This is a genomic window from Actinoallomurus spadix (genome assembly GCF_024055725.1).
In the GTDB taxonomy this organism is placed as follows: Bacteria; Actinomycetota; Actinomycetes; order Streptosporangiales; family Streptosporangiaceae; genus Actinoallomurus; species Actinoallomurus spadix.
On the sequence record NZ_JAMXMX010000026.1, the window covers coordinates 1 to 57,671 of the forward strand.

Here is a 57,671-nt window from a genome sequence, read left to right on the forward strand (position 1 = left end):
AACTCATCACGGCCATGGACAAGGAGCCACAGACCGGGAACGACCTCAACGGCCTCGGCATTCTCGGTGCGGTCCGCGCGGGGGTCTTCGCCAAGGTCGAAGAGCTGCGCCCGGGCGCATTCGGGACCTGGAAGACGGGGAAGACCGGCTGGTATGGCCCGCTGGCCAAGGTGCCCGCGCGAACACCGAGCCGGCCGATCGCCGCGTCCACTGACGCGGATGGCTTTCCCGGATCGCACCGGCCACTCAACACCGCCCCCAGCCCTAGCACAGACCACTGGGAAGCTGTGCCCAACGATCGGCAACAGCAGCAGGAGCAGCAGGAGCAGCGGGAGCAGGTCCGGCGGTTTTTGGAGCAGGAACTGCTGGAGCTGGTCGAGGTGGCCCATGACGGCGATTGTTTCTACATGGCGCTCAAGCTCACGCTTGAGGCCATGGGCGTTGTTCCCGTCGATGAACTCGATGTCCCTCAGATGCGGGCCATGTTCGCGCAGGCACTCGAAAATCCGGCCATCCGCGGCCTGATCCCCGATTCGGTGCTCGCCATCGCCGAGCAGGAGTGGCGCGCCGCCTACGACTCCGCCTACGAGCTCGCGGTCGCCGACGCGTTGCAGTCCGAGATAATCGACCCGCGGTTGCTGGAAGCCGACCACGGTGATCTTGATCCCTGGAAACAGATCGCCGACCAGATCCGCACGCCTCGCGGATGGGCCGACCAGGGTGGGGACCTGGTCCCCTGGCTGGCCCCGCACGTGTTCCCCGGCCTGCCCCCATTCCGCATCCGCCTCCTGCACCCCAACAGCACCGGAACCATCGGCCAAACCATCATCGGGGACACCCAATCCCTCATGGTCACCTTGGCCCACCCCACCAACCACTGGGACGCCACGAGGCCCGCGCAACTCCCGCTGGAGATGGAATGGACCGGCGGGGACGGGACAAGCGATGGTGCCGGTGCTGACGGCAGTGACGCCGGCGGGCCGGACGAGGACCCGGACCCCATGGACTGGGACCCCACCGCGTTGCAGGCATGGCAGGAAGTCGACGGGAACGACCCGGACTCCGGCACCACCCGATACGACACCACCCGATACGACACCACCCGATACGGCACCACCAGCGGGCAGAGCAGATACGACCGGTCCGGCTCCAACTCCAGCTTCGAGCTCGGCGCGCCCCTCCCCACCGCCTGGCACAACAACCCCCGCAGCCCCGAAAACAACTCCGACTCCGACTCCGGGTACGGCACCGAAGAAGAAACCGACAACGACAAGCCCAACATGTTGGCGGCCGCCTACGCCCGTGATCCCCGGCTCCGGGCCCTGCAAAAGGGTCTGCCGTCAAAGACGAGCGGGTCACCCACCACCGGCACTCAGGTCACCTCGGCTCGCGTCGGTACCACCGGCCACCACCGGCCGCCGGGCCCTTACATCACCCACGACAACGGCATCCCCTGGGCCGCGAGCAGCCACAGCGGCTACGGCCCCGACAAGGCGTGTGTCGAAGTCACCGTGATCACCCTTCGGTGAGCCGGTCCACCCGCCGATCGGGGACACGCGGGGACTGTACGGTCAACGGCTCTGTCGCTCTTTCGGTTTGCGCCGTGAGGCGCTGTTGGTTCGAGTGGGAGTGAGAGACCTTCGCCCCCGGTCTGTCGCAGCAGGCCGGTGAAGCTGAGGGCAGCCCGATCCGGGTGGTGCCGGGGAGGGTGGGAGCAGCCCTGACAAAGCCGGGGCGTGTCAGTACCGCCAGATGGTGCGGGTGTGGCGCACGCGCTACTTTCCGAACGCCGCCTGAACGACCCGGTCAGCAACCGTCGGAATCCCAAGGCTTCTGACCTTGCCCGACCCGCCCGGCTTGGGGATCTTGCGTTCCCGCACCGGCAACGGCCGGAACGAACCATCCTTCAGGCTGGTCTGAGCAGCTTCGAGAGATCTCCGAGAATCTCGCAGAGGCTGTGGCTAATATGAATCGGCCGCAGGCCGAGCCTCGTGGAGTCGTTGGGTCTGTTAAGAAGATAAATAGCTTCGTGGTCGGCCTAGCGGGACTAACCGCCGCAATCATTGCGATCTATCAGGCAGGGAAGGCGGCGCTCAAGAAGCTCGGGATTCACGTCAGCGCCAATAACGTCAACGGCGACAAGCTTGTGCAGTCCTTGCAGCGATGGGTAGTTCATCAATGGCATGACGTCGCTCACTGGCAAGCGCATATGTCCTGGTGGCAGATCATCCTAATCTTCGTAGTGGGGACGGTCTCGATACATAACAGTCAGTACGGCGAGAGCCCTATGCGCATTGGACTGCTATGTACTTTGCTGATCTGGGTGCTGTGGGCATCGACGCCGGCGTGGGGGCTTGTGTTGATGGTGATTGCCGCAGCTCTAATGGTTCTATGGATGGAAATCTTTTGATCATTGCTGCGTAAGGAGACCTCCCGACTCGCCCAAGACCGGCCTGTCGGGGGGAGTCGATTGCCACGTAGCCAAATGGAAAGCGCGCCTGGGGGCCAGTGCGACAAGCGCATCACGTGGCCCCGGATGCTTGATCATGCCGAATATGCGCCCAGAATCCCCACAGGGATCGTGTTGGTGCAGGTCAACGGCGTTTGGTGGTGGGACTGTAAATCCGTCGGCTCAGCCTACCCAGGTTCGAATCCTGGACCCGCCACATCAGGTGGGACGGCCCCTGACCAGCAGAGATGCGGTCAGGGGCCGTTTCGCTTTCATGATCTTCTGATCCTCGTGGATTCCGATCACCGGCCTATCTGGCACGCGTGTGGCACGGAATCTGAAGGGCGTCCGCACGCGCCACAGCGCCGCCTGCCGGGGTCATCCCCTCTGCCGTCGCTTCCGTCGCGATTGTCAGCGCTGCAGTGCGGTCGAGCCGGTCCAGCTGGCCAGAAGATCGAGTGCCTGGCGTTCGGGTGAGTCGGGCGCGGGCGAGTAGACGGTGATACAGAGCCCGGGGTCAGCGGGCAGATCGAGGGCTTCGTAGGGCAGGGCCAGGTCCCCGATGAGCGGGTGGTGGAGTCGCTTCACGCCGGAGCGGGGGAACTTCACGTCGTGCCTGGCCCACCGCCGGGCGAACTCGTCGCTCTTTGTGGAGAGCTCGCCGATCAGGTCCGTCAGGCCCTTGTCCCGCGGCGAGCGGCCGGTCTCGGTGCGCAGGAAGGCGACCGAGTCGTTGGCGGCTTTCTCCCACTCGGACCAGAAATCGGCGGAGCCAGGATCGAGGAACAGGAACCGCGCGGTGTTGACCGGACCACGCTGCGCGAACAACGGGGAATCGTAGACCGGGGCATACAGAGCCCGGCCGAGAGAGTTGGCGGCGAGGATGTCGAACCGTCCGTTGCGGATGTAGGCCGGCAGGTCGGTCATCGCGTCGAGCATCCGCAGAATCACCGGGCGGATCCGCCCAGGCGGAGCGGGTGGTCGGCGCTCGGACGCCGTGGCCGCGCGGGCCAGGTCGTAGAGGTAGGCCCGCTCGGCATCGTCGAGTTGAAGTGCGTGGGACAAGGAGTCCAGCACCGAGTCCGAGGCGCCGCTCAAGTTCCCGCGTTCGAGGCGGATGTAGTAGTCAACGCTCATCCCGGCCAGCAGTGCCACCTCCTCCCGGCGCAACCCGGTCACACGTCGATTGACACCGAAGACGGGCAGCCCTGCCTGCTGCGGCGTGATGCGGGCCCGACGAGTACTGAGGAACTGTCGCACCTCGTCGGCCCGCTCATGCCTTCCGCTGTCGGTCACCTCACCACCGTAGGTCGTGCGGCGGTGTGCTGGGAGGTACTGCCGTTACCCGGTAGAGCGGTAACTCCCACCCGCGCACGAATACGGGTCTCATGGGAGGGACCCAGCAAGGCAGAGAGACCCTGCAGAGCTTCGAGAAGTCGGCCGGCGAGCTCGGCGTTGAACACCTCGACCTGCTGGTCCTCCGCCAAGCCCTCCCGCACACCTGGAAGGACCGCAAGTGGCAGACGACCGATTCACAACGCATGCAGAACTCTTCGATCTGAGTGGAAAGCGCGCGCTCGTCACCGGTGGCACCAGAGGCATCGGAATGATGATCGCGCGTGGCCTTCTCCAGGCGGGCGGTCGCGTGCTCATCAGCTCTCGCAACGCAGAAGCGTGCGCTCAGGCGCAGGAGCAGCTGTCCGAATTCGGTGAGGTGCGGGCCATTCCCGCCGATCTGTCCCGCCATGACGAGTGTCGGCGACTGTCCGACCTCGTCACCGCCGGCTCGGAGCGTCTCGACATCCTCGTCAACAACGCGGGCGCCATGTGGGACGAGCCGCTGGCGACGTTCCCAGACGCGGCCTGGGACACGGTCGTCGACCTCAACCTGAAGTCGCCGTTCTGGCTGGTCCAGGCGTTGCTGCCCGCACTTCGCAGGGCGGGCACCGCGGACGATCCCGCGCGGATCATCAACATCGGCAGTATCGCCGCCATCCACATCCCCCAGCGGCCCAACTACTCGTACTCCAGCAGCAAGGCCGCACTGCATCAACTCACCAGAGTGCTCGCCAAGGAACTGGGACCGCAGCACGTCACCGTGAACGCCGTGGCGCCGGGACCGTTCCCGTCGACGATGATGGCTGCAACGCTCGATGAGTTCGGCGAGGCGATCGCGGCGTCGGCTCCACTCCGCCGGATCGGCCGCGACGACGACATGGCGGGTGCCGCCGTGTTCCTCGCCAGCCGGGCAGGCGCATACCTCACGGGCGCCGTGATCCCCGTTGACGGCGGCATCGCCACAACCGCGTAGGCCGCCAGGCGAGGACATCATCGACGCCGGCGAACCGTACTCCCGCAGGGTTCCGTGAACCCGCGACTTGACCTGGAGCGCGCTCCAGCAACGAGGCTCGTGCCATGAACACACCGACGATGGCCCTCGGAGCGATGTACTTCGGCACCAGGGTGGACGAACGGACCGCCTTCTCGATCCTCGACCGGTACGCCGAACTGGGCGGAGCCTTCATCGACACCTCCGACAACTACAGCTTCTGGACCTCCGAGACCGGCTTCGGCGGCCAGAGCGAGGCGCTGCTGGGCCGCTGGCTGGCGTCCAACCCCGGGGTCCGTGTCCGTCTCAGTACCAAGGTCGGTGCCCAGCCCACGCGGGTCGGCGGGTTCCCCGACCACCTCGAAGGGCTGCGCGAGGACGTCGTTCGCGGAGCGATGGCGAAGAGTTTGGAGCGGCTGGGCGTGGACCGTGTGGACCTGTACTGGGCGCACGTCGAAGACCCGACCGTTCCGGTGGAGAACCTGGTCGAGACGTTCGGCGGCCTGGTCCGTGACGGCCTGACCGCTCGCTGGGGCGTGTCGAACCACCCGTCCTGGCTGCTCGAGCGGATCCGGGCCACCGCCGAACACGCCGGCCACCCGCAACCAGGCGCGTACCAGCAGCGCTACTCCTACCTCCAGCCCGCCGGCGGCATGGCCGTGGAGGGTCAGCCGATCCCGCTGGGAATGCTGTCACCGGACGGCCTCGACTTCCTGCGCCGCAACCCGTCGGTCGACGGCTGGGTCTACACCGCCACCCTCCAGGGCCGATACGACCGCGACGATCGCCCGCTCGAGATCGAGTACCGCCATCCCGGCACCGAACGACGGCTGGCGGCGCTGAGCCGCGTCGCCACTGCGCGCGGACTCCGACCGGGCCAGGTGGTGCTCGCGTGGCTGGCCTCCGGGAGCCCGGCGCTGACCCCGATCGTCGGAGCCGGCAGCGTCGAACAGGTCGAGCAGGCCGTGGTAGGCGCGTCCACCATCCTCACCGAGGAGGAGCTGGCGGCGCTGGACGGCGCATAGGCGACGACGACGCGAGGCCGACCGCCGGCCGCACGCTGACCTGGCCACCACGACGGCCGAGCCGCCGGGGTGACGTGCCCTCGCCCTGATCGCCGGCAGCGCCGTCCCGGCGGAGCGGCCGACCGAGCAGGTGGCGATGGGGGAGACTGCCGGAGCATGGAGTTCTTCTGCTATCACCGTGATCGGCCCGGCTCGTTGGCGCTGCGTTACGAACTGTCGGAGCGGCATTGGTCCTACATGGACCGGTACGCGAGGGAGCTGATCGCCCGCGGTCCGACATTCGCCGATGACGGGGAGACGCCCACCGGCAGTGTGCACATCGTCGACCTGCCCGATCCGGCAGCCGCCCGCGCGTTCGCCTTCGACGAGCCGAACTACCAGGCCGGCGTGTACCGGGATGTGCTGGTGCGCCGGTGGCGGAACATGCTGGGGCGCACGATGTGGGACTTTCCCGGCGGCCGGACCGGCGGGGACCGCTTTCTGGTGCTCGGTCTGGGCCCGGAGAAGGACGCCGAACTCGTCCTGCCGCCCGGCGAGGACGAGCTGATCGCCTTCGGGCCGCTGCTGTCCGACGACGGCGCGGCCTGGGTGGGCACGGCGGTGCTGGTCAGGGCGCCGGATCCGGACGCGGCGCGCGCGGTGCTGGCTCCGCACCGGTATGCCGGCGTCGAGGTCCACGCGTGGGAGTTCGGCGGACGCCGGTAACGCGGCCGTCGCTCACCTTCGTGTCCGCCCGGCTCCAGGTTCAGGAGGGTAGGGGGACGCCTGGCCCACGCCTCGGACCGGCTGGGGGATCAGATGTCCAGAGCCTTACGGACGACGACCCGGTCTTTCTCCTTCTCGGCTTCGGACAGCTCTTCATAGGGGAGCTTCTGCTCGGGAGGTGCCCATTCGCCGTTCCGCTCGAGCCATGCGTCGTGCACCTTCGCGCTGGCGGACTCCATGAAGTCGCTGCTTCCCGTGTCAACGCCCTCTTTCTTGGCGTCCGTCACAAGGTGAACCGCCACACGCGCGGACTCCTTATTTTCCTTCTGCCAGTCCGCCGGCAGATCCCCGTATCTCGTATTGGCGATGTCGACCTGATCCGTGCCGTGTCTGCTGATCCACGCCGAATCGGTGGTGCTCTTGATCCTCGGCTCGAAGGTGCCGTCTTCCAGGCGTCGCGGGGCGCGCCATTGTTCGTGAAGGCGGCCGGCCACGACGTCGACTCTCTTGGAGGTGCTTCTTTCACCGAGTCGAGTGAAGATGCGCCCGAGGCTCCTCATGGCGTCCTCGATCATGCCGAAGAACCGTTTGGCCGTACCGGCCAGGCGAGGCAGCAACTCCGGGAAGTAGGCGACCGCGACCGCGGCGGCCGCCGCGGTCGCGGCGAGCAGGCCGATGATCCACTCAAGGTAACTCTTGCCGGTCCGCAGGCCATCGGCCGTCGTGTGGAGGCGGTGGGCTAGGTCGTCGGCTCGGGGAAGCGCCCCCTGGCCACCGGTGAAGTGAGTCCGGACCGCCGTGGCGGCCGGGCCCTGGTTGGTGTTCCCGAGCCGGATGGCGCCGACGCTGTCATCGGCGAGTCCCGCGTGGTGGGCGGCGGCCTTGTCCAGCACGGCGATGTGTTCGTCGAGCAGGCGGAGATCCGGCAGCGGCGGAACTCCGAGGATGCTCAGCCCGGCGGCGACGACCGGGTCGCTCAGGACACTCACGCTTCCACCTGTCCCGCTCGCTCGGCGAGCGTGGCGAGAAGATGCTCGGTGGCGACGTTGGTCTCCGCCATGATCGTCTGGCCGTCGCCGGTGTCCCGCAGAGCCGTGCCGAGCTGCTCGCAACGCTCCAGCAGCGATCGTCTCAACCGCGAATAAGGCTCGGAGAAGGCCAGGTAGGGGAGCGGGGATTCCTCTCCCCACTCCTGCTCCAGCCTGCCAACAAATTCCTGGTACTCCTCCGCCAGGGTCCGGAAACCTCGCCCGGAGGTGTGCCGACCATCGGCGTCGATCCTGATTCGCTGCTCCATCAGCTTTCACCCACCGTCCAACCGTCGCAGCATCTCGTCGAGTGTCGCCGTCAATCGCGCGTATCCGCGGTCCGCCTGCGCCTCCATTTCGTCCAGGCGGCGGACCAGTGTCTCCGGGTCCAACGGTGCCGGTGCCGGTGCCGGAGGGTCTTCGCCTCTGGCCAGCCGGTCGTTCTGTGCCGCGCGCACCGCCGAGACGATATGGCCGGCCAACTCCTCGGAACGCAGCCGCAAGAGGCGAGGATCCAGGTCCAATCGCTCCAGCAGGCCGTCGGAGCCGACTCGGGCGCACACTCGGCCGTGCGCGGCCTCTCCGATACCGGACGGGTCGCCATCGACTTCGTCGGAATCAGCCATCGACACTCCAGAGCTCACCGCGGCTTCGTGAACGAGGACTTGCATGAGGCGAACGACGGGGCGGTCCGGTCCACTGTTGATCTTGGTTGCGGAGGCAGCCTCCCACACCTCGGTCAAGGCGCGCGGGAAGATGTCGTCATCGGCCGATCCGGCGACCGGCGGTCTGTGGCGCCGCTCGTTAGCCGGTGGCCGAGGCGGCCATCCGGGTCAGCTGCAGGATCCGGTGGACGGCGGGGTGGGGCTCGCCGCAGAGCCGGAGCGATCCTCCGGCGGCCTTCGCGTACGCGGCGGCCTTGCGTACGGCGGTCACTCCGGCGCAGTCGATGAAGGTCAGGGCGCTGATGTCGAGGATCACCTCGGTGCGGCCCTCGTCGATGTGCGTGAACAGCGTCGTCCGCAGCCGGTCGGCGTTGGTCGCGTCGACCTCACCGGCCAGGGCGACACTCACCTGATCACCGATGGTGCTGGTGATGATCACGGCGGTGCCGAATGGGTGCCCGGCCGGCGTCGACCGGGGAGCGGGGTGTGTCAGCACCTCTTGAGCGTCTCCCTCCCAGTAGTGACGGTCAAGTGTTCATGAAATAATATTCCGTAAACAACGCTCATGAGTCGAGGGGTCGGTCGCCGGTGACACCGGGGCTGGAGAGGGAGATCACGTGAGGCAGGGCGGCGGTACGGCCGATGAGAAGCCGTGGACCTTCTTGACCAACCATGCCCGGGTGCTGATCGTCATCACGCGTAACCCGCAGACGCGCCTGCGTGACATCGCCGACACGATCGGCATCACCGAACGCGCCGCGCAGACGATCGTCAACGATCTCGAAGAGGCCGGCTACATCGCCCGGACCAAGGTCGGGCGGCGGAACCACTACAGCGTCGACCCCACCCGCCCGTTCCGGCACCCCGCGGACGCCGACCACCGCGTCGAAGGGCTCCTCACGTTGTTCGCCGACCACGACGACAAGCACGAGTCCTTCGAAGCGCCGGCCGGTGACCGGGCGGTGTCCCGGTGAGCGCTCCCGAGCAGCCGGTCACCATCCTCATCGTCGAGGACGACCCGGGCGATCAGATCCTCATCCAGGAGGCGTTCGCCGATCACGACGCCGGCGTCGCGCCGCGGCTGATCCTGCTGGAGGACGGGGAGCAGGCCCTCGACTTCCTCTACCGCCGCGGCGCGTACGCCGACGCTCCCCGCCCCGACCTGGTGCTCCTGGACCTCAACCTGCCGAAGTACAACGGGCGGGCGGTGCTCGAACAGATCAAGTCCGACGCGGAGCTGCGGTCGATCCCGGTCGTCATCTTCACGACCTCCGCCAGCCTCGACGACATCAGCGCCATCTACCTGCTGCGCGCCAACGCGTACGTGACGAAGCCCGTGGACCTCGACGCCTTCACGACCGCGATCCAGCGCATCAAGGGCTTCTTCGTCCACACGGCCCGCCTGCCCCGTACCTCACAGGCGGCCTGAGGCCCGTCAGGTCCGTTCGGCCCCGACCTCCGGCACCGACTCCAGGGCCGGTTCGGCGGGGGCCGGGCCCGGGTGGAGGATTCCGAGCCGCTGCGTGGCGCGGGTGAGGGCGACGTACAGGTCGTTCCGGCCGCGCGGGGAGGCGGCCAGGATCGCCGCGGGGTCGGCGATCAGGACCGAGTCGAACTCCAGGCCCTTGGCCTGGCGCACGGTCAGCATCACCACGCGGCGCTCGAGGTCCGGGTCGGCGCCGTAGGCGAGCTCGGGGACGGCGGCCGCGACGGCGCCGGCGAGTTCCGTGAGCCGGGTCTCCGGGACGATGACGGCGAGACGGCCGTCCCCGAGCGCCGCCGCCTCCCGCGCGGCGCGCTCGGCCAGGATCCCCGGCAGGTCCTCCGGCGCGGTGGACAGGCGCCAGGGCGGCACTCCCGTCTCCCGTACGGAGCGGGGCGGCCGCAGGCCGGGGTCGAGCGCGGCGAGCAGACCGGCGGCGACGGCCATGATCTCGGCCGGGGTGCGGTAGTTCACGGTCAGCTGCGCGAGGCGCCACCGCTCGCCGACGTGCGGCCGCAGCACGCCCTCCCACGAGGACGTGCCGGCCGCGTCACCGGTCTGGGCCACGTCACCCACGATCGTCATCGAACGGCTCGGGCAGCGCCGCATGAGCAGCCGCCACGCCATCGCCGACAACTCCTGCGCCTCGTCCACGATCACGTGCCCGAACGTCCAGGTCCGGTCGGCGGCGGCCCGTTCGGCCACCGTCCGGTGGACCGTGACCTCCTGCCGTTCGGCCAGTTCCTCCTCGCCGAGCAGGTCGGCGGCGGTGAGGATCTCGGGCTCGTCGCCCTCCTCCAGGTCGATGGACCGCGAGCCGATCGTGATGTCGAGCACGCCCCGCGCGTAGGCGATCTGCTCGCGGCGTTCGGCCGCGGCCCGCGCCCTGGCCCTCGCCTGCGCGCCGACCGTACGGTCGTCCGCGCCCAGGAGTTCGGCGGCCTCGTCCAGCAGGGGAACGTCCGCCGGCGTCCAGCCACCGCCCGGCTCCCGCCACAGCGACGCCCGCTCCGCGCCGGTGAGGCCGGGTGCGGCCGAGGCGAGGCGCCGGGGATCGGCGAACAGGTCCTCCAGCAGCCGCTGCGGGGTCAGGCTCGGCCACATCGCGTCGAGCGCGGTCCGTACGCCGGCGGCGGCGGCGAGTTCCGCGCGCAACTCCGCCCGGTCGGACTCGTCGAGCAGCGGCCGCCCGTCCCCGTCGCCGTCCTCATCGCCGTCGGCGTCGAGCAGGTCCCCGGGGTACCCGGCCGCGAGCAGGGCGCGTACGTCCGCCTCGCCGAGTACGCCCCGCCCGTCGCCGCCGTCGAGGGGCAACCCGTCGTCGTCGAGCACGACGGCCTCGATCCGCTCGGCGGCCTGCCGGGTGAGCAGGTCGAGGATCTCGCGCACGAAGATCCGTCGAGCCTCGTTGTGGAGCACCGGACCGCTCAGCGCCACCGCCGCCGCGCGACGGTAGTCCTCTTCCTCCAGCCGCAGCGTCCCGTCGCCGTACGGGATCTCCACCGGACCGGCGGCCGGGGCTTGCCGGTCCCGTACGGCGGCGGCCACCACGTCGGCCATCAACGCCCTGCCCTTGACCGCGGCGGCCTCGGGCGGTTCGGAGCGCCTGGCGTCCACGCCGGGGAACAGGCCGCCGATCGTGGACAGCAGCACGTTCGTCTCGCCGAGGCCGGGCAGCACCTGGCCGATGTACCGCAGGAACGTCGCGTTCGGGCCGACGACCAGGACACCGCGCTTGGCCAGGTGCCGGTGGGTGTACAGGAGGTACGCGGCGCGGTGCAGCGCGACGGCCGTCTTGCCCGTGCCGGGTCCGCCCTGGACGACCAGCACGCCGCGGTGGTCGGAACGGATGATCTCGTCCTGCTCCGCCTGCAGCGTCTCGACGATGTCCCGCATCCGGCCGGTACGCCCGGCGTTGACCGCGGCGAGCAGCGCGGCCTCTCCGATCAGTCCCTCCTCGTCGGCGGTGTCCAGCGCCTCGCTGTCCAGGACCTCGTCGTCCAGGTCCACCACGCGGCGCCGGCGCGTGGTGATGTGGCGACGGCGGCGTACGCCCTCCGGCGCGGCGGCGGTGGCCACGTAGAAGGGGCGGGCGGCCGGCGCGCGCCAGTCGACCAGCAGCGGGTCGCCCTCGTCGGAGTCGTCGAGGATGCCGATCCGGCCGATGTAGCGCCGTCCGCCGGAGCGCAGGTCGAGCCGGCCGAAGCACAGGCCGTTCTCGGCGGCATCCAGCTTCGCGACCCGCTCGGCGTACCGGGCGAACGCGGACTCCCGCTCGACGCGCGCCTGCCGGGTCCCGCCGTTGTCCCGCAGGGCTTCCGCCAGCCGCCCGGAAGCCTGTTCGCGCAGCTCGTCGACCCGCCGGTAGAGCATCGCGACGTATTCCTGTTCGTGCTCGAGCTCGCTGTTGGACAATTCCGGCCCTCCGTTGATATACTTGAAAAGAGAACTGATGTGACCATCGATATGAAGATAAATCGACAGTCAGAATAGTTCTTTTCTCCTCTCCGTGGAATGGCTTCGGGCCGGTACGCGGACTAATCTCCGGCCCTGTCACGGCGATGACGGCGGCGTGACGTCACGCCCGGACAGGACCAGGAGGAGCGGCACCGCCAGGAGCACGCACGACAGGCCCGCCAGGGCCGGGTACCCACCGGCGGACAGGAGAAGGGTGGAGGCCAGGCTGGCTGCGGCCGCGACGCCCCACACCGCGGCGTCGACCGCGCCCTCGACGCGGGCCCGCTCATCCGCGGGCAGGTCGCGGGCGAGCAGGCCGCTGCCGCCGACGAAGCACAGGTTCCACCCGTACCCGAGCAGGAACAGCGCGCCGGCCCGCGACCCCATGTCGCCCTCCGGCACGACCGCGGCGAGCAGCGCCGCGACGGCCAGCGACACCAGTCCCGCGAGCATGACCGGGCGGGCGCCGACGCGGTCGAACAGCCGCCCGGTGACCGGCGACAGCGCGAACATCCCGAGCGTGTGCGCCGACAGGGCCAGCCCGACCGCGCCGAGCCCCTGGCCGTGCAGGTGCATGTCCACGGGCGCGGCGGTCATGACGGCGACCATGACGACCTGCGCGGTGACCATGACCGCCAGCGCGGACCGGGCTGCGGGCGTGCGCACCAGGTCGCGCAGCGGCACGGGAGACGCGGCGACCCGCACGCGGCCCGCCGGTGCTCCCAGGGCGGCGACCGCCGCGGCCGCACCGGCGACCGCCGCGGCGAGGAACGGTCCCGTCATCGCGGCGGCGCCGAGGCGGCGCGCGACGCCGTTCGACGGGCCGAGCAGCAGCGGACCGCCGACCGCGCCGACCGTACCGGCCCAGACCAGCACGCCCAGGGCGAACCCGCGCCGGTGCCCGGGGTACAGGTCGGCGGCCGCGTACCGCGACAACTGTGCCCCGGCGTTGCCGAGGCCGAGCAGGAGCATGCCGGCGGCCAGCACGAGGACGTCCCCGGCGGCCACGGCGACGACCGCGAGGCCGGCGCCGAACGCGGCGGCGGCATACCCGAGGATCAGCCCGGCGCGCCGGCCCCGCCGTTCCGCGAGCCGGGTCAGGGCCAGCGCGCCGACGCCCGTGCCGACGACGCCCGCGGTGTTCGGCACCGCGCCCCAGGCCGCGCCGAGCGCGTCTCCCGCCACGATCACGGCGACCGCGCTCGCCATGGCCATCGCCGCGTTCATCAGGGCGGCGCCACAGAACAGCGCCGTCATCGAGCGTCCGCGCGGCACGGACGCGGTGTCCCGGGATTTCATGACAGGGGGCGTTCGCATGCGTAAGACGCTAGAAAATCCGTCGCCGCGGAAGAACGGGTGATCAGCGGAGATCCGCCGGATCCGCCGCTTGTTCGCAAAGGAATTACCGGTGCAGGGTTTTCGAATGGACAGACCGCTGGATCAGACGGACTGGCGCATCCTCGCCGAGCTGCAGCGCGACGGGCGCCTCTCGTACAACCGGCTCGCGCAGAGCGTGCACCTGTCGCCGCCGGCCGTCGCCGAACGCGTCCGCCGTCTCGAGGAGACCGGGGTGATCGCCGGGTACTCGGCGCGGATCGACGCGGCGCGGGCCGGCCTGCCGTTGACGACGTTCGTGCAGATGCGGTGCGCGCTCGGCAGATGCCTGCTGAAGACGACGACGGCCGAGGACTTCCCCGAGGTCACCGAGGTGCACAAGCTCAGCGGGAGCTGGTGCTCGATGCTGCGGGTACGCGTCGCGTCGATGCGTCATCTGGAGGGGCTCCTGGAGCGCCTCGGCGAGCACGGGGAGATGAACACGCATGTCGTCCTGTCCACGCAGTACGAGGGACGTCCCGTGGAGGCCCCGGTGGACGAGGAGCGCCCGGTCACGCGCTCGTCCGGCTGGACCCGCTGAGCACCGCCGCGGGTCACCGTGCCGCTTCCGCGCGGCGAGCCGTCACGGGGTGTAGGCGCTCACACAGTGTCAGAGTCAACGGCGATCAGTCTGGTCTGCCCGAATAGAGTGTTCCTGGACAAGAATCCGATTCGGTTATCGGAGGTCGCGTGGACGCCCAGGACTTCGCAGACGTGCTCGACGCCGTACGGACCTTCGTCCGCGAGCGGGTGATTCCGCGTGAGGACGAGATCGAGACCACGGACCGCATCCCGGACGACCTCCGGCGGGCCGCGGGCGACATGGGCCTCTTCGGCTACGCGCTGCCGGAGGCGTACGGCGGGCTCGGCCTGTCGATGAGCGAGGAGGTGCGCCTCGCATTCGAACTCGGGTCCGCGAGCCCGGCGTTCCGGTCGATGTTCGGCACCAGCAACGGCATCGCGGGCCAGGTCCTCGTCAAGGCCGGGACCGCCGAGCAGCGGGACCGCTGGCTGCCGCGGCTCGCCGCCGGGGAGGCCGTCGCGGCGTTCGCGCTCACCGAGGCGGAGGCGGGCTCCGACCCCAGCGCCCTGGCGACCAAGGCGGTACGCGACGGCGACCACTACCGGATCGACGGCGCCAAGCGCTTCATCACGAACGCGCCCGAGGCCGACGTGTTCATGGTGTTCGCCCGGACCGGCGGCGAGGGGTCACGGGGGATCTCGACGTTCATCGTCGAGGCGGGCACGCCCGGCCTCACGGTCGGGCCGTCCGACGAGAAGATGGGCCAGCGCGGCGCGCACACCGCCGAGGTCCTCTTCGACGGCGTACGCGTCCCGGCGGACGCGATGGTCGGCGAGGAGGGCACCGGCTTCCGCACCGCGATGTCCTCGCTCGCGCACGGCCGGCTGCACATCGCGGCCGTGTGCGTCGGCGTCGCGCAGCGACTCCTCGACGAGACGGTCGCGTACGCCAGGGAGCGGCGCCAGGGCGGCCGGGCGATCGGGGAGTACCAGCTGATCCAGGGGCTGATCGCCGACTCGCAGACCGAGCTGTACGCGGGCCGCGCGATGGTGCTGCGGGCGGCGGAGGCGTACGACGCGGGGGAGGACCGCAGGCTCGGCCCCTCCTGCGCGAAGTACTTCTGCTCGGAGATGGCCGGTCGCGTCGCCGACCGCGCCGTCCAGATCTTCGGCGGCATGGGCTACATGCGCGGTGTCGTCGTCGAACGGCTGTACCGCGACGTGCGCCTGTTCCGGATCTACGAGGGGACCAGCCAGATCCAGCAGGTCGTCATCGCCCGCCAGCTGCTCCGCTGACGCACGGGGCGTACGGCCCTGAACGAGCGCGCCCATCCGTACGGAGGGCGGGGCGGCGAATCGATTTCGTGTCCGGGCCGCGCAGCGTGTATGGTTACGGAGCGCGGAAGGGCGCACGCCCCCTTAGCTCAGTCGGCAGAGCGTCTCCATGGTAAGGAGAAGGTCTACGGTTCGATTCCGTAAGGGGGCTCTAGCAGCCGATATCCCGGTCCGCCGCAGTGGACCGGGGTTTCGTCTGTTCGGGCACGCCCGGAGAGTCCGGTATTCTTTTCTCCGGTCGTCCCGACCCGCGGCGGAGTAGCTCAGTCAGGCAGAGCAAGCGGCTCATAATCGCTGTGTCGCCGGTTCAAGTCCGGCCTCCGCTACCACCTCACCGCCTCCCCTCTCGCAGGGGAGCGGTAGGTCGTTGTCCAGTGTCCCTCACCAGAAAGGCACTCCCTCGTGGCTGCCACCGACGTACGGCCAAAGATCACGCTGGCCTGCCAGGAGTGCAAGCACCGCAACTACATCACCCGGAAGAACCGGCGTAACGACCCGGATCGCCTGGAGCTGAAGAAGTACTGCCCGAACTGCCGTAAGCACCAGGCGCACCGCGAGACCCGCTGAGGCGGTAGCGGGCTCGCCGGCCGGCGTTCCCCAGCGTTCACAGCCCGTCCCGGCCCAGTCGCCGGGGCGGGCTGAAGCACGTCTGTTAACGTCGCAGCAACGATCACCCGGCGCGGACGCGGGTATCCCCGGGAAGGGACGGATTGAATGGCGCTCAACCGCGATTTCATCGGGCGGGCCTTCCCGCCCTCGGAGCCGTACGAGGTCACCCGGTTGAAGATCCGGGAGTTCGCGGACGCCATCGGCGACCTGAACCCGGTCTACCGCGACCCGGAGGCGGCCAAGGCCGCCGGGCACCCCGACGTGATCGCGCCGCCGACCTTCCCGATCGTCATCTCGCTCACCGGCGCGGGCCTGGCCGACCCCGAGCTCGGCCTGAACTACGCGATGGTCGTCCACGGCGAGCAGCGGTTCGAGTACAACCGGCCCCTGCGCGCGGGTGACGTCGTCACCGCCGAGTCGACGATCGCCGGCATCCGTTCCATCGGGCGCAACGAGCGCCTCGACCTGCAGACCGTGATCACGACGGTCGACGGCGAGCACGTGTGCACGTCCCACAACGTCATCATCGAGCGAGGTGCCTGACCATGGCCGCCACGGTGAAGTACGACGAGGTCGAGGTCGGCCAGGAGCTCCCCGCCAGGACCTACCCGGTCCAGCGGCTGGACCTGGTGAAGTACGCCGGCGCGTCCGGTGACTTCAACCCGATCCACTGGAACGAGCAGTTCGCCAAGTCCGTCGGCCTGCCCGACGTGATCGCGCACGGCATGTTCACGATGGCGCAGGGCGGCCGGTACGTCACCGACTGGGCCGGCGACCCCGGCGCGGTCGTGGACTACGGCGTGCGGTTCTCCTCGATGGTCGTCGTGCCGAACGACGGCGGCACCGAGATCGAGATCACCGGTGTGATCGAGGACAAGCTCGACGGCAACGAGGTCGTCGTCGCGCTGACCGCCCGGTCGGACGGCCAGAAGGTCCTCACCCGCGCCAAGGCCAGAGTCCGCCTCGCCTGATGGCGGTCCGCTGCGAACAGGTCCGCCTCGCGGGCTACACGACTCTGCGGCTCGGCGGCCCCGCGCGGCGGTTCGTCGAGGCCACGACCGATGACGAGCTCATCGACGCCGTCCGCCGCGCCGACCGGGAGGGCGAGCCGGTGCTCGTCCTCGGCGGCGGCAGCAACCTCGTCGTCGCCGACGCGGGCTTTCCCGGCACCGCCGTGCACGTCGCCACGCGCGGCGTGACCACGGGGGCGGGGAGCCCCGGCGACGGCCGCGTCCTCGTCCGGGCCCGCGCCGGTGAGGAATGGGACCCGTTCGTCGCCCGGTGCGTCGAGGAGGGGCTGTCCGGGGTCGAGTGCCTGTCCGGCATCCCCGGCCTGCTCGGCGCCACGCCCATCCAGAACGTCGGCGCGTACGGCCAGGACGTCAGCGAGACGATCGTCGAGGTCCGCGCGTACGACCGCGAACGCGGCGAGGTCGTCGTCCTCGGCCGCGACGCCTGCCGGTTCGGCTACCGCAGCAGCGTGTTCAAGGGCGCCGACCGGCACGTCGTGCTCGAGGTGACGTTCGCGCTGAGGAACGACGACCTGTCCGCCCCGATCCGGTACGCCGAGCTCGCCCGGACGCTCAGGGTCGACCCCGGGGCCCGGGTGCCGCTCCGCGACGCCCGCGAGGCGGTCCTCGGGCTGCGCCGCGGCAAGGGCATGGTCCTCGACCCGGCCGATCCGGACACGCGGAGCGCCGGGTCGTTCTTCACCAACCCGATCCTGGACCCCGACCAGGTCACCGACCTGGAGAAGCGCGTCGCCGACCGGCTCGGCCCGGACGCGGCGTTCCCGCGCTATCCGGAGCAGGATGGGCGCGTGAAGACCTCGGCGGCCTGGCTGATCGACAAGGCGGGCTTCACGAAGGGGTACGCCCGGGGACCCGTCCGGATCTCGACCAAGCACACCCTGGCGCTGACCAACGCGGACGGGGGGAGCACCGAGGACCTCCTCGTCCTGGCCCGCGAGGTCCGGGACGGCGTCCGCGCGGCCTTCGGCGTCACCCTCGTCAACGAACCCGTCTTCGTCGGCGTCCGTCTCTGACGGGCGGGCCCCGCACCCGTCCGTCAAGGGCGCGGGACGTCTCCACGCGCGTGCCGCCTGGTCAGGAGAGCACGTGCGGAGCGTCGTCGATGCGCGTGCCGCCTGGTCAGGGGAGCAGGACGTGCAGGACGTCGTCGACGCGCGTGCCGTCCGGGCGGTCGAACCGGGACCGCTGCACGCTCTCGCGGACGAACCCGGCCTTCTCCAGCACCCGCTGTGACGCCGTGTTGTCCGTCATCGTCCCGGCCACGAGCCGCTGCACGCCGATCTCGAACGCCCAGGCGCCGACCAGGCGCACGGCGCGGGTCGCGACGCCCCTGCCGCGGAACTCCGGCAGCATGCTGTAGCCGATCATCGCCTGGCGGCTCCACGCCTCGTAGTAGAGGCCGATGTCCCCGGCGAACGCGTCGCCGACCCGGATCGCGAAGTCGGCGCGGTGACCGGCCAGCCACTCGCTCGCCGCGCGCTCGCACCGCCGTACGACCTCGGCGCGCGGCCGCTCGTGCGTGAACACGGACCGGTGGCGGACGTCCGGCAGGTTCATCAGCGCCCACAGGTCGTCCGCGTCGGCGGGGCCGAGCGGGCGCAGGGTCACCTCGCCGTCGCGCAGTTCGCCGTCCCGCAGGTCCGGCAGCGGCCGCGCGGCCGGGCCGGGGGGATCACCCGGCAGCCAGGCCCAGACGACCTCGTCCGGCCGGCCGCCGCCCTCCGGGCCGCTGCCGCGCCGCACGGACTCGCGCGTGAACCCGGCGTTCAGCGCGACGCGCTGGGAGACGGTGTCGGCGACGTCGGTGACCATCTCCAGCCGTTCCTCGGCCCGCTGGGTCAGCGTCCGCAGGGCCTTGCTCGCGACCCCTCTGCGGCGCTCCTCGGGGATCACCCAGACGCCGACCTCCCGGACGCCGGGCCGCGTCTCGATCAGGCTCAGTCCGCCGGCCAGCCGGTCACCGTCGAGGACGGCGTGCGTGACGGGGAGATACGGGGCCAGCCGGGCGGCTTCTTCGGCAGTCGCGGTACGGAGGATCACGGTGTCCGATCATTCCATTTCGTCCGCCGCCGTGCGGGTCGTTCCGGGCGGTGTCCTGAGCCAGGCGTCCACTCCGTCCAGGAGGCGTTTCTGCGTCTCGCCGGGGGCCGCCGAGCCCCGGATCGAGTGGCGCGCCAGCTCGGCCAGCTCCTCGTCGGTGAACCCGTGGTCCCGGCGGGCCAGCTCGTACTGACAGGCCAGCCGTGACCCGAACAGCAGCGGGTCGTCGGCGCCCAGCGCGATCGGCACGCCCGCCGCGAAGAGGCGTCGCAGGGGCACGTCACCGGCTGCGGCGTAGACGCCGAGGCCGACGTTGGACGACGGGCACACCTCGAGGGTGACGCCGCGATCCGCGACGCTGTCCATCAGGGCCGGATCCTCGACGACGCGCACCCCGTGCCCGATCCGGTCGGCCCGCAGCGCGTCGAGGCAGGCTCGTACGCTCGCGGGGCCGAGGAGCTCACCGCCGTGCGGCAGGGAGAGCAGCCCGGCCCGCTTGGCGATGGCGAACGCCCGGTCGAAGTCGTGCGCCCGGCCGCGCCGCTCGTCGTTGGACAGGCCGAACCCGACGACCCCGTGCCCGGCGTACTGGGCGGCGAGCCGCGCCAGCGTCCGGGCGTCGAGGGGGTGCCGGGTCCGGTTGGCCGCGATGATCACGCCGATGCCGACCCCGGTGGCCGCGGACGCCTCCCGGGTCGCGTCCATCACCAGGTCGGTGAAGGCCGTCAGCCCGCCGAACCGTCCGGCGTACCCGCTCGGGTCCACCTGGATCTCCAGCCAGCCGGAGCCCTCCGCGGCCTCGTCCTCGGCCGCCTCGCGCAGCAGCCGCCGCACGTCGTCCTCATCCCGCAGCACCGAACGCGCGATGTCGTACAGGCGCTGGAACCGGAACCAGCCGCGTTCGTCCGTGGCGCGCAGCCGGGGAGGCCACTCCTCGACGAGGGCGTCGGGCAGGTGGACCCGGTGTTTGTCGGCGAGCTGGACGAGCGTGCGGTGGCGCATCGAGCCGGTGAAGTGGACGTGCAGATGGGCCTTGGGCAGAGCGGTGATGGGACGGGCCTCCATGCACCGATCTTGCCGTACGCGCCGCCCGGACCTGCGGCGACCTCCCCCGAACGGCATCGGTGCGCGGTGGCCCGAAAAAAACTTCGAGGAACCGTGCAACCTCCCCTGGGGCCCACGCGTAGATGAGGGGCGCGAGAGTCAAACCGCGCCGAAAGGGATAGATGTGATCGTTAACCTGAAGCTGGCAGCACTGGCCACCGGCGCCGCGGGCGCCATCGCCGCCGGCGGCTTCGCCTACGCGGCCGTCGGGAGCAACTCGCCGGCGCCGTCCGCCAAGCCGGTCGCGGACACCGCGAAGGAGGTCGCCAAGCGGGCCGGCGGCGCGCTCCCCAGCGCCGCGCCGACCTGCGTGACCGTGCCCCAGGCCAAGCTGCCGAACGGCAAGCTCCCGAAGGGTGAGCTGCCGAAGGGTGAGCTGCCGGAGACCAAGCTCCCCAAGGGCAAGCTGCCGAAGGGCGAGGTGCCCAAGGCCGAGCTGCCCAAGGCTCAGCTGCCCGAGAGCAAGCTCCCCACGGACAAGCTGCCGAAGTCGGGCGAGCTGCCGCAGGCCGCCGAGAAGGGCAAGACCGCCGCGAAGCCGAACCTGCCGCTGCCCACGGACAAGGCCAAGGCGCCGTCGACCCTCCCGGCCGGCGCGGTGAAGGCTCCGTCCGGCAAGGCTCCGGCCACCCTGCCGACCTGCGCGCCCGGCCAGGTCCAGGCCGCGCAGAGCGCGCCCAAGCCCGCCGTCCCCTCCGTTCCCGTCGCGAAGCCGGGGCTGCCGAAGGCTCAGGTGCCTGAGGCCAAGCTCCCGTCCTGCGACTCGGTGCCGGCCGTGATCAAGACCGAGCGTTCCAAGGCGAAGGACGTCACGCTGCCCACCGGCCTGCACCTCGCCGCCGCCCACAGCCACTCGATCACCATCCAGAGCGGCAAGATCTGCGCCGTCGCCCAGAAGTTCACGGCGGCCGGCGGCAAGTACCTCACGGTCGAGCGGCTGAACGTCCCGGCGCAGGTCACGGTCAAGGAGCTGGCCGCGGACCTCAAGCTCCCCGAGGGCGACGTGGTCTCGGCCGGCGGCATCCAGACCTGGCAGAGCCCGCTGAGCACCGGCATGCTGTGGATCTCGGACAAGGGCTACGCGATCTACCTCACCGGCAGCCCGGCCTACTCGGCCCAGCTCCCGGCGATCGCCACGCAGCTGCGCCGGCTGCACTGAGGCTCGGCGCGGGTGGCCCTGCGCGGTGGGCCACCCGCGACCGATCGACATGAATAGAGGGCCTACGACGGACGGAGTGCCGTGGCGCGTCGAGACGACGAGTCATTCGTCGAGTTCGTGGCGCAGCGTGGGACAGCGCTGCTTCGGACCGCCCAGCTGCTGTGCGGGGGGCGGACGGATGCGGAGGATCTGCTGCAGACGGCCCTGGAGAAGGCGTATCGGCACTGGGGCAGGATGAAACCCGGCGCCGACCCGGAGCCGTACGTCCGCAAGATCCTGGTCAACCTGTCCGTGAGCCGGGCCAGGCGATGGCGCGTGCTGCGGGAGGTCCAGATGGCCGCCCCGCCGGAGACGCCCACGGCCTCCGAGGCGGGCACCGTCGAGCTGCGCGGCGTCCTCATCGAGGAGCTCAAGCGGCTCGGCCCGCGCCAGCGGGCCGTGCTGGTCCTGCGGTACTGGGAGGACATGTCGGAGGCGGAGACGGCCGCCATGCTCGGCTGCTCCGTCGGCACCGTCAAGAGTCAGGCCGCGCGAGGCCTCGCCCGGCTCCGCGAACGAATGGGAAAGTCCGCACAGGCGGCGGCGTCAAGGGGGTGAACCATGGAACTGGAGGATGAGCTCCGGCAGGCCATGGCGGAGCATGTCACGGGGGTGTCCGCGCCCCGCACGCTGGCGCATGAGGCGCGGCGCCGTCACCAGCGGACGGTACGACGGCGGGCGACCATCGCGGTCGCGGCCGCCGGGGTCGTGGTCGCCATCGCGGTGATCCCGACCTATCAGGCGGTCCGCCCGCAGCCGGTCAGCGCTCCGGGACCGGAGGGACGGCACACCGGGGGCGGTGGGGCCACGACGTCCGGATCCGCCGCGCCGTCGCCGTCCACCGCGCACGGCGGCGGTTCCACGGCGCCGTCCGCGAGCCCGTCGGCCAGGACGCACGCGGAGACGCGGCCGTCACGGCACCCGGGGGCCGGTGGATCGCACGGCACCGTGCCGGACGCCGTCAAGGCGCTGCCGTCCTACCTCCCCGAGGGCATCGACCCGCACGACACCTGCCACACCGGCGCCACCGGGGCCCGCCGGACGACGACCTGCCGCTGGACCGGCCCGGTCGGCTGGATCGAGGTACGGCTCGTACGGGACGCCACGCTCAAGGAGCCCGGCGACATGGGGTTCACCCCTCCCTCTGCGCAGCACGCCAAGGTGCACGGCCACGCCGCCCTGCGCGCCACCGCCGGCGCGACGTTCGGCCAGGTCACTTGGATCGAACGGTCAGGGCTCGGGGTCTGGGTCGGGGTCAGCCCGACGCTCGGCGCCCGGCTCATGAAGATCGCCGAGGGCGTCCGCGTCGGCTGAGCGCCGGGATACCGCCGACCGCGCCCGCCGGGGCCCGCCCCACGGTTCCGAGGCCACACCGAAGACGCCCCACGAGCACCGTGGCACTCGTGGGGCGTCGTGGCGTCCGCTCGGGTCGGATCCGCCGGCTCAGTGGGCCTCGGACAGCAGCTTGGCCACGCGGCCGACGCCCTCGGCCAGGTCCTCGTCACCGAGCGCGTAGGACAGGCGGAAGTAGCCCGGCGTGCCGAACGCCTCGCCCGGGACCAGGGCGACCTCGGCCTCCTCGAGGATCAGCGCGGCGAGCTCCACGGAGGTCTGGGGGCGCTTGCCGCGCAGCTCCTTGCCCAGCAGCTCCTTGACCGAGGGGTAGGCGTAGAAGGCGCCCTTCGGCTCGGGGCACACGACGCCGGGGATGTCGTTCAGCATCCGCACCATCGTCTTGCGGCGCCGGTCGAACGCCGTGCGCATCTCGGCGACGGCGGACAGGTCGCCGGTCACCGCGGCGAGCGCCGCCGCCTGTGAGACGTTCGCCACATTCGAGGTCGCGTGCGACTGCAGGTTGGTCGCGGCCTTCACGACGTCCTGCGGGCCGATCAGCCATCCCACGCGCCAGCCGGTCATGGCGTACGTCTTGGCCACACCGTTGAGGACGAGGGTGCGGTCGGCCAGCTCCGGCACGACCACCGGCATCGAGGAGAACTCCGCGTCGCCGTAGACGAGGTGCTCGTAGATCTCGTCGGTGACGACCCACAGGCCGTGCTCGGCGGCCCAGCGGCCGATCTCGGCGACCTGCTCACGGGTGTAGACCGCACCGGTCGGGTTGGACGGGGAGACGAACAGCAGCACCTTGGTCCGGTCGGTGCGGGCCTGCTCCAGCTGGTCGACGCTCACCAGGTAGCCGGTGGTCTCGTCGGCGACCACGTCGACCGGGACGCCGCCCGCCAGCTTGATCGACTCGGGGTAGGTGGTCCAGTACGGCGTCGGCACCAGGACCTCGTCGCCCGGGTCGAGCAGCGCGGCGAACGCCTCGTACACCGCCTGCTTGCCGCCGTTGGTGATGAGGACCTGCGACGCCTCGACCTCGTAGCCGGAGTCGCGCCTGGTCTTCTCCGCGACGGCGGCCTTGAGCTCGGGCAGCCCCCCGGCCGGCGTGTACTTGTGGAACCGGGGGTTGTGGCACGCCTCGACGGCAGCCTCGACGATGTAGTCCGGAGTCGGGAAGTCGGGCTCGCCGGCGCCGAATCCGATCACCGGACGCCCCGCGGCCTTCAGCGCCTTGGCCTTGGCATCGACGGCGAGGGTCGCGGACTCGGAGATCGCGGCGATCCGAGCGGAGATTCGAGAGCTCATACCGCCTATCGTCGCAGACGACGCGGCAGGTCTCAGCTCGATATCCCCCTTACGGCGCCGGGGCTCCGCGGACGCGCGGAGGGTCTGATCGGCGTTTGGTTCGACGCGGGGGCGGTTTGGGACGTAGACTGCGTGACCTAGTGGCGTCCTGCATGGTTCTCGCGTGCCATGATGGCGACACTGATGAAGGGCAGTAGCTCAATTGGCCAGAGTCCCGGTCTCCAAAACCGGTGGTTGGGGGTTCGAGTCCCTCCTGCCCTGCGGAATACGGTTCGTGCACGGCGCGCACGTGCGCGGGCGTACTGAACGCACGCCCACACCGGAAGTTCGCGACACAACCGACTGAGGGGATGCGTCGACACCAATGGCGACCGAGACGCGCGGCGAGGCCGCGACCAAGGACAAGGAGAAGTCCGTCACGAAGCGGACCTCCCCTCTCCTCTTCTACCGCCAGGTGGTCGCCGAGCTTCGCAAGGTCATCTGGCCGACGCGAAACGAGCTCATCACCTACACGACCGTGTCGCTGGTCTTCGTGATCATCGTCGTGGCGATCGTGTTCGGTCTCGACAACGCCTTCTCCTGGGCTGTGCTGAAGCTCTTCGGCTGATCGCGTGCCGGATTCCATCAGCAACCCACAGACGAGAGAAAGAGTGACCGTGTCCGAGTCCCCAGAGCTTCACGACGAGGCCATCGAAGAGGCCGAGTCGGTGGAAGCGCCGGCTTCGGCCGAGGCTGAGGAAGTCGCCACGGAGCCCGACGCTACGTCCGCACAAGCGTCCGAAGAGGCGTCCGACGAGGCGTCGGACCCGGTCGAAGAGTTCATGACCCAGCTGCGGCTCCTGCCGGGCGAGTGGTACGTCGTCCACTCTTACGCCGGTTACGAGAACCGCGTGAAGACCAACATCGAGCAGCGCACCCAGTCGCTCAACATGGAGGATTTCATCTTCCAGGTCGAGGTGCCGCAGCACGAGGTCACCGAGGTCAAGGGCGGCAAGCGCCAGAAGGTCAACGAGAAGGTCCTGCCGGGCTACATCCTGGTCCGCATGGAGCTCACCGACGAGTCCTGGGCCGCGGTCCGCAACACGCCGGGCGTGACCGGCTTCGTCGGTCTGTCGAACACCCCGTCGCCGCTGCACCTGCGTGAGGTGGCGACGCTGCTCGCGCCCGAGCCCGAGGAGCAGGCCAAGATCAAGGAGACGGCGAAGGCCGCGGCCACCGTCGACTTCGAGGTCGGCGAGTCGGTCACCGTCATGGACGGCCCGTTCGCCACGCTGCCCGCGACGGTCAACGAGATCAACGCCGAGGCGCAGAAGCTCAAGGTGCTGGTTTCGATCTTCGGTCGGGAGACTCCGGTCGAGCTGTCCTTCAACCAGGTCTCCAAGATCTGACGACCGGCTTCCCAAGATCTGACGGCCAGGTCGTCACGATCTGACGAGCAGGTCTCCGAGGTGCGGCGCCGGAGCAGGACGCTCCGGCGCATACCCTCCATAGACGTCCCCGCGTGCCCGCGGGGAACGCGGTCCCAACGCGGCGGTCGACGTTCCAGCCGCCGCGTCGCCCGTGCGCACGGGAGTGGGGGCCGACGCGAAAACGGAACGAAAGGGTGAGGCATGCCTCCCAAGAAGAAGGTCGCCGCGATCGTCAAGGTCCAGCTGCAGGCCGGCCAGGCGACGCCCGCGCCGCCCGTCGGTACCGCTCTCGGTCCGCACGGCGTGAACATCATGGACTTCTGCAAGCAGTACAACGCTGCCACGGAGTCCCAGCGCGGCAACGTCATCCCCGTAGAGATCACCATCTACGAGGACCGCTCGTTCACGTTCGTCACCAAGACCCCGCCGGCCGCGCAGCTGATCAAGAAGGCCGCTGGGATCGACAAGGGCAGCAGCGAGCCGCACAAGACCAAGGTCGGCACGATCACCCGCGACCAGCTTCGCGAGATCGCCGCGACCAAGATGCCGGACCTCAACGCCAACTCGCCCGAGCAGGCCGAGAAGATCGTCGCGGGCACCGCCCGTTCGATGGGCATCACGGTCACCGACTGACCCCCGCGGTGGATGACACCGCTGCGAGCCGACGAGCGAGTGGAGTGGCCGGTGAGGTACGAGCCGGCCGCGGAGCGAGTGAGAAGGCGAGCGCGGTAGCTGACACCGCGGCAGAACACCGAGGCCGGCGGCGGTCGCCGCCGGCCCGAACCAGGTGTGGGAGGGCCGCGCGCAGGCCCGCACCACGAGCTCCAGATCAGGAGAACACGATGAAGCGCAGCAAGGCGTACCGCAACGCCGACACCAAGATCGACAAGTCGGCGCTCTACAGCCCGGCCGAGGCCGTGAAGCTGGCCAAGGAGACCTCGCCGACCAAGTTCGACGCCACCGTCGAGGTCGCGTTCCGGCTCGGGGTCGATCCGCGCAAGGCCGACCAGATGGTCCGTGGCACCGTCAACCTGCCGCACGGCACCGGTAAGACCGCCCGCGTGCTGGTCATCACCGGTGGCGCCAAGGCCGACGAGGCCCGTGACGCCGGTGCCGACCACGTCGGCTCGGACGACATGATCGAGCGGATCCAGGGCGGCTGGCTCGACTTCGACGCCGTCGTGGCGACGCCGGACATGATGGGCAAGGTCGGCCGGCTCGGCCGCGTGCTCGGCCCCCGTGGCCTCATGCCGAACCCGAAGACGGGCACCGTCACCACCGACGTGGCCAAGGCCGTGACCGAGATCAAGGGCGGCAAGATCGAGTTCCGCGTGGACCGTCACGGGAACCTGCACTTCATCGCCGGCAAGACGTCCTTCACCGAGAAGCAGCTCGTGGAGAACTACGCCGCCGCGCTGGAGGAGATCCTGCGGCTCAAGCCGTCGGCGGCCAAGGGGCGCTACATCAAGAAGGCGACCCTGAGCACGACGATGGGCCCGGGCATCCCGGTCGACCCGAACGCGACGCGCAACCTCGCCGCCGAGTTCGAGGGCGCCGCCGGCTGACATATCGTTCAGCCGACGCGACAGCGATAACGAAGGGGCGTCCCCGGTCGGGGGCGCCCCTTTCGCGTTGTCCCGTGCCGCCTCGAGGCGGGGAGGACATCAACCTTTCGTACGACCCACGTCGCACTCCGGCGAATCAGATCTGGTCCCCATGGGGGATGTTTACAAGATTGCTGGAGGTAACACTCGATAGTGCTGGAACCAGGCGTTCGCGCTCTCACGAGCCGGGGGCCGTACGCGATACGCAGGAGGGTTCAATGGTTCGTCGATATGCGGTCGGTACCGCCGCAAGTGCTGCTCTTCTCGTCTCCCTCACCGGGTGCGGTGGCGCCGCGAAGAACAACGCCCAGGCGGTCAACGTCTCCGCAGCTGAGGCGATCAACCTGGCGGCCCAGAAGACCGGCACCGTCAAGTCGTACAAGGTGGACATCACCGAGAGCGGTACGGGACAGGCCGCCTCCAAGGCGCACGGTGTCGTCCAGGTCCGGCTGAGCCCCGAGCTCGCCGCGGTCGGCACCCTTGACTCGGCCGGTTTCAACGGCCGGTCGGTGCAGTCCGGTCTGCGGGCGATCCTGCTCGGCGACACGCTCTATGGGAAGGTCCCCTCGCAGCTCGCGCAGTTCACCGGCGGCAAGCAGTGGGTGAAGTTCTCCATCTCGAAGGCCGCGCAGCAGGCCGGGGTGAACCTGAACGACATCCTCAAGCAGGCCGACCCCGCGCAGCAGACGAAGATCTTCACCAGCTCGAAGGACGTGCGCAAGGCCGGCACGCAGACCATCGACGGCGTGAAGACGACCCACTACACGGGAACGATCACCGCCAAGGAGGCCCAGGCGCAGCTGACCGGTAAGGCCAAGCAGTCGTTCAACGACCTCTACCAGAAGGGCGGCGCCGAGAAGGTCGTCTTCGACCTGTGGGTCGGCGCGGACAACCTGCCGCGCAAGCTGACGGCCAAGGGTGACGCGTCGGACGGTTCGGCCACCGCGACGATGGTCTACAGCGACTACAACAAGTCGTTCAGCGTGTCCGCGCCCCCGGCGAACCAGGTCGCCGACGGCAACCAGCTGATGCCGAAGCTGGGTTCCGGGCACTGACCTTCGCCCACCGGCTCCGGCGAGGCCGGCCGGCACGTCCCGGCCCGCCCCGCGCCGGGAGGCTCGGAAACGGCGGCGCGTCCGGCGGCTCACGGCCCCGGGCGCGCCGCCGTTCTCTTGTGGCGGATGGTGCGATTGAACCGATTGGGGCGGACCAACGTCCAACTGCTGTCCGCCCGCGCGCGGCCGTCGCCCGGTCGGTGCGCACCGCAATCAGAGGAGACGTTGATGATTCGCCGAAACGCCGTCTGTATCACCGCCGGGGCCGCACTGGCCCTGTCCCTCGCCGCGTGCGGCGGAGGAGACGGTGACAAGAAGGCGCAGGGAGGTTCGTCGACGTCCGGGAACACGAAACTCGCGGCGGAGCAGATCCTGAGCACGGTGTCGCAGAAGGCCGGCGAGATCAAGTCGTTCACGGCCACCCTCTCCTCCGACACCTCGACGTCGGGGCAGAACGTCAAGATGAACGGCCGGATCTCCTACCGGCTTGAGCCGAAGCTCGCGATGAAGATGAACGTCACCGGGATGTCGGTCAACGGCAAGGAGACCGGTGGCTTCCAGGAGATCCTCCTCGGCGACAACGTCTACATGAGGATGGCGGCGCTGTCGCGGCAGACCGGCAAGCCGTGGGCCAAGATGTCGCTCAGCAAGGTCGGCGCGAAGAGCGGCATCGACATCAAGTCGCTCCTCAACCAGTCCAAGCAGACCGACCCCTCGGCCAACGTCCGGATGCTGACCGCCTCCAAGGACGTGCGCAAGATCGGGACCGAGACGGTCGGCGGCACCCAGGCGACGCACTACCAGGGCACCTACTCCGTGCAGGACGCCCTGGCCAAGCTCGACGGCGACCAGCGCGCGGCGATGCAGCAGATGATCGCCAAGAGCGGGCTCGACAAGATGAACTTCGACCTGTGGATCGATGACCAGCAGCTGCCTCGCAAGATGACGGTCACGACCCCGGCGGGTTCGCAGGTGCGGACGACCACCACGATGACCTACAGCGGATTCAACAAGCCGGTCTCCATCGCGGCCCCGCCCGCTGGTCAGGTCACCTCCATCGGCTGACGCCCTCGGGCACCACTCCGCCGGTGCCGAAGGTCGCGTCAAAGGCTCCTCGCCGGTGCCGGAGGTGGCTCGGCGGGCGCGGATTTGGTCGTCCCGGCCGGATCGCGTACGCTGTTCAACGCCGAAGACCGCCGGTCGTCACCCACGGGGTGACTGAAGGTCCCGCACAGCGGGCGGCCCGCGTAGGTGACATCGAGAGCTGAGACGTGACCTGGTGCTGGTCATGTCCTACGCCCCGTGCGCCTGCGCCGGGGCGTTCGTCGTTCTCTGGGCCTTCTCCACCGGCGCACATCTGGAAGGAGGCCCATGGCGAGGGCGGACAAGGCGGCGGCGGTCGCCGAGCTCAAGAGCGAGTTCGAGAGCTCGAGCGGCGCCGTGCTGACCGAGTACCGCGGGCTCACCGTGGCACAGCTCAGTGAGCTGCGCCGATCGCTCGGTGAGAATGCACGTTTCGCCGTGGTGAAGAACACGCTGACCAAGATCGCCGCGCGCGAGGCCGGGGTCACCGAGGAGCTCGAGCAGCTGCTCCAGGGCCCGTCGGCGATCGCGTTCGTCAAGGGCGATGTGGTCGAGGCCGCCAAGGGCCTGCGTGACTTCGCCAAGGCCAACCCGAACTTGGTGATCAAGGGCGGCGTCGTCGACGGCAAGCCGATGACGTCCGAGGACATCACCACGCTCGCCTCCCTCGAGTCCCGTGAGGTTCTCCTCGCGAAGCTCGCGGGTGCGATGAAGGCGTCGATGGGCAACGCCGCCGCTCTCTTCAACGCCCTGCCGACCAAGGCCGCTCAGCTGGCCGAGGCTCTGCGGGTCAAGCGTGAAGAGGAGGGCGGGGCCCCGGCGGCCGCCGCCGAGGCGCCGGCCGAGACGTCGGACGAGGGTTGATCCCGCGGTCGTAACAGACCTGACTTACCCCACCCGCACGAGCGACGCGGGTTTTCAACAGGAGGAAGCAACACCATGGCGAAGCTCAGCACCGACGAGCTGCTCGACGCGTTCAAGGAGATGACCCTTCTCGAGCTCTCCGAGTTCGTGAAGCAGTTCGAGGACACCTTCGACGTGAAGGCCGCCGCGCCGGTCGCGGTCGCCGCCGCCCCGGGCGCCCCGGGTGCCGCCGCGGAGGCGGAGCCGGAGAAGGACGAGTTCGACGTCATCCTCGAGGCCGCCGGCGACAAGAAGATCCAGGTCATCAAGGAGGTCCGTGGCCTCACGAGCCTGGGCCTGAAGGAGGCCAAGGACCTGGTCGACGGCGCGCCGAAGCCGCTGCTGGAGAAGGTCAACAAGGAGACGGCCGACAAGGCCAAGGAGGCCCTGGAGAAGGCCGGCGCGACGGTCACCGTCAAGTAAGGCGTCTTCTCCCGGCGCTTTCTCAGCGCTCTTCGAGGGCGGTCACCCTTCCGGGTGGCCGCCCTTCGCCGTTCGGTCCGAACCGCACGGGTGAGAAGGTCGACCCAGGCGGTGCGACCGCCCGCGAAAAAGCGCCTCCGCCGGTCAGGGCCGCTCGCCTCGGTGATCGTTTACGGACACTCCGTACGCGTTCGCGGTCGGGGACCCTCTTCCCAAGCGAACTGTTGGACCGCTAGTCTCATAAGTCGGACTTGAGTAACGATCTGCTTACGAGGCAGCCTCCGCCCCGGTGACGACGGTTTTACCTCTTCCATTCGAGCGAGGGATGACTACGGTAGGTGGACGCGGCACGCACGATGGCCCCCGGCCACTGATCAGTGGCTCTGTGTGACCCGGCAACGTAACCCATCGGTAACTCGCTCGTTGTACCGGACACCCCCCCTGGGCCGGCTTGACGAAAGGTGACGAGTGGGCGTCGAAATCAGAGTCGAAGGGCTGACCAAGTCCTTCGGGCGTCAGGTCATCTGGGAGGACGTCACCCTGACGCTGCCCGCCGGCGAGATCTCCGTGCTGCTCGGACCCTCCGGTACCGGCAAGTCGGTGTTCCTCAAGACGATGGTCGGCCTGCTCAAGCCGGACCGCGGCCACTGCTGGATCGACGGCAAGGACATGCCGAACCTCCGCGAACGCGACATGTACGAGGTGCGGAAGCTCTTCGGCGTCCTGTTCCAGGACGGTGCGCTGTTCGGGTCGATGAACCTCTACGACAACATCGCCTTCCCGCTGCGCGAGCACACGCGCAAGTCGGAGTCCGAGGTCCGGCGCATCGTCCTGGAGAAGATGGAGATGGTCGGCCTCGGCGGAGCCCAGAACAAGTTCCCCGGCGAGATCTCCGGCGGCATGCGGAAGAGGGCCGGGCTCGCCCGCGCGCTCGTGCTCGACCCACAGATCATTCTCTGCGACGAGCCCGACTCCGGCCTGGACCCGGTCCGCACGGTCCTGCTGAACCAGCTGATCGTCGACCTGAACGCCGAGATCGAGGCGACGATCCTCATCGTCACCCACGACATCAACACCGCCCGTACGGTGCCGGACAACATCGGCATGCTGTTCCGCCGAGAGCTGGTGATGTTCGGGCCGCGCGAGATGCTGCTGTCGAGCGAGGAGCCGGTGGTCCGGCAGTTCCTCAACGCGCGCAAGGTCGGCCCGATCGGCATGTCCGAGGAGAAGGACCTGTCCGAACTGGAGGCCGAGGCCCGCCTCGGCCGCGACCCGGGGCCGCTGCCGCCGATCCCGCCGCAGCTGATGACCAGCGACGGGCGCCTCCGCCGGACCCAGCACGCTCCCGGCGAATGGCTGCGCACGCACGGCGTCACTCCGCCGGAGGGCTCCTTCATCGACGAGATGGGCCGTGACTGGCTGCAGGAGTGGCCCAAGTACGTCGCCGAGATGTCGGCGGGCGCCGGGCGGCATTCCGAAGGGGCGCACTGATGGCGCGCGCCGGCAAGGTGGCCGACGGCGTCGCCAACGCCACGCTGCGCGAGCCCGGCCGCTTCTTCGCCCTGTCGCTGGACACCTTCCGGGCACTGTTCAAATGGCCGTTCCAGTGGCAGGAGTTCCTGCAGCAGGCGTGGTTCATCGTCAGCGTCACGGTCGCGCCCACCATCATGGTCGCCATCCCGTTCGGCGCGATCCTGTCGTTGCAGGTCGGCAACCTGATCCGGCAGCTCGGCGCGCAGTCCCAGACCGGCGCGACGGCGGTGCTGGCCATCGTCCGGGAGGCCAGCCCGATCGTGACGGCCCTGCTGATCGCGGCGGCCGCCGGCTCGGCGATCTGCGCCGACCTGGGCGCCCGGAAGATCCGCGAGGAGATCGACGCGATGGAGGTGCTCGGTATCAACCCGCTGCACCGTCTCGTGGTGCCGCGCGTGCTGGCCTGCGCGTTCGTCGGGCTCTTCCTCAACGGCATCGTCTCGGTCGTCGGCATCGCCGGCGGCTACGTCTTCAACGTCCTGCTGCAGGGCGGCACGCCCGGCGCGTACATCGCCTCGTTCAGCGGCCTGGCGCAGCTGTCCGACCTGTACCAGGCCGAGGTGAAGGCGGTCGTGTTCGGCGTCACCGCCGCGCTCGTCGCCTCGTACAAGGGCCTGACCGCCTCCGGCGGCCCGAAGGGCGTCGGCGACGCGGTGAACCAGACCGTGGTCATCGCGGCGATGGCCCTGTTCGTGGAGAACTTCGTGCTCAGCGCGCTGTACTTCCAGCTCGTCCCGCAGAAGGGCATGTGATGGCGGCCGGCACCTGGGGCGGGTTCCGTACCGCCAAGCGCGTCATCGACGCCCCCCTGGAACGCCTGGAGGGCTTCGGCCACCAGATGGCGTTCTACGTACGGGCGTTCGCGTGGGTCTGGCGGGTCCTCCTCCGCTACAAGAAGGAGGTCATCCGGCTGCTCGCCGAGGTCAGCCTCGGCACCGGCGGCCTCGCCGTCATGGGCGGCAGCGTGGCGATCGTCGGCTTCATGACCTTCTTCACCGGCACCGAGGTCGGCCTGCAGGGCTACAACGCCCTGAACCAGATCGGCAGCGCCGCCTTCAGCGGCTTCGTCTCGGCGTACTTCAACACGCGCGAGCTCGCGCCCACCGTGTCGGCGCTGGCGCTGTCGGCCACGGTCGGCTGCGGCTTCACCGCCCAGCTCGGCGCCATGCGGATCAGCGACGAGATCGACGCCCTGGAGGTCATGGGCGTGCCGTCGCTGCCGTTCCTGGTGACGACGCGCCTGATCGCCGGCATGCTCGCCGTGATCCCGCTGTACGTCATCGGCCTGCTGGCGTCGTTCGTCGCCACGCGGCTGATGGTGACCGTGTCGTTCGGCCAGTCCAGCGGCACGTACGACCACTACTTCTACCTGTTCCTCCCACCCCACGACGTCCTGTGGTCGTTCGGGAAGGTCCTGGTCTTCGCGATCCTCGTCATGCTGATCCACTGCTACTACGGCTTCAACGCCAGCGGCGGACCGGCCGGCGTGGGCCTGGCGGTCGGCCGCGCCGTCCGTACGAGCCTCGTGGTCGTCAACATCGTGGACCTGCTCATGGGGATGGCGATCTGGGGCGCGACCACCAGCGTACGGATCGCCGGCTGAGACGAGAGGTGTGAGTGCGCGATGGCGACTGCTGAGCGGCGGGAGGACTCATGAGTTCCACCCCGTTCTTCGGCTCGTGGTCCGAGCGGCTGCGCTACCGCCTGTACGGCCTGGTGTTCGTGCTGGTGGTCCTCCTGCTCGTCGTCCTGATGGTGATGCAGTACAACAAGGCGTTCACGCCCGTGTACCACGTCACCGTCGACAGTGACCGGGCCGGGCTGCAACTGGTCCCGCACTCCGACGTGAAGGTCCGCGGCCTGATCGTCGGAGAGGTCAGGAAGATCCGCCAGACGGCGGACGGCGCGGCGATCGACCTGGCGCTCGACCCCGACAAGGCCCGCCTCATCCCGGCGAACTCCTCGGCCCGGATGCTGCCCAAGACGGTGTTCGGCGAGAAGTTCGTCGACATCGTGCCCCCCGCGGGCGTACTCGGCGGCCGTCACCTGCGCAACGGCGACGTCATCCCGCAGGACCGCTCCACGATCGCCGTAGAGGTCAACCAGGTCCTCAACGACGTGATGCCGATCCTGAACGAGGTCGAGCCGGCCAAGCTCAACGCCACCCTGAACGCCCTGGCCACCGCGCTGCAGGGCCGCGGCGACCAGATCGGCCAGATGCTCGTCGACGCCGACGACTACCTCAAGCGCCTCAACCCGCACCTGCCCACGATCGTGCACGACCTGCGGCAGCTGGCCATCGTCAGCGACAACCTGGGCGGCGCCGCGCCCGACCTGATCTCGATCATGCAGAACCTCCAGACGACGAACAAGACGATCGTCGACAAGGAGCCTCAGCTCGTCGCGGCCCTCGACAAGGGCATCGGCCTCACCGGCGACGCCACGGACTTCGCCGCGAACAACGAGCCGCGCATCGAAGGCGCGATGATCGCCAACCGGAAGGCGCTCGCCCTGCTGGCCAAGTACTCCCCGAGCGTGCCGTGCGTGTTCCAGGGCATGGCCAGGCTGACACCCCGGCTGGTCGACGCGATGGGCGGCCGCCAGCCGGGCGTGCACGTCACGCTGGAGCTGGTCAAACCGCGCCCGGGGTACAAACCGGGTCTGGACCGCCCGGAGTTCAAGGACCACCGCAACCCTCGCTGCTACGGCCTGCCGAACCCGAAGGTGCCGTTCCCGCAGTACCAGGAGCTCGACGGCACCGAGGACGACCAGTGGTGGGCCGGCGGGGCGGGCCGGTCCCTGTCGAGCGTCCTCGTCAAGCCGGGCTCATCGGACGATGACAGCCTGCTCAAGGGCCTGATGGGGCCCGCCATGGGCACCCGCGCCGACCAGGTCTCCGACCTCGCCGCGCTGCTGTACCGGCCCGCCACGAGCGGAATGGTGGTGACCGCCAAGTGAAGACCACCTCGGCGGTCGTCAAGCTGCTCATCTTCGCGGTCATCGCCACGCTCTCCACGGCGATCCTCGCGGTCACCATCTCCAACACCCAGTTCGTGCCGAGCCGGAAGTACAACCTGATCTTCACGGACGCGGCCGGGCTGAACACCGGCGACGAGGTCCGCATCGCCGGCGTGCGCGTCGGGGAGGTCAAGGGGATCAAGCTGTACCAGGGCCACCTGGCGAAGGTCACGATCTCGGTGGTCGACGAGCAGGCCCTGCCCCGCAGCACGCAGGCCCAACTGCGGTACCGCAACCTGATGGGCCAGCGGTACGTCTCCCTCACCGAGGGCTCCGGGCAGGGCGGCGAACTGCCGGCCGGCGGGACGATCCCGAAGGAGCAGACGCAGCCGGCGCTGGACCTGACCGCGCTGTTCAACGGCTTCCGGCCGCTGCTGCGTGCCATCAAGCCGCAGGACGTCAACCAGCTCGCGTACCAGATCATCCAGGTGCTGCAGGGCGAGGGCGGAACGGTCAACGGACTGCTCGCGCACGTGGCCTCCCTCACCGAGACCCTCGGCAACCGCGACGAGGTCATCGGCCGCGTCATCGACAACCTCGACAAGGTGCTCGCCACCATCGACTCGCGTGACCAGGAGGTCTCCGGGCTCATCACCAACCTCAAGAGCCTGGTGTCCGGGCTGTCCGCCGACCGCCACGCGATCGGCGAGTCGCTGGTCAGCGTCAACCAGCTGATCTCCACGACCAACGGCCTGCTCACCGACGTACGCCCGTCGGTCAAGGCCGACATCGCCACGCTCGGCCACCTGTCGAAGGTGCTCGCGGCCAACGGCGGCCGGCTGGACAAGGCGTTCGCCGACATGCCGACCAACTTCATGCTGCTCGACCGGGCGGCGTCGTACGGCTCCTGGTTCAACTTCTACCTGTGCAGCCTGGACGCGCGGATCGGACTGCCCGGCCAGGTCTCCATCAACACTCCCCAGATCCTGAACGAGAACGCCCGATGCAAGGGGTGATCACGTGAACGAGGCAGCGACGAGGGGAGTGGAACGGTGAGAGTCTCCTTCCGCGACCGGGACCCCCTGGTGATGGGGATCATCGGCATGTCGTCGGTGGCCCTCCTCGTGGTCGCGGCGTTCAACCTGACGGTCTTCGAGGGCGGGACGACGTACCACGCGGCGTTCACCGAGGCGAGCGGCCTCAAGCCGAACGAAGAGGTGCGCGTCGCCGGCGTCAAGGTCGGCAAGGTCAAGAGCGTCACGCTGGAGGACGACCACGTGCGGGTCGCCTTCACCGCCGGTTCACACGTCCGCTTCGGCACGCAGTCGCGGGTCCGCATCAAGATCTCCACCCTGCTGGGCGCGCACTACCTGGAGGTCGATCCGAAGGGCGACCGCCGCCAGTCGCCGCACGCCGAGATCCCCACGTCGCGCACCACCCCGTCGTACGAGGTCGTGCCCGCCCTGCAGGACCTCTCGGGGCGGCTGCAGAAGATCGACGTGCCACAGCTCGCCAAGGCACTGGACACCGTGGACCAGGTCCTGAAGTACTCCCCGGACAACGTACGCCGGACGCTGAGCGGGCTGAGGAAGGTCTCCCAGGCCGTCTCCTCCCGCGACGACGAGCTGAGCGGCCTCCTCGGCCACACGCGGAACCTCACCGGACTGCTGGCCGACCGCAGCGGCGACCTCGCGCAGCTGGTCTCGAACGGCGGCCTGCTGCTGCAGGAGCTCAACGACCGCCGGCAGGTGATCACGTCGCTGTTGTCCGGCACGGTCAGCCTCTCGAACCAGATCACCGGGACGATCGAGGAGAACCGCGCCACGCTGAACCCCGCGATGCGGCACCTGCACAGCGTCGTGGACATCCTGCTGCGCAACCAGACCAACCTCGACAAGGCGGTCAAGGTGCTGGGCCCGTTCGTCACCGTCTCGGGCGACGCGACCGCCCAGGGCCGGTGGTTCGACGGCTACCTGCAGAACCTCATCCCGCTCCCGGTCGCGATCGGCCCGGCCCAGCCGGACACCGGCACGGCGAGCGGGTCCGGCACGCGCACGCCCGGCGGCACGCCCACGTCCGGCACTCCCACGTCCGGTGCGCGCACGTCCGGCGAGCGCACGCCCGGGAGCACGCCCGCGTCCTCCGGAACGGGTCGCCACTGAGATGAGAGGGACGAACGAGGTGTCTCGATCGGGGCGGCCGGCGCGCCGCCGAGCGGCGCGGATCGTTGCGACGGCGCTGACGCTCACCGCGGCCGTCTCGGGCTGTACGTTCCGGGGCGTGTCGAACATGCCGCTGCCCGGCGGCATCGACACCGGCTCCGACCCGTACGACGTGAAGATCGTGTTCTCGAACGTCCTGGACCTGGTGCCGCAGTCGCAGTGCCGGGTCAACGACGTCCCGGTCGGCCGGATCACCAAGATCCGCCTGGTGAACTGGAACGCCGAGGTGACCTGCCGGCTCCGGCGCTCGGTCGACCTGCCGGCCAACGCGGTCGCCACGATCTCCCAGACCAGCCTCCTCGGCGAGAAGTTCGTGGCGCTGTCCGCGCCGCAGGGCCAGACGCCGCAGGGAAAGCTCACCCAGGGCGCGGAGATCCCCCTCGACCGCACCACCCGCGACACCGAGGTCGAGGAGGTGCTGTCGGCGATGTCCATGCTGGTCACCGGCGGCGGCCTCGAGCAGATCTCCACGATCAACCACGAGCTGAACGCCGCGATGCGGGGCCGCACCACGCAGATGCGCGACCTCCTCGACCGCGTGAACGTCTTCGTCGGCACCCTGGACCGGCAGAAGGCGCAGATCGTCACCACCATCGACAAGGTCGACCGGCTCGCCGCCACGCTCGCCCGGCACAACCAGACGATCGCCGACACGATCGACAGCACCGGTCCCGCGGTGAAGATCCTCGCCGAGCAGCGGCAGGACCTCACCAAGCTGCTGGTCAACATGGACCGGCTCGGCACCGTGGCGACGCGGGTGATCAACCGGTCGCACGACGACACGGTCGCGAACCTCAAGGACCTGCAGCAGGTCCTGCAGAACACCGACAAGGCCAGCAACGTCATCCCGAAGATCCTGGGCGGCCTGTTCACGTTCCCGTTCCCGCAGACCGTGTCCCAGGCGCTCAAGGGCGACTACGGCAACCTGTTCGCCACCCTGGACCTCAACGTGGGGAACATCGCCCACAACTTCCTGACCGGGACGGCACTGGAGGGGGTCGGGAAGGCCGCTGAGAAGCTCCAGGCGTCCCTGCCGGCCCCGCATACGAGTATTCCGAACAATCCGCTCGGCGTGCTCCCAGAGAGCGGCTCCGGCGCGGGCGCGGGTCAGGGCGGCTCTCAGCAGGGCGGTTCGCAGGATGGCGGCGGCATCCTGCCGCCACTCGGGATGGGCGGCGCGCCGGGTGAGGACCTGGGCGCGCTGCTGAGCGGAGGCACCGCATGATCATCAAACGCGGGGTCAAGATCCAGCTGACGGTCTTCGCCGTCATCACGGTGCTGACCATGGCCTACACGCTGGTCAACATCATCGGGATCGGCCAGACCGTCCTCGACCTGCGGTACCGCGTGTACCTCGACATGGCCGACTCCGGCGGCATCTTCACCAACGCCGAGGTCACCTACCGGGGCGTCACGGTCGGCCGGGTCGGGCCGCTGCACCTGACCAAGGACGGCGTCCGCGTCGAGCTGCGCATCAACCACGACCGGAAGGTCCCCGCCGACGGCGTGCAGGCCTACGTGCTGAACCGCTCCGGCGTCGGCGAGCAGTACGTCGACCTGCGCCCCGCCGGGAACGGCCCGTCGCTGAAGAACGGCGACGTCATCCCGCGTGACCACACGCACCTGCCGGTGCAGACGTACGAGCTGCTGCACAACATCGACGCTCTCGTGCGCACCGTGAACCCCAAGGACCTCGGCACGGTCATCAACGAGCTCGACAAGGCCCTGTCGGGCGAGGGCGCGGACCTGCAGTCGCTCCTCGACTCGAACAAGAAGATCCTGGCCGCTCTGAACGACACCTACCCCCAGACGATCGCGCTGCTCAACAACGGGCGCACGGTGCTCGACACGCAGGTCGACGAGGGGTCGGTCTTCCGTGAGTTCTCTCACAACCTGGCGTCGCTGACCGCCGAGCTCAAGCGCGACGACCCCGACGTGCGCACGTTCCTCAACGTCACGCCGGGCGCCCTGGACCAGGGCCAGGACCTGCTGGACCACCTGGAGCCGACACTGCCGACGCTGCTGGCCAACGGCTCGGTCATCGGGTCGGTGCTGACCTCGCGGACGAACCAGCTGCGGACGATGCTGATCACCTATCCGCTCATCGTCGGCGGCGCGTTCAGCGTCACGCCCGGGGACGGCACGGTGCACTTCGGCCTCGAGCTCAACTTCAACCAGCCGCCCGTGTGCACCAAGGGTTACGAGGGAACGAAGATCCGCTACCCGCAGGACACCCGGCCCGCCACCGTCAATCCCAAGGCGTCCTGCAAGGCGCCCAAGAACGCCACGACCGCCGTACGCGGGTCCCGCAACGCCCCGCCGGCCGGGCCGTACCCGAAGCTGCCCGCCGGCGCGACCTCGGGCGCCGGGTTCCCGTACGAGACGTCGACCGGCGGCGGTACGAGCGGCGGCGGGGACGCCGCCGAGCAGGCGTCGGCGAGCGGGCGGAAGGCGACGGACGGCGGCTCTTCGGCGGGGGACTCCGGCTCCGGGCGGACGGCCACCTCCGGGCTGCAGACGCTGTTCGTCAGCGGTTACGATCCCCGGACCCGCGTTTACGTGGGGCCCGACGGGAAGCAGTACCGCCTGGGCAAGGTCAGTCAACTGACGGGAGACGCTTCATGGCAGACGCTTCTGCTGAGCCCGATCGTCGGCTGAGCGGCCGCCGCCTGGGCGTGACGCTCGCGCTGCTCTGGGTCGTCCTCCTCGCCCTCCTGGTGCCGGTGGGACTGCTGGCGGACAAGACGTACGCCGCCGACACCCGCAGAGCCGACATCGACGCCGTGCAGACCGTCGCCCGCCGGGTCGTCACCAACTTCTACTCGATCAGCTACCAGAGCTTCGACCAGGACGCCCAGCGGGTCTACGCTGACATGTCCGACAAGTTCAAGGCCCAGGCCGTCCAGCAGCTCGGGACGACCTGGAAGCAGACCGTCGTGAACAACAAGCTGGTCTCCAGCGCCGCGGTGTCCGCCTCAGGAGTGATCGACATCGGGCCCAAGTCCGCCGAGGTCATGGTCACCGTCCGCAGGACCGCGCAGTCCGCCCAGGTCAAGACGCCCGCCTCGTCGTGGCAGAGCGCCCAGGTACAGCTGACCAAGACCGGCGGTCACTGGCGGGTCTCCGGGATGGGAGGACTGCAGTGACCGCCCTCACCAGGCGCAAGGGCGCACCGGCCGAGGACTCCGCCGAGGAGACGGCGGCGGAGACCCCCGCGGAGCGCTCGCCCGCCACCGTCCCGCTGGTCATCCTGGCCTGCGCCGTGCTCGTCGTGGCGATCGGCTGCCTCGACCTGTGGCACCGCAGGAACCAGGACATCGCGGTGCAGCACGCCCGCGAGGACGGCCTGGCCGCTGCGCAGTCCGCCGCCAAGGACCTGCTGTCGTACAACTACCGGACGCTCGACTACGACCTGAAGAAGGCCGAGTCCGAGATGACGCCGGCGATGGCGAAGTCCTACGCCGAGTACTGGAAGATCTTCCGGCCGTCCGTGGAGAAGAGCCAGACCCAGGCGCTGACCCAGGTGCAGGTGGCGTCGGTCGCGCACGCCACCGCCGACCGGGTCGAGGTGCTCCTCTTCGTGAAGATGATCTCGGTCAACGCCGCGCACAAGGAGCCGCAGGTCGACACGTCCTGGCCGCGGCTGCAGATGAAGAAGAGCGGCAAGAAGTGGCTCATCGACGGCCCGCGGATGACCACCCCGCCGCCGGCCTCCTCCGGCTCCGCCCCGCCGGCCTCCTCCGGTCCCGGCGCGACGCCGACCCCGTCCGCGTCGAAGAGGCGCTGATCGCTCCTGCGGGCCGCGCCACCGATCGAATCTGAAGATTTTTTCACCGCCCCTCGCCGGGGCGGCGCGGGCGCCTGCGCGAGGACGGCCGGTCGCCCGTGGTGAGGACGGCCAGGGCCCCGCTTCCCCGTAAACTATGGGCTTCCTCACGCTGGCCGATCGGGCGGAATGTCCATGTCTAGTCTTGACGCGGGGCCGCTGACGAGCGATGCTGCGGAGCAACTGTGATGCATACCGTGGCTCCGCGCTCGACAGCGGTGTGGCGTTCGGCTACACTGCCCCTTTGCGCTGCCCTCTGACTATCCACACATCGACACCCCCGTTTTCGGCGGGGTCTATCGGCGTGGATCGTCTGGCGTGCGCGTCGTCAGTCCCGCCGCGAGCCCTCGGAAGGACCACTCTTGGCAGCCTCGCGCAACGCCTCGACTACCGCAACCGGTCCGAACCGCGTTTCCTTCGCGCGTATCAAGGAGCCTCTGGAAGTTCCGGACCTCCTCGCGCTGCAGACCGAGTCCTTTGACTGGTTGCTCGGTAACGAGAGGTGGAAGGCCCGGGTCACTGCGGCCCAGCAGGCCGGTCGTAAGGACGTCCCGACCCAGTCGGGACTTGAGGAGATCTTCGAAGAGATCAGTCCGATCGAAGACTTCTCCGGCACCATGTCCCTCTCGTTCCGTGATCACCGGTTCGAGCCGCCCAAGTACTCCGTCGAGGAGTGCAAGGACAAGGACATGACCTTCTCCGCCCCCATGTTCGTCACGGCGGAGTTCATCAACAACTCCACGGGGGAGATCAAGAGCCAGACGGTGTTCATGGGTGACTTCCCGCTCATGACGCCGAAGGGCACCTTTGTCATCAACGGCACCGAGCGTGTCGTCGTTTCACAGCTCGTCCGCTCGCCGGGCGTCTACTTCGACCGGACCCTGGACAAGACGTCCGACAAGGACCTCTTCGGCTGCAAGGTCATCCCGTCGCGCGGCGCGTGGCTGGAGTTCGAGGTCGACAAGCGGGACAACGTGGGCGTCCGCATCGACCGCAAGCGCAAGCAGAGCGTCACCGTCCTGCTCAAGGCGCTGGGCTGGGACGACGCCCGCATCCTGGAGCGCTGGGGCGACTACGAGTCCATGCGCGTCACGCTCGAGAAGGACCACACCACCGGGCAGGACGACGCCCTGCTCGACATCTACCGCAAGCTGCGTCCGGGCGAGCCTCCGACGAAGGAGTCCGCGCAGACGCTGCTGGAGAACCTCTACTTCAATCCGAAGCGCTACGACCTGGCGAAGGTCGGCCGCTACAAGGTCAACAAGAAGCTCGGCCTCGACATCGAGCTCACGCAGGGCACGCTGACCGAGGACGACATCGTCACGACCATCGACTACCTCGTCCGGCTGCACGCCGGCGAGGAGGAGATGACGGCCCCCGCGGGCCGCGACGTGCCCGTCGAGACCGACGACATCGACCACTTCGGCAACCGCCGCATCCGCACGGTCGGCGAGCTCATCCAGAACCAGGTCCGCCTGGGCCTGGCCCGCATGGAGCGCGTCGTCCGCGAGCGCATGACGACGCAGGACGTCGAGGCGATCACGCCGCAGACCCTGATCAACATCCGCCCGGTCGTGGCGTCGATCAAGGAGTTCTTCGGCACCTCGCAGCTGTCGCAGTTCATGGACCAGACCAACCCGCTCGCGGGCCTGACCCACAAGCGCCGCCTCAACGCGCTGGGTCCCGGTGGTCTGTCCCGTGAGCGCGCCGGCATGGAGGTCCGTGACGTCCACCCGTCGCACTACGGCCGCATGTGCCCGATCGAGACGCCGGAAGGCCCGAACATCGGCCTGATCGGCTCGCTGAGCTCGTACGGCCGGGTCAACCCGTTCGGCTTCATCGAGACGCCGTACCGCAAGGTCGTCGACGGCCGGGTCACCGAGCAGATCGACTACCTCACCGCGGACGAGGAGGACCGGCACGTCGTCGCCCAGGCGAACACGCCGCTCCAGGACGACGGCACCTTCGTGGAGAACCGCGTCCTCGTCCGCCGGAAGGGCGGCGAGGTCGAGTTCATCCCGCCGTCCGAGGTCGACTACATGGACGTCTCGCCGCGCCAGATGGTGTCGGTCGCGACGGCCATGATCCCCTTCCTCGAGCACGACGACGCGAACCGCGCGCTCATGGGCTCCAACATGCAGCGCCAGTCCGTCCCGCTGCTGCGCAGCGAGGCGCCGCTGGTCGGCACCGGCATGGAGTACCGCGCGGCGACCGACGCCGGTGACGTCATCACGGCCGAGAAGGCCGGTGTCGTCGAGGAGGTCTCCGCCGACTACATCACCGTGATGAACGACGACGGCACGCGCACCACCTACCGTGTCGCCAAGTTCAAGCGGTCCAACCAGGGCACCTGCTTCAACCAGAAGCCCATCGTCGACGAGGGCCAGCGGGTCGAGGTCGGCACCGTCGTCGCCGACGGTCCCTGCACGGACAACGGTGAGATGGCGCTCGGCAAGAACCTCCTGGTGGCGTTCATGCCGTGGGAGGGCCACAACTACGAAGACGCGATCATCCTCTCCCAGCGTCTGGTGCAGGACGACGTCCTGTCCTCGATCCACATCGAGGAGCACGAGGTCGACGCCCGCGACACCAAGCTGGGCCCGGAGGAGATCACCCGGGACATCCCGAACGTCTCCGAAGAGGTCCTGTCCGACCTGGACGAGCGCGGCATCATCCGCATCGGCGCCGAGGTCACCACGGGCGACATCCTGGTCGGCAAGGTCACCCCGAAGGGCGAGACCGAGCTGACCCCGGAGGAGCGCCTGCTGCGCGCGATCTTCGGCGAGAAGGCCCGCGAGGTCCGCGACACCTCCCTGAAGGTGCCGCACGGCGAAGAGGGCAAGGTCATCGGGGTCCGCGTGTTCAGCCGGGAAGAGGGCGACGAGCTCCCGCCGGGCGTGAACGAGCTGGTCCGGGTGTACGTCGCCCAGAAGCGCAAGATCACCGATGGTGACAAGCTCGCCGGCCGTCACGGCAACAAGGGCGTCATCTCCAAGGTGCTGCCGGTCGAGGACATGCCGTTCCTGGAGGACGGCACCCCGGTCGACATCGTCCTCAACCCGCTCGGCGTGCCCGGCCGAATGAACGTCGGCCAGGTCCTGGAGACCCACCTCGGGTGGGTCGCCAGCCGAGGCTGGCAGGTCGAGGGCGACGACGCCGAGTGGAAGCGCCAGCTGAAGGCGATCGGCGCCGACGCCGCACCGGCGGGCACCAACGTCGCCACTCCGGTGTTCGACGGCGCCCGCGAGGAGGAGATCACCGAGCTGCTCGACAGCACCCTGCCGAACCGCGACGGCCAGCGCATGGTCCAGAAGACGGGTAAGGCACGGCTGTTCGACGGGCGGACCGGTGAGCCGTTCAAGGACCCGATCGCGGTCGGTTACATCTACATCCTGAAGCTGCTCCACCTGGTCGACGACAAGATCCACGCGCGTTCGACCGGCCCGTACTCCATGATCACCCAGCAGCCGCTCGGCGGTAAGGCCCAGTTCGGTGGCCAGCGCTTCGGTGAGATGGAGGTCTGGGCACTGGAGGCGTACGGCGCCGCCTACGCCCTCCAGGAGTTGCTCACCATCAAGTCCGACGACGTCCTCGGCCGCGTGAAGGTGTACGAGGCCATCGTCAAGGGCGAGAACATCCCTGAGCCGGGCATCCCTGAGTCCTTCAAGGTGCTGATCAAGGAGATGCAGTCGCTGTGCCTGAACGTCGAGGTGCTCTCCAGCGACGGCATGTCCATCGAGATGCGTGACACCGACGAGGACGTCTTCCGCGCCGCGGAAGAGCTCGGCATCGACCTGTCCCGGCGTGAGCCGAGCAGTGTCGAAGAGGTCTGAGGAACGGGGAGCCGACGAGTGAACGACGCAGGCGGCGGCACGGGCGCGCGACAGCGCCCGGCCGCCCGCCGGCGGAGTGAGCGAGACGGCGGTTCGGACCTCGGAATCGGCATACGACAACAGGGGACTGGTTAACAAAGTGCTCGACGTCAACTTCTTCGACGAGCTGCGGATCGGCCTGGCGACGGCTGACGACATCCGGCAGTGGTCGCACGGCGAGGTCAAGAAGCCGGAGACGATCAACTACCGGACTCTCAAGCCGGAGAAGGACGGGCTCTTCTGCGAGAAGATCTTCGGTCCGACCCGGGACTGGGAGTGCTACTGCGGTAAGTACAAGCGCGTCCGGTTCAAGGGCATCATCTGTGAGCGCTGCGGCGTCGAGGTGACCCGCGCCAAGGTGCGGCGTGAGCGGATGGGCCACATCGAGCTGGCCGCGCCCGTCACGCACATCTGGTACTTCAAGGGCGTGCCGAGCCGGCTCGGCTACCTGCTCGACCTGGCGCCCAAGGACCTCGAAAAGATCATCTACTTCGCGGCCTACATGATCACGCATGTCGACACCGAGATGCGTGAGCGCGACCTGCCGTCGCTGGAGGCGAAGGTCTCCGTCGAGCGGCAGCAGCTCGAGCAGCGCCGCGACGCCGACATCGAGGCCCGGCAGAAGAAGCTCGAGACCGACCTGGCCGAGCTCGAGGCCGCCGGGGCGAAGGGCGACCAGCGCCGCAAGGTCCGTGAGGGCGCCGAGCGGGAGATGAAGCAGCTCCGCGACCGGGCGCAGCGCGAGCTCGACCGGCTCGACGAGGTCTGGAACCGCTTCCGCAACCTCAAGGTCCAGGACCTTGAAGGCGACGAGCTGCTCTACCGCGAGATGCGCGACCGCTTCGGCCGCTACTTCGAGGGCGGCATGGGCGCCGCGGCCATCCAGAAGCGCCTGGAGAACTTCGACCTCGACGCCGAGGCCGAGCGGCTGCGCGAGACCATCCGCAGCGGCAAGGGCCAGAAGAAGGCCCGCGCCCTCAAGCGGCTCAAGGTCGTCTCCGCGTTCCTCAACACCCGCAACAGCCCGCGGGGCATGGTGCTCGACTGCATCCCGGTGATCCCGCCGGACCTGCGCCCGATGGTGCAGCTCGACGGTGGCCGGTTCGCCACGAGCGACCTCAACGACCTGTACCGCCGGGTCATCAACCGGAACAACCGGCTGAAGAGGCTGCTCGACCTCGGCGCGCCCGAGATCATCGTTAACAACGAGAAGCGGATGCTGCAGGAGGCCGTCGACGCGCTGTTCGACAACGGCCGCCGCGGCCGGCCCGTCACCGGGCCGGGCAACCGCCCGCTCAAGTCGCTGTCCGACATGCTCAAGGGCAAGCAGGGCCGCTTCCGGCAGAACCTCCTCGGTAAGCGCGTCGACTACTCCGGCCGTTCGGTCATCGTCGTCGGCCCGCAGCTGCGGCTGCACCAGTGCGGTCTGCCCAAGCAGATGGCGCTGGAGCTGTTCAAGCCGTTCGTCATGAAGCGCCTGGTCGACCTCAACCACGCGCAGAACATCAAGAGCGCCAAGCGCATGGTCGAGCGGGCCCGCCCGGCCGTGTGGGACGTGCTCGAAGAGGTCATCACCGAGCACCCGGTGCTGCTCAACCGGGCGCCGACGCTGCACCGCCTGGGCATCCAGGCCTTCGAGCCGCAGCTGGTCGAGGGCAAGGCCATCCAGATCCACCCGCTCGTCTGCACCGCGTTCAACGCGGACTTCGACGGTGACCAGATGGCCGTGCACCTGCCGCTGTCGGCCGAGGCCCAGGCCGAGGCGCGCATCCTGATGCTCTCGACCAACAACATCCTCAAGCCGTCCGACGGCAAGCCGGTCACCATGCCGACCCAGGACATGGTCATCGGCCTGTTCTGGCTGACGACGGAGAAGGAAGGCGCCGAGGGCGAGGGCCGCGCGTTCGCCAGCATCTCCGAGGCGATCATGGCCTACGACCGGGGTGACCTGCACATCCAGGCCAAGGTCAACGTCCGGCTCAAGGACGTCCCGCCGCCGCGCGGCTGGACGGCCCCGGAGGGCTGGGAGGCCGGTCAGCCGTACCGCCTCGAGACCACCCTCGGCCGGGCGCTGTTCAACGAGGCGCTGCCCGCGGACTTCCCGTTCGTCAACTACGAGGTCGGCAAGAAGCAGCTGTCGGCGATCGTCAACGAGCTGGCCGAGACCTACCCGAAGGTCGATGTCGCGAACGCGCTGGACGCGCTGAAGGACACCGGCTTCCGGTGGGCGACCCGCTCCGGCGTGACCATCGCGATCGACGACGTCATCGCCCCGCCGAACAAGGCGGACATCATGGCGAACTACGAGCGCCGGGCCGACAAGGTCCAGCGCGAGTACGAGCGCGGTCTGATCACCGACGACGAGCGCCGTCAGGAGCTCATCGAGATCTGGACCCACGCCACGGCCGACGTCGCCAAGGACATGGAGGCGGCCTTCCCCGCCACCAACCCGATCTGGATGATGATCAACTCCGGTGCGCGCGGTAACCCGCTGCAGCTCCGGCAGATCGCCGGTATGCGTGGTCTGGTCTCCAACCCGAAGGGTGAGACCATCCCGCGTCCGATCAAGTCGTCCTTCCGTGAGGGCCTGTCCGTGGTCGAGTACTTCATCGCCACGCACGGCGCCCGTAAGGGTCTGGCCGACACCGCCCTGCGTACCGCCGACTCGGGTTACCTGACCCGTCGTCTGGTGGACGTCGCGCAGGACGTGATCGTTCGCGAGGACGACTGCGGCACCGACCGTACGATCAAGTTCGCGATCGCGACGCGGAACGCCGACGGCAGCCTCACCAAGGTCCCGAACTCCGAGAACAGCCTCGTCGGGCGCAACCTCGCGCACGACATCGAGGTGGACGGCACCGTCCTGTACCCGGCGGGCACGGACATCAACGACACGGTGCTCAACCGCCTCATCGAGGCGGGCATCGACGAGGTGCGCGTTCGCTGCGCGCTGGTCTGTGAGTCCAAGATCGGTGTCTGCGCGATGTGCTACGGCCGTTCGCTGGCCACCGGCAAGCTCGTGGACGTCGGCGAGGCGGTCGGCATCATCGCCGCCCAGTCGATCGGTGAGCCCGGCACCCAGCTGACCATGCGGACCTTCCACACCGGTGGTGTGGCCGGTCAGGACATCACGCACGGTCTGCCGCGTGTCCAGGAGCTGTTCGAGGCGCGCGTCCCCAAGGGCGTCGCCCCGATCAGCGAGGTCGCCGGCCGGGTCCGGATCGACGAGACCGAGAAGACGCGCAAGATCGTGGTCATCCCGGACGACGGTGGCGAGGAGATCGCCTACCCGGTGCCGATGCGGTCGCGGCTGCGGGTCCAGGACGGCGACCACGTCGACGTCGGCCAGCAGCTCATCGCGGGTGCCATCAACCCGCACGAGGTGCTGCGGATCCTCGGCCCGCGCGCGGTCCAGCTGCACCTGGTCGACCAGGTGCAGGAGGTCTACCGGTCGCAGGGTGTGTCGATCCACGACAAGCACATCGAGATCATCGTTCGGCAGATGCTGAAGCGAGTCCAGGTGCTGGAATCCGGCGACACCGACATGCTGCCGGGCGTCGAGCTGGTCGAGCGGCCGCGGTTCGAGGAGCTCAACCGCGCCGTCGTGGCCGAGGGCGGTCAGCCCGCGGTCGGCCGGCCGCAGCTCATGGGCATCACGAAGGCGTCGCTGGCCACCGAGTCCTGGCTGTCGGCGGCCTCCTTCCAGGAGACGACGCGGGTCCTCACGGACGCGGCGATCCACGCCAAGTCCGACCCGCTGGTCGGCCTGAAGGAGAACGTCATCATCGGCAAGCTCATCCCGGCCGGTACCGGCATGCCGCAGTACCGCAACATCCGGGTCGAGCCGACCGAGGAGGCCAAGGCCGCGGTGTACTCCGTCGGTTCCTACGACGAGGGCGCCGAGTACGCCTTCGGCCAGGGCTCCGGCGAGGCCGTGCCGCTGGAGGAGTACGACTTCGGTCAGTACAACCGGTAGTCACCCCCGGTGGTCCCCCACCAGGCAAGGGCCGTCTCTGGATCTTCCAGAGGCGGCCCTTCGCCGTTTCGTCACGACCGTGCGGGACGAGGGTGATTTGCGGTCATGCCGGTGACCAGGCACTCTGGTGCGGTGAACCAGCGGAGGACGCCCCGTCCGGCGACCGCCGGGCAGACCTGGGAGGACGTGATGAGACACCTCGTCCCGGGCGCTGTCACAAGGCCGGTCCCCCGGAGGAGAGTCGCCCGCGGAGACGGCGCTGAAGGAGTCCGACGATGACCGAGCAGAACGGCGGCCAGGGATCCCACTGGCCTCCGCCTGAGCAGCAAGGATCATCCGAGCCGCCCGGCGCCGACCAGGGCGCCGCCACGGGTGGGCAGGAGCAGCAGAAGGACCTCCCGGCGGCCCCGCAGGGCCTGTCGGACGACATCCTCGAGTCGGGCCGCACCGTCATGTTCGGCGCCCCGCGCCGCCCCGCGACTCCGCCCGCGCCCGAGGAGAAACCCGACACGTCCGTCTCCGGTGAGGCGGGGGCGGGCTCCGGCTCCGGAGAGCAGTCATCCTCGCCGTACGGCGCCCCGGCCCAGCCGGGGACGCCCGCCGCGCCCTCCCCGTACGGCACCCCCGGAGCGCCGCCGCCTCCGCCGCCGTACGGTCAGCAGGGTTACGGCCAGCCGGGCACGCCGCCGTCGTACGGCCAGCCCGCCTACGGCCAGTCCCCGTACGGCACGCCGGGCGAGCAGTCCGCGCCGTACGGCCAGCCTCCGTACGGGCAGCAGCCCCCCACCGGCCAGCCGCCGTACGGCGCGCGCCCGGACGAGCAGCCGCCCTACGGCGGCCAGTACGGCACCCCGCCGCCCTACGGCCAGCAGCAGCCCTACGGGCAGGCGCCGTACGGCCAGCCGGGCGCGCCGTCCCCGTACGGCCAGCAGCCCTTCGGGCAGCCGGGCCAGCCCGGCGAGCAGCCGCCGTCGCCCTACGGGCAGCCGGGCCAGCCTGGGCAGCCCGCGTCGCCGTACGCCCAGCCGGGCCGGCAGCCGGGCTCCCCGTACGGCCAGCCGGCCGAGCAGCCCGCTTCGCCGTACGGCGGGCAGGCGGAGCAGTCCGGTTCGCCGTACGGCCAGCCTGGATCGTCGTACGGCCAGCCGCCGGAACAGCCCGGTTCGTCGTACGGCCAGCCGTCGGCGGAGCAGTCCGGCTCCCCGTACGCGCAGCCCGGCCGGCCGTCTGCGCCGTCCTACGGGCAGCCCGGAGGGTCGTCCTCCTACGGCCGGCCCGGCGAGCAGGCCGATCGGCAGCAGCCCGGTCAGGGCGAGCAGGGGGAGTACGGCCAGTCCGGGTACTCCCAGCCGTACGGTCAGTCCTTCGGCTCTCCCACGGGCTCTCCGTCCTTCGGGGAGCAGGGCGGGAGCGCGGGAGCCGCGCCCGAGCAGGAGAACTCCGGGGCGTCCGCGTCGTCCGCGTCGTCCGCGTCGTCCGGGGAGGAGGACGCCGCCGAGCGCACGACGGTCGCGCCGCCGTCGGAGCCGACCGGCGAACGTCCCACGCCGTCCGCCGAGGGCGGGTTCGGCGCGCCGGCGACGACGGCGTTCCACTCGGAGCCCGAGAGCGGTACGGGAACGGGCGAGTACCAGCCTCCCTCGTCGTTCGGAGCGGCCGCGGCACCCGCGTCCGGCGCCGACGCGTCACAGCCGCCCTCCACGATGCTGGACCGGCCGCTGGAGACGGGAGCGTCCGGCGGCGAGGAGTCCTCGCGGACCGGTGACCTCCCGGCCTTCGGCGCGCCCGCGAGTGACGCTCCGGCGTTCGGCGGTGCGGCGGGTGAGGCCCCGTCGTTCGGCGCACACGCGGCGGAGGAGCCGGCGTCCGGCGGGCCGCGGTCCGGAGAGGGCCAGGGCGACGACGAGAGCGGCGGCACGGAGCGCACGATGCTGGTGCCGCCTCCCGAGGCCGGGTTCGCGAGGCAGAGCCGCCTCGACGAGGAGCCGCCGTCGTACGGCGGCGACAGGCCCGCCGGTGGTGCGTCCGATCCGAACGGCATCGGTACCGGCGGCTTCGGCCGGCCGTCGTCGCCGTCCTCGACGGACGCCTCCGAGCCGTACTCCACGCCGTCGAGCGGTGACTCGGGCCCGGTGCCCTGGGCGGCGCCGTCGGGTTCGGCGGCCTCGGGCGGCGAGCAGAGCGGTGGTTCGCAGCCTTCGGGGCCGCAGGGATTCGGGCAGCAGCAGGGTTTCCCGCAGCAGGGGTACGGCCAGCCGGCCTACGGCGCGCAGCAGGGCTATGGCCAGCAGCAGGCGCACGGCGAACAGGGCCAGAGCCAGCAGGGCCAGAGCCAGCAGGGCACCGGCCCGCAGGGCCAGGGGCAGCAACCCTACGGCCAGCAGCAGGGTTACGGCCAGCAGCCGGGGGGCCAGCAAGGCTTCGGCCAGCAGCCCGGCCAGCAGCCCGGCCAGCAGCCCGGCCAGCAGCCCGGCCAGCAGGGTTACGGCCAGCAGCAGGGCTACGGTCAGCAGGGGTTCGGGCAGCAGCAGGGCTATGGCCAGCAGGGTTACGGTCAGCAGCAGCCGTCGCCGTATGGGAACCAGCAGCCCTTCGGGCAGGACGGAGGCTTCCCGGGTTACGGCCAGGCGTCGTCCTCTTCCGCCGACGAGTCAAAGCGCAAGCTCTGGATCGCCCTGGGCGTGGGCACCGTGGTGCTGGTGATCCTGATCATCGTGCTCTTCATGTCGCTGTGAGGTAGGGAGTTCCGGGCCGCCTCTTTCATCGCGCGGACAGGTGCGTCAGAATGCCGACGGGAACATCCGTCGGCATTCTGACGTTCTGCGGGTGAACGTCTCCCCGCGATTTTCGGCGTGGCGGGGCTTGTTTTGACCTCGTGCTCGGGTGTTAGGTAGTCTCTCCCTTCGTGCCCGCGGTTCGCGGGTTCATCGTGCGCGCACAGGCGGTCTCGGTCACCCTGCGGTGATCGGTCCGACGGCGTGCGGTACGGATCCGACTCCCCCCGAGTTCGTCCGGCTCGTTACGGGCCGACGGAGAAGCGGCAGGCGCGACACGCCCGACCGCGTGGGTGGGGGACGAGGAGAAAACTGCAGGTCCTGGCCGCGTAAGTGGTTCGTGACCTGGAGTCGCGCGAGAGCGCGGCAACCAACGAAGACTTACCGGCTCGGTACGAGGAAGACGGAGACGCGGTGCCCACGATCCAGCAGCTGGTCCGCAAGGGCCGCCAGGACAAGGTGACCAAGAACAAGACCCCGGCGCTCAAGGGGAGCCCGCAGCGCCGTGGCGTCTGCACGCGCGTCTACACGACGACGCCCAAGAAGCCCAACTCGGCGCTTCGCAAGGTCGCCCGTGTCCGGCTGACGAGTGGGATCGAGGTCACGGCCTACATCCCCGGTGTCGGACACAACCTGCAGGAGCACTCGATCGTGCTCGTGCGCGGTGGCCGTGTGAAGGACCTCCCCGGTGTTCGGTACAAGATCATCCGGGGGTCGCTCGACACCCAGGGTGTCCGGAACCGGAAGCAGGCGCGCAGCCGTTACGGCGCGAAGAAGGAGAAGAGCTGACATGCCTCGCAAGGGTCCCGCAGGCAAGCGCCAGCTGATCGCTGACCCGGTGTACAACTCGCCGCTGGTCACCTCGCTGGTCAACAAGGTCCTGCTCGATGGCAAGCGGTCGATCGCGCAGAGCATCGTGTACGACGCACTCGAGGGTTGCCGCGAGAAGACGGGCAACGACCCGGTCGTCACGCTGAAGCGCGCGCTGGACAACGTGAAGCCCACCCTCGAGGTCCGCAGCCGGCGCGTCGGTGGCGCCACCTACCAGGTGCCGGTCGAGGTGCGCCCGGCCCGCAGCACCACGCTGGCGCTGCGGTGGCTGGTGCTGTACGCCCGGCAGCGCCGCGAGAAGACGATGACCGAGCGGCTGATGAACGAGCTGCTCGACGCGAGCAACGGCCTCGGCGCGAGTGTCAAGAAGCGCGAGGACACCCACAAGATGGCGGAGTCCAACAAGGCCTTCGCGCATTACCGCTGGTAACCCCAGCATCTAGTCGTACGAGACAAACGAGGACGCGAGAAGTGGCTACTCAGACCGGCGTAGACCTGGCCAAGGTCCGGAACATCGGGATCATGGCCCATATCGACGCGGGCAAGACCACCACCACCGAGCGGATCCTGTACTACACCGGCGTCAATTACAAGATCGGTGAGGTCCATGAGGGCGCTGCCACCATGGACTGGATGGAACAGGAGCAGGAGCGCGGCATCACGATCACGTCCGCCGCGACCACCTGCCACTGGACGGTTGACGACGTTGATCACACCATCAACATCATCGACACGCCGGGTCACGTGGACTTCACCGTCGAGGTGGAGCGTTCGCTGCGCGTCCTCGACGGTGCCGTCGCGGTGTTCGACGGTGTCGCCGGTGTAGAGCCGCAGTCGGAGACGGTCTGGCGGCAGGCCGACCGCTACAACGTGCCGCGGATCTGCTTCGTCAACAAGCTGGACCGCGTCGGCGCGGAGTTCCACCGCTGCGTCGACATGATCGTGGACCGGCTGAACGCCACGCCGCTGGTGCTGCAGATCCCGATCGGTGCCGAGGCCGACTTCAAGGGCGTCGTGGACCTGGTCCGCATGAAGGCCCTGGTGTGGAGCGCCGAGGCCGCCAAGGGCGAGATGTACGACGTCGTGGACATCCCGGAGTCGCACGCCGACGCCGCCCGCGAGTGGCACGACAAGCTGGTCGAGACGCTGGCCGAGGCCGATGACGAGATCATGGAGCTGTACCTCGAGGGCCACGAGCCCACGACGGACCAGCTGATCCCGGCCATCCGCCGCGCCACGCTCGCCGGCAGCCTCACCCCGGTCACCTGCGGGACCGCGTTCAAGAACAAGGGCGTCCAGCCCCTGCTCGACGCGATCGTGAACTACCTCCCCTCGCCGCTCGACATCGAGGCCATCAAGGGCCACGACATGCGTGACGAGGAGAAGGCGATCGAGCGCAAGCCGAGCGAGGACGAGCCGTTCGCGGCGCTGGCGTTCAAGATCATGAGCGACCCGCACCTCGGCAAGCTGACCTTCATCCGCGTCTACTCGGGCGTGCTGGAGGCCGGTTCCTCGGTCCTGAACAGCGTGAAGGACCGCAAGGAGCGCATCGGCAAGATCTACCGCATGCACGCGAACAAGCGTGAGGAGATCGACCGCGTGGGCGCCGGCGACATCGTGGCGGTGATGGGTCTCAAGCAGACCACCACCGGCGAGACGCTGTGCGACGACAAGAACCCCGTGGTTCTGGAGTCGATGAGCTTCCCGGCGCCGGTCATCAACGTCGCGATCGAGCCGAAGACGAAGGCCGACCAGCAGAAGCTGGGCACCGCGATCCAGCGGCTCGCCGAGGAGGACCCGTCCTTCCAGGTGCGGACCGACGAGGAGACCGGGCAGACCATCATCGCCGGCATGGGCGAGCTGCACCTCGAGGTGCTGGTCGACCGCATGAAGCGCGAGTTCAAGGTCGAGGCCAACGTCGGCCGGCCGCAGGTCGCCTACCGCGAGACCATCCGCCGCAAGGTGGAGAAGGTCGAGTACACCCACAAGAAGCAGACGGGTGGCTCCGGCCAGTTCGGTCGCGTGATCATCGACCTGGAGCCCCTTGGCGGCGGCAGCGACGGCTACGAGTTCGAGAACAAGGTCACCGGTGGCCGCATCCCCCGGGAGTACATCCCGTCGGTGGACGCGGGCTGCCAGGAGGCGGCCGAGTTCGGCGTGCTCGCCGGCTACCCGATCGTGGGCGTCAAGGTGACGCTGCAGGACGGGGCCTACCACGACGTCGACTCTTCGGAGCTGGCGTTCAAGATCGCCGGGTCCATGGCGTTCAAGGAGGCGGCCCGCAAGGCCGACCCCGCGCTGCTGGAGCCGATGATGGCCGTCGAGGTGACGACGCCCGAGGACTACATGGGTGACGTCATCGGCGACCTGAACGGCCGGCGTGGCCAGATCCAGGAGATGGGCGAGCGCTCCGGCGTCCGCGTCATCAAGGCGATCGTGCCGCTGTCGGAGATGTTCGGCTACGTGGGCGACCTGCGCAGCAAGACCCAGGGCCGGGCCGTGTTCACGATGCAGTTCGACTCCTACGCCGAGGTTCCGGGGAACGTCGCGCAGGAGATCGTCGCCAAGGCGCGGGGCGAGTAGTCGCGCCGCGGCGTACACCAGACCAACCACTGAAAGCAATGCGGTCGTCTAGACGGCCGAGGATCGCAGCAAGGAGACACCGGTGGCCAAGGCCAAGTTCGAGCGGACGAAGCCGCACGTAAACATCGGCACCATTGGACACATCGACCACGGTAAGACCACGCTTACCGCGGCGATTACCAAGGTGCTCCACGACAAGTACCCCGACCTCAACCCCTTCACGCCGTTCGAGGACATCGACAAGGCGCCGGAGGAGCGCGAGCGGGGCATCACGATCTCGATCGCCCACGTCGAGTACCAGACGGAGAAGCGCCACTACGCGCACGTCGACTGCCCGGGTCACGCCGACTACATCAAGAACATGATCACCGGTGCCGCGCAGATGGACGGCGCGATCCTGGTGGTGGCGGCGACCGACGGCCCGATGCCGCAGACCAAGGAGCACGTGCTCCTGGCGCGTCAGGTCGGCGTTCCGTACATCGTCGTGGCCCTCAACAAGGCCGACATGGTCGACGACGAGGAGATCCTCGAGCTCGTCGAGCTGGAGGTCCGCGAGCTGCTGTCCGAGTACGAGTTCCCGGGCGACGACGTTCCGGTCGTGCGCGTCTCGGCGCTGAAGGCGCTCGAGGGCGACGCGGAGTGGGGCGCCAAGATCGCCGAGCTCATGGACGCCTGCGACGAGAACATCCCCGAGCCGCAGCGTGAGACGGACAAGCCGTTCCTCATGCCGATCGAGGACGTCTTCTCGATCACCGGCCGCGGCACCGTGGTCACCGGCCGCATCGAGCGTGGCGTCGTCCACGTCAACGAGACGGTCGACATCATCGGCATCAAGGACACCGCGACCACCACCACGGTCACGGGCGTCGAGATGTTCCGCAAGCTGCTCGACGAGGGCCAGGCCGGCGACAACGTGGGTCTGCTCCTCCGCGGCATCAAGCGCGAGGACGTCGAGCGCGGTCAGTGTGTCATCAAGCCGGGCACCAACACTCCGCACACCGAGTTCGAGGCTCAGGTCTACATCCTGTCCAAGGACGAGGGTGGCCGCCACACGCCGTTCTTCAACAACTACCGTCCGCAGTTCTACTTCCGGACCACGGACGTGACCGGCGTCGTGCACCTGCCCGAGGGCACCGAGATGGTCATGCCGGGCGACAACACCGAGATGCGCGTCGAGCTCATCCAGCCGATCGCGATGGAGGAAGGCCTCCGCTTCGCGATCCGCGAGGGCGGCCGCACCGTCGGTGCCGGTCGAGTGACCAAGATCATCAAGTAGTACCCGTGCGACGGCGGCCGGGCTCGCCAGATCGAGCCCGGCCGCCGAGTCACGAAGAGAAGACCCAGCGGCACTAGGAAGTAAAGGACACCGAGGCCACCATGGCGGGACAGAAGATCCGCATCCGGCTCAAGGCCTACGACCACGAGGTCATCGACACTTCGGCGCGCAAGATCGTCGAGACGGTGACGCGCACGGGCGCGAAGGTCGCCGGCCCGGTGCCGCTGCCGACCGAGAAGAACGTGTACTGCGTCATCCGCTCGCCGCACAAGTACAAGGACAGCCGCGAGCACTTTGAGATGCGCACGCACAAGCGCCTGATCGACATCATCGATCCGACGCCCAAGACGGTCGACTCGCTCATGCGGCTCGACCTGCCGGCCGGCGTCGACATCGAGATCAAGCTCTAAGGACGCATCGAGAGATGAGTAAGCAGAGAAAGGGCGTCCTGGGCGAGAAGCTCGGCATGACCCAGGTTTTCGACGATGAGGGCCGGGTCGTCCCGGTGACCGTCGTCCAGGCCGGGCCGTGCGTCGTCACCCGGGTCCGCACCCCCGAGAACGACGGCTACTCCGCCGTCCAGCTCGGCTACGGGCAGATCGACCCGCGCAAGGTGAACAAGCCCCTCACCGGGCACTTCGAGAAGGCCGGCGTCACGCCGCGCCGTCACCTCGTCGAGCTGCGCACCGACGACGCCACCGAGTACGAGCTCGGCCAGGAAGTCACCGTTGAGGTCTTCGAGGCCGGTCAGCGGATCGACGTCACCGGCCGCAGCAAGGGCAAGGGCACCGCGGGTGTCATGAAGCGCCACGGCTTCAAGGGCCTCGGCGCCTCGCACGGTACCCAGCGCAAGCACCGCTCGCCGGGTTCGATCGGCGGATGCGCCACCCCGGGTCGCGTGTTCAAGGGCCTGCGCATGGCCGGTCGGCACGGCAACGCCCGCATCACCGTCCAGAACCTCACCGTGCACGCCATCGACACCGAGAAGAACCTGCTGCTGATCAAGGGCGCGGTTCCCGGTCCGAACGGCGGCCTCGTCCTGGTTCGCACCGCCGCGAAGGGGGCGAAGTAAGTGAGCAAGCTGGACGTCGAGCTGGCCCCGGAGATCTTCGAGGCCAAGGTCAACGTGCCGCTGATCCACCAGGTGGTCGTGGCGCAGCTGGCCGCGGCCCGCCAGGGCACGCACAAGACCAAGACCCGGGGCGAGGTCTCCGGCGGTGGCAAGAAGCCTTACCGCCAGAAGGGCACCGGCCGCGCCCGTCAGGGTTCCACCCGTGCGCCGCAGTTCGCCGGCGGTGGCACCGTCCACGGCCCGCAGCCGCGCTCGTACGAGCAGAAGACGC

Annotated in this window: 54 protein-coding genes and 3 tRNA genes (1 of these 57 running past the window's edge); 47 read left to right on the top strand and 10 right to left on the bottom strand. The window is 69.4% G+C overall.

The window, feature by feature from the left end; genetic code table 11:
- A partial coding sequence (locus tag NE235_RS29785; protein ID WP_252808739.1) for a hypothetical protein occupies nt 1–1,529 on the top strand: 1,529 nt, incomplete at its 5' end.
- 437 nt (nt 1,530–1,966) lie between these two features.
- The gene (locus NE235_RS29790) at nt 1,967–2,410 is read left to right on the top strand and encodes a hypothetical protein (protein ID WP_252808741.1); all 444 of its coding nucleotides are present in this window, start codon (nt 1,967–1,969) and stop codon (nt 2,408–2,410) included.
- 450 nt (nt 2,411–2,860) lie between these two features.
- Here the strand turns inward: NE235_RS29790 and NE235_RS29795 are convergent, their stop codons facing one another.
- Nucleotides 2,861–3,745, bottom strand: a complete 885-nt coding sequence (locus NE235_RS29795) for a helix-turn-helix transcriptional regulator (RefSeq protein ID WP_252808743.1) — start codon at nt 3,743–3,745, stop codon at nt 2,861–2,863.
- A gap of 220 nt (nt 3,746–3,965) precedes the next feature.
- On the opposite strand from NE235_RS29795, the gene NE235_RS29800 reads away from it, so the two are divergent.
- The 3 genes from NE235_RS29800 to NE235_RS29810 all read left to right on the top strand — a co-directional run bounded on the left by NE235_RS29800 (nt 3,966) and on the right by NE235_RS29810 (nt 6,508).
- Nucleotides 3,966–4,760 carry an SDR family oxidoreductase gene (locus NE235_RS29800; protein ID WP_252808745.1) on the top strand — a complete coding sequence of 265 codons (795 nt, stop codon included), beginning with the start codon at nt 3,966–3,968 and terminating at the stop codon, nt 4,758–4,760.
- A 104-nt stretch (nt 4,761–4,864) separates the two neighbouring features.
- Nucleotides 4,865–5,803, top strand: a complete 939-nt coding sequence (locus NE235_RS29805) for an aldo/keto reductase (protein ID WP_252808747.1) — start codon at nt 4,865–4,867, stop codon at nt 5,801–5,803.
- A gap of 156 nt (nt 5,804–5,959) precedes the next feature.
- Nucleotides 5,960–6,508: a YciI family protein gene (locus NE235_RS29810; protein ID WP_252808749.1), complete on the top strand. Its 549-nt coding sequence runs from the start codon at nt 5,960–5,962 to the stop codon at nt 6,506–6,508.
- 89 nt (nt 6,509–6,597) lie between these two features.
- On the opposite strand, the gene NE235_RS29815 is transcribed toward NE235_RS29810, so the two are convergent.
- The 4 genes from NE235_RS29815 to NE235_RS29830 form a co-directional block, all read right to left on the bottom strand.
- Nucleotides 6,598–7,401: a hypothetical protein gene (locus NE235_RS29815; RefSeq protein WP_252808752.1), complete on the bottom strand. Its 804-nt coding sequence runs from the start codon at nt 7,399–7,401 to the stop codon at nt 6,598–6,600.
- A gap of 92 nt (nt 7,402–7,493) precedes the next feature.
- A complete protein-coding gene (locus tag NE235_RS29820; RefSeq protein ID WP_252808753.1) occupies nt 7,494–7,805 on the bottom strand; it encodes a hypothetical protein in 312 nt (103 codons plus the stop codon).
- Nucleotides 7,806–7,811: 6 nt separating this feature from the next.
- Complete coding sequence (locus NE235_RS29825; RefSeq protein ID WP_252808755.1) at nt 7,812–8,162, bottom strand: hypothetical protein; 351 nt, start codon at nt 8,160–8,162, stop codon at nt 7,812–7,814.
- Between the two features lie 178 nt (nt 8,163–8,340).
- Nucleotides 8,341–8,697, bottom strand: coding sequence for an STAS domain-containing protein (locus tag NE235_RS29830; protein WP_252808756.1), 357 nt, complete (start codon nt 8,695–8,697; stop codon nt 8,341–8,343).
- 121 nt (nt 8,698–8,818) lie between these two features.
- On the opposite strand from NE235_RS29830, the gene NE235_RS29835 reads away from it, so the two are divergent.
- Nucleotides 8,819–9,175 carry a helix-turn-helix transcriptional regulator gene (locus NE235_RS29835; protein ID WP_252808758.1) on the top strand — a complete coding sequence of 119 codons (357 nt, stop codon included), beginning with the start codon at nt 8,819–8,821 and terminating at the stop codon, nt 9,173–9,175.
- Entirely contained in the window at nt 9,172–9,630 is a 459-nt protein-coding gene (locus NE235_RS29840) for a response regulator (RefSeq protein WP_252808760.1), read from the top strand. The genes NE235_RS29835 and NE235_RS29840 overlap by 4 nt, the downstream gene beginning before the upstream one ends.
- A gap of 6 nt (nt 9,631–9,636) precedes the next feature.
- Here the strand turns inward: NE235_RS29840 and NE235_RS29845 are convergent, their stop codons facing one another.
- Both NE235_RS29845 and NE235_RS29850 read right to left on the bottom strand, forming a co-directional pair.
- Entirely contained in the window at nt 9,637–12,099 is a 2,463-nt protein-coding gene (locus NE235_RS29845) for a HelD family protein (protein ID WP_252808762.1), read from the bottom strand.
- Between the two features lie 138 nt (nt 12,100–12,237).
- Complete coding sequence (locus NE235_RS29850; RefSeq protein WP_252808764.1) at nt 12,238–13,458, bottom strand: MFS transporter; 1,221 nt, start codon at nt 13,456–13,458, stop codon at nt 12,238–12,240.
- Between the two features lie 106 nt (nt 13,459–13,564).
- Between NE235_RS29850 and NE235_RS29855 the strand changes: the two genes are divergently transcribed.
- From NE235_RS29855 to NE235_RS29890, 8 genes are all read left to right on the top strand, one after another.
- Nucleotides 13,565–14,056, top strand: coding sequence for an Lrp/AsnC family transcriptional regulator (locus NE235_RS29855; protein WP_252808766.1), 492 nt, complete (start codon nt 13,565–13,567; stop codon nt 14,054–14,056).
- 149 nt (nt 14,057–14,205) lie between these two features.
- Nucleotides 14,206–15,333 carry an acyl-CoA dehydrogenase family protein gene (locus tag NE235_RS38415; RefSeq protein ID WP_252808768.1) on the top strand — a complete coding sequence of 376 codons (1,128 nt, stop codon included), beginning with the start codon at nt 14,206–14,208 and terminating at the stop codon, nt 15,331–15,333.
- A gap of 117 nt (nt 15,334–15,450) precedes the next feature.
- Nucleotides 15,451–15,523: transfer RNA gene (locus tag NE235_RS29865), tRNA-Thr, on the top strand.
- 101 nt (nt 15,524–15,624) lie between these two features.
- Nucleotides 15,625–15,701, top strand: a tRNA-Met gene (locus NE235_RS29870).
- Between the two features lie 73 nt (nt 15,702–15,774).
- The gene (gene rpmG / locus NE235_RS29875) at nt 15,775–15,939 is read left to right on the top strand and encodes a 50S ribosomal protein L33 (RefSeq protein WP_252780260.1); all 165 of its coding nucleotides are present in this window, start codon (nt 15,775–15,777) and stop codon (nt 15,937–15,939) included.
- A gap of 147 nt (nt 15,940–16,086) precedes the next feature.
- Entirely contained in the window at nt 16,087–16,524 is a 438-nt protein-coding gene (locus tag NE235_RS29880) for a MaoC family dehydratase N-terminal domain-containing protein (protein ID WP_252808770.1), read from the top strand.
- A gap of 2 nt (nt 16,525–16,526) precedes the next feature.
- A complete protein-coding gene (locus tag NE235_RS29885; protein WP_252808773.1) occupies nt 16,527–16,952 on the top strand; it encodes a MaoC family dehydratase in 426 nt (141 codons plus the stop codon).
- Entirely contained in the window at nt 16,952–18,025 is a 1,074-nt protein-coding gene (locus NE235_RS29890) for a UDP-N-acetylmuramate dehydrogenase (RefSeq protein ID WP_252808775.1), read from the top strand. The genes NE235_RS29885 and NE235_RS29890 overlap by 1 nt, the downstream gene beginning before the upstream one ends.
- 106 nt (nt 18,026–18,131) lie before the next feature.
- Here the strand turns inward: NE235_RS29890 and NE235_RS29895 are convergent, their stop codons facing one another.
- Entirely contained in the window at nt 18,132–19,052 is a 921-nt protein-coding gene (locus NE235_RS29895; RefSeq protein ID WP_252808777.1) for a GNAT family N-acetyltransferase, read from the bottom strand.
- A gap of 9 nt (nt 19,053–19,061) precedes the next feature.
- Nucleotides 19,062–20,117: an adenosine deaminase gene (locus tag NE235_RS29900; RefSeq protein ID WP_252808779.1), complete on the bottom strand. Its 1,056-nt coding sequence runs from the start codon at nt 20,115–20,117 to the stop codon at nt 19,062–19,064.
- A gap of 163 nt (nt 20,118–20,280) precedes the next feature.
- Between NE235_RS29900 and NE235_RS29905 the strand changes: the two genes are divergently transcribed.
- The 3 genes from NE235_RS29905 (at nt 20,281) to NE235_RS29915 (ending at nt 22,668) form a co-directional block, all read left to right on the top strand.
- Nucleotides 20,281–21,315, top strand: coding sequence for a hypothetical protein (locus NE235_RS29905; RefSeq protein WP_252808781.1), 1,035 nt, complete (start codon nt 20,281–20,283; stop codon nt 21,313–21,315).
- An 81-nt stretch (nt 21,316–21,396) separates the two neighbouring features.
- A complete protein-coding gene (locus tag NE235_RS29910; protein WP_252808783.1) occupies nt 21,397–21,912 on the top strand; it encodes a SigE family RNA polymerase sigma factor in 516 nt (171 codons plus the stop codon).
- Between the two features lie 3 nt (nt 21,913–21,915).
- Complete coding sequence (locus NE235_RS29915) at nt 21,916–22,668, top strand: hypothetical protein (RefSeq protein ID WP_252808784.1); 753 nt, start codon at nt 21,916–21,918, stop codon at nt 22,666–22,668.
- Nucleotides 22,669–22,797: 129 nt separating this feature from the next.
- Here NE235_RS29915 and NE235_RS29920 read toward each other — a convergent pair whose 3' ends face one another.
- A complete protein-coding gene (locus NE235_RS29920) occupies nt 22,798–24,000 on the bottom strand; it encodes a pyridoxal phosphate-dependent aminotransferase (RefSeq protein WP_252808786.1) in 1,203 nt (400 codons plus the stop codon).
- Between the two features lie 187 nt (nt 24,001–24,187).
- Between NE235_RS29920 and NE235_RS29925 the strand changes: the two genes are divergently transcribed.
- From NE235_RS29925 to rplD, 29 genes are all read left to right on the top strand, one after another.
- Nucleotides 24,188–24,261: transfer RNA gene (locus NE235_RS29925), tRNA-Trp, on the top strand.
- A 103-nt stretch (nt 24,262–24,364) separates the two neighbouring features.
- A complete protein-coding gene (gene secE, locus NE235_RS29930; protein ID WP_252808788.1) occupies nt 24,365–24,607 on the top strand; it encodes a preprotein translocase subunit SecE in 243 nt (80 codons plus the stop codon).
- A gap of 49 nt (nt 24,608–24,656) precedes the next feature.
- Entirely contained in the window at nt 24,657–25,388 is a 732-nt protein-coding gene (nusG, locus tag NE235_RS29935) for a transcription termination/antitermination protein NusG (RefSeq protein ID WP_252808790.1), read from the top strand.
- A gap of 222 nt (nt 25,389–25,610) precedes the next feature.
- Nucleotides 25,611–26,042 carry a 50S ribosomal protein L11 gene (rplK, locus tag NE235_RS29940; protein WP_252780321.1) on the top strand — a complete coding sequence of 144 codons (432 nt, stop codon included), beginning with the start codon at nt 25,611–25,613 and terminating at the stop codon, nt 26,040–26,042.
- A gap of 209 nt (nt 26,043–26,251) precedes the next feature.
- Nucleotides 26,252–26,974 (top strand): 50S ribosomal protein L1, encoded by a 723-nt coding sequence (gene rplA, locus NE235_RS29945; RefSeq protein WP_252808792.1) that lies wholly within the window; start codon nt 26,252–26,254, stop codon nt 26,972–26,974.
- A 257-nt stretch (nt 26,975–27,231) separates the two neighbouring features.
- Nucleotides 27,232–28,068, top strand: a complete 837-nt coding sequence (locus tag NE235_RS29950; RefSeq protein WP_252808800.1) for a LolA-like protein — start codon at nt 27,232–27,234, stop codon at nt 28,066–28,068.
- 228 nt (nt 28,069–28,296) lie between these two features.
- Nucleotides 28,297–29,133 (top strand): DUF6612 family protein, encoded by an 837-nt coding sequence (locus NE235_RS29955; RefSeq protein ID WP_252808802.1) that lies wholly within the window; start codon nt 28,297–28,299, stop codon nt 29,131–29,133.
- Nucleotides 29,134–29,439: 306 nt separating this feature from the next.
- Nucleotides 29,440–30,015 (top strand): 50S ribosomal protein L10, encoded by a 576-nt coding sequence (rplJ, locus tag NE235_RS29960; protein WP_252808805.1) that lies wholly within the window; start codon nt 29,440–29,442, stop codon nt 30,013–30,015.
- Between the two features lie 75 nt (nt 30,016–30,090).
- A complete protein-coding gene (rplL, locus tag NE235_RS29965; protein ID WP_252780336.1) occupies nt 30,091–30,477 on the top strand; it encodes a 50S ribosomal protein L7/L12 in 387 nt (128 codons plus the stop codon).
- A 468-nt stretch (nt 30,478–30,945) separates the two neighbouring features.
- Nucleotides 30,946–31,968: an ABC transporter ATP-binding protein gene (locus NE235_RS29970; protein WP_252808807.1), complete on the top strand. Its 1,023-nt coding sequence runs from the start codon at nt 30,946–30,948 to the stop codon at nt 31,966–31,968.
- Nucleotides 31,968–32,762, top strand: a complete 795-nt coding sequence (locus NE235_RS29975; protein WP_252808809.1) for an MlaE family ABC transporter permease — start codon at nt 31,968–31,970, stop codon at nt 32,760–32,762. The genes NE235_RS29970 and NE235_RS29975 overlap by 1 nt, the downstream gene beginning before the upstream one ends.
- Complete coding sequence (locus NE235_RS29980; RefSeq protein WP_252808811.1) at nt 32,762–33,613, top strand: MlaE family ABC transporter permease; 852 nt, start codon at nt 32,762–32,764, stop codon at nt 33,611–33,613. The genes NE235_RS29975 and NE235_RS29980 overlap by 1 nt, the downstream gene beginning before the upstream one ends.
- Before the next feature lie 50 nt (nt 33,614–33,663).
- On the top strand, nt 33,664–34,968 hold the full coding sequence (locus NE235_RS29985) for an MCE family protein (protein WP_252808813.1): 1,305 nt from the start codon (nt 33,664–33,666) through the stop codon (nt 34,966–34,968).
- On the top strand, nt 34,965–35,984 hold the full coding sequence (locus tag NE235_RS29990; protein ID WP_252808815.1) for an MCE family protein: 1,020 nt from the start codon (nt 34,965–34,967) through the stop codon (nt 35,982–35,984). The genes NE235_RS29985 and NE235_RS29990 overlap by 4 nt, the downstream gene beginning before the upstream one ends.
- Nucleotides 35,985–36,020: 36 nt before the next feature.
- Nucleotides 36,021–37,130, top strand: a complete 1,110-nt coding sequence (locus tag NE235_RS29995) for an MCE family protein (protein ID WP_252808817.1) — start codon at nt 36,021–36,023, stop codon at nt 37,128–37,130.
- A gap of 1 nt (nt 37,131) precedes the next feature.
- On the top strand, nt 37,132–38,415 hold the full coding sequence (locus tag NE235_RS30000) for an MCE family protein (protein ID WP_289849406.1): 1,284 nt from the start codon (nt 37,132–37,134) through the stop codon (nt 38,413–38,415).
- Nucleotides 38,412–39,848, top strand: coding sequence for an MCE family protein (locus NE235_RS30005; RefSeq protein WP_252808819.1), 1,437 nt, complete (start codon nt 38,412–38,414; stop codon nt 39,846–39,848). The genes NE235_RS30000 and NE235_RS30005 overlap by 4 nt, the downstream gene beginning before the upstream one ends.
- A complete protein-coding gene (locus NE235_RS30010) occupies nt 39,812–40,336 on the top strand; it encodes a hypothetical protein (protein WP_252808820.1) in 525 nt (174 codons plus the stop codon). Before NE235_RS30005 ends, NE235_RS30010 begins: the two co-directional genes overlap by 37 nt.
- Nucleotides 40,333–40,977, top strand: a complete 645-nt coding sequence (locus tag NE235_RS30015) for a hypothetical protein (protein WP_252808822.1) — start codon at nt 40,333–40,335, stop codon at nt 40,975–40,977. The genes NE235_RS30010 and NE235_RS30015 overlap by 4 nt, the downstream gene beginning before the upstream one ends.
- A gap of 401 nt (nt 40,978–41,378) precedes the next feature.
- On the top strand, nt 41,379–44,849 hold the full coding sequence (rpoB, locus tag NE235_RS30020) for a DNA-directed RNA polymerase subunit beta (protein WP_252808824.1): 3,471 nt from the start codon (nt 41,379–41,381) through the stop codon (nt 44,847–44,849).
- A gap of 139 nt (nt 44,850–44,988) precedes the next feature.
- Nucleotides 44,989–48,864: a DNA-directed RNA polymerase subunit beta' gene (locus NE235_RS30025; protein ID WP_252808826.1), complete on the top strand. Its 3,876-nt coding sequence runs from the start codon at nt 44,989–44,991 to the stop codon at nt 48,862–48,864.
- Nucleotides 48,865–49,139: 275 nt separating this feature from the next.
- A complete protein-coding gene (locus NE235_RS30030) occupies nt 49,140–51,599 on the top strand; it encodes a hypothetical protein (protein WP_252808828.1) in 2,460 nt (819 codons plus the stop codon).
- A gap of 453 nt (nt 51,600–52,052) precedes the next feature.
- A complete protein-coding gene (gene rpsL, locus NE235_RS30035) occupies nt 52,053–52,427 on the top strand; it encodes a 30S ribosomal protein S12 (protein ID WP_019632621.1) in 375 nt (124 codons plus the stop codon).
- 1 nt (nt 52,428) lies between these two features.
- Complete coding sequence (gene rpsG / locus NE235_RS30040; protein WP_252780395.1) at nt 52,429–52,899, top strand: 30S ribosomal protein S7; 471 nt, start codon at nt 52,429–52,431, stop codon at nt 52,897–52,899.
- 41 nt (nt 52,900–52,940) lie between these two features.
- Entirely contained in the window at nt 52,941–55,052 is a 2,112-nt protein-coding gene (gene fusA, locus NE235_RS30045; protein ID WP_252808831.1) for an elongation factor G, read from the top strand.
- Between the two features lie 82 nt (nt 55,053–55,134).
- Complete coding sequence (gene tuf / locus NE235_RS30050) at nt 55,135–56,328, top strand: elongation factor Tu (RefSeq protein WP_252808834.1); 1,194 nt, start codon at nt 55,135–55,137, stop codon at nt 56,326–56,328.
- Between the two features lie 101 nt (nt 56,329–56,429).
- A complete protein-coding gene (gene rpsJ, locus NE235_RS30055) occupies nt 56,430–56,738 on the top strand; it encodes a 30S ribosomal protein S10 (RefSeq protein WP_141956729.1) in 309 nt (102 codons plus the stop codon).
- Between the two features lie 14 nt (nt 56,739–56,752).
- Nucleotides 56,753–57,400, top strand: a complete 648-nt coding sequence (gene rplC / locus NE235_RS30060; RefSeq protein WP_252808836.1) for a 50S ribosomal protein L3 — start codon at nt 56,753–56,755, stop codon at nt 57,398–57,400.
- A protein-coding gene (gene rplD, locus NE235_RS30065) for a 50S ribosomal protein L4 (RefSeq protein ID WP_252808838.1) crosses the window boundary here: on the top strand, nt 57,401–57,671 show its beginning. It continues 341 nt past the right edge of the window; 271 of the gene's 612 nt are visible here — the first part of the coding sequence; the start codon lies at nt 57,401–57,403; its stop codon lies beyond the right edge, outside the window.

What these genes read in the sequence shown, in the direction of transcription:
- NE235_RS29790 (WP_252808741.1), top strand. Translation starts at nt 1,967, where the DNA reads ATGAATCGGCCGCAGGCCGAGCCTCGTGGAGTCGTTGGGTCTGTTAAG.
- NE235_RS29805 (WP_252808747.1), top strand. Translation starts at nt 4,865, where the DNA reads ATGAACACACCGACGATGGCCCTCGGAGCGATGTACTTCGGCACCAGG.
- NE235_RS29810 (WP_252808749.1), top strand. Translation starts at nt 5,960, where the DNA reads ATGGAGTTCTTCTGCTATCACCGTGATCGGCCCGGCTCGTTGGCGCTG.
- NE235_RS29820 (WP_252808753.1), bottom strand. Translation starts at nt 7,805, where the DNA reads ATGGAGCAGCGAATCAGGATCGACGCCGATGGTCGGCACACCTCCGGG.
- NE235_RS29825 (WP_252808755.1), bottom strand. Translation starts at nt 8,162, where the DNA reads ATGGCTGATTCCGACGAAGTCGATGGCGACCCGTCCGGTATCGGAGAG.
- NE235_RS29850 (WP_252808764.1), bottom strand. Translation starts at nt 13,458, where the DNA reads ATGCGAACGCCCCCTGTCATGAAATCCCGGGACACCGCGTCCGTGCCG.
- NE235_RS29855 (WP_252808766.1), top strand. Translation starts at nt 13,565, where the DNA reads ATGGACAGACCGCTGGATCAGACGGACTGGCGCATCCTCGCCGAGCTG.
- NE235_RS29880 (WP_252808770.1), top strand. Translation starts at nt 16,087, where the DNA reads ATGGCGCTCAACCGCGATTTCATCGGGCGGGCCTTCCCGCCCTCGGAG.
- NE235_RS29885 (WP_252808773.1), top strand. Translation starts at nt 16,527, where the DNA reads ATGGCCGCCACGGTGAAGTACGACGAGGTCGAGGTCGGCCAGGAGCTC.
- NE235_RS29890 (WP_252808775.1), top strand. Translation starts at nt 16,952, where the DNA reads ATGGCGGTCCGCTGCGAACAGGTCCGCCTCGCGGGCTACACGACTCTG.
- NE235_RS29900 (WP_252808779.1), bottom strand. Translation starts at nt 20,117, where the DNA reads ATGGAGGCCCGTCCCATCACCGCTCTGCCCAAGGCCCATCTGCACGTC.
- NE235_RS29915 (WP_252808784.1), top strand. Translation starts at nt 21,916, where the DNA reads ATGGAACTGGAGGATGAGCTCCGGCAGGCCATGGCGGAGCATGTCACG.
- NE235_RS29920 (WP_252808786.1), bottom strand. Translation starts at nt 24,000, where the DNA reads ATGAGCTCTCGAATCTCCGCTCGGATCGCCGCGATCTCCGAGTCCGCG.
- secE (WP_252808788.1), top strand. Translation starts at nt 24,365, where the DNA reads ATGGCGACCGAGACGCGCGGCGAGGCCGCGACCAAGGACAAGGAGAAG.
- rplK (WP_252780321.1), top strand. Translation starts at nt 25,611, where the DNA reads ATGCCTCCCAAGAAGAAGGTCGCCGCGATCGTCAAGGTCCAGCTGCAG.
- rplA (WP_252808792.1), top strand. Translation starts at nt 26,252, where the DNA reads ATGAAGCGCAGCAAGGCGTACCGCAACGCCGACACCAAGATCGACAAG.
- NE235_RS29950 (WP_252808800.1), top strand. Translation starts at nt 27,232, where the DNA reads ATGGTTCGTCGATATGCGGTCGGTACCGCCGCAAGTGCTGCTCTTCTC.
- NE235_RS29955 (WP_252808802.1), top strand. Translation starts at nt 28,297, where the DNA reads ATGATTCGCCGAAACGCCGTCTGTATCACCGCCGGGGCCGCACTGGCC.
- rplJ (WP_252808805.1), top strand. Translation starts at nt 29,440, where the DNA reads ATGGCGAGGGCGGACAAGGCGGCGGCGGTCGCCGAGCTCAAGAGCGAG.
- rplL (WP_252780336.1), top strand. Translation starts at nt 30,091, where the DNA reads ATGGCGAAGCTCAGCACCGACGAGCTGCTCGACGCGTTCAAGGAGATG.
- NE235_RS29975 (WP_252808809.1), top strand. Translation starts at nt 31,968, where the DNA reads ATGGCGCGCGCCGGCAAGGTGGCCGACGGCGTCGCCAACGCCACGCTG.
- NE235_RS29980 (WP_252808811.1), top strand. Translation starts at nt 32,762, where the DNA reads ATGGCGGCCGGCACCTGGGGCGGGTTCCGTACCGCCAAGCGCGTCATC.
- NE235_RS29985 (WP_252808813.1), top strand. Translation starts at nt 33,664, where the DNA reads ATGAGTTCCACCCCGTTCTTCGGCTCGTGGTCCGAGCGGCTGCGCTAC.
- NE235_RS30000 (WP_289849406.1), top strand. Translation starts at nt 37,132, where the DNA reads ATGAGAGGGACGAACGAGGTGTCTCGATCGGGGCGGCCGGCGCGCCGC.
- NE235_RS30005 (WP_252808819.1), top strand. Translation starts at nt 38,412, where the DNA reads ATGATCATCAAACGCGGGGTCAAGATCCAGCTGACGGTCTTCGCCGTC.
- NE235_RS30010 (WP_252808820.1), top strand. Translation starts at nt 39,812, where the DNA reads ATGGCAGACGCTTCTGCTGAGCCCGATCGTCGGCTGAGCGGCCGCCGC.
- NE235_RS30030 (WP_252808828.1), top strand. Translation starts at nt 49,140, where the DNA reads ATGACCGAGCAGAACGGCGGCCAGGGATCCCACTGGCCTCCGCCTGAG.
- rpsG (WP_252780395.1), top strand. Translation starts at nt 52,429, where the DNA reads ATGCCTCGCAAGGGTCCCGCAGGCAAGCGCCAGCTGATCGCTGACCCG.
- rpsJ (WP_141956729.1), top strand. Translation starts at nt 56,430, where the DNA reads ATGGCGGGACAGAAGATCCGCATCCGGCTCAAGGCCTACGACCACGAG.
- rplC (WP_252808836.1), top strand. Translation starts at nt 56,753, where the DNA reads ATGAGTAAGCAGAGAAAGGGCGTCCTGGGCGAGAAGCTCGGCATGACC.